Source organism: Micromonospora sp. DT231, from assembly GCF_049847025.1.
Classification (GTDB): Bacteria; Actinomycetota; Actinomycetes; order Mycobacteriales; family Micromonosporaceae; genus Micromonospora.
On record NZ_JBNCNO010000001.1, the window covers coordinates 115,343 to 161,888 of the forward strand.

Here is a 46,546-nt window from a genome sequence, read left to right on the forward strand (position 1 = left end):
GCGTCTGGCTAGACGGTCGACTGCTGGGCATGGTGCGGACCCGTCGGATCGACACCGACTGGCACGTGGGTCGCCTCGCCGTCGTGCCCGACCTGCGAGGCCAAGGGCTGGGCCGGTGGCTGCTGCGCACCGCCGAAGCCGCCGCCGAACCCGACTGCCGTCGCGTCATGCTGGTCACCGGCAGCAAGAGCCTGCGGAACATCGACCTGTACCACAGCGAGGGATACCAGTCGGCGCCACTCGCCAGCCCGGACGGGACCACCTGCCTTACCAAGGACATACCCGTTAGGCGGCGCTGACACTGCCCTGTCAAGAGCGGCTGCCGAGAGTGTCTCTTTCGGTATTCGCGAGCGGACGAAACAGTGCGCGAGCCCGCTGCCACGAGCGGTCCCGCCTCGAGCGGGCGGCCACGGCACGACGATCAGCCCCGTGATGTGGTAACCGTCCTCATCGACGCGGGTGGCAGCGTCGAATTCGACCGTCGTCGCCATGGTGGGTAACCGGTGGACTTCCCAGTGGCGGCACCGCAGGTCGCGTAGCCAGGCTTGCGGTACCGCCACTCCCGCGACACGCATCGGTGATGCCGCCGGCGCTGGTGATACAGGCAGCCGTGATCTGCGGGGCGGGGTCGGGGCCTGTCGTCACGGTCACTTCCCGGATCGAAGGGCACCGGAACAGGTCGTCGGTTCGGCGCCACGATTCGTGGGTTACCTGCCAGAGTGGTTCATGCCCTTGAGCGCTTACCACCTCAGAACCTCGGTCGCCGTGTCCGACATTCAGAAGGCCGTGGCCTTTTACGAAGGCGCGCTGGGCCTGCGGGCGTTGCGGTCCGGCCCCAGCGCCACCATCGCCGACGGCAGCCGCGTCTATGGCTCCGGTGGCGGGCCGGCGTTGAACGTGTACCAGTCGGTCACTGCCGGGAAGACCCCGGCGACGCTGGCGACGTGGTACGTCGACGACATCGACCGGATTGTCGAGGAACTTTCCTCGTCCGGCGTCGAGTTCGTTCGCTACGAGCAGCTCGAGTACGACGCCAAGGGGATCACCGCGCGGGCCGGAGGTGGACGTATCGCGTGGTTCCAGGACCCCGACGGCAACACCTTCGCTCTCGAAGCCGACGTGTGACCTCCTGGCTCGCGATCTGGTCCGTCACCACCAGGCCGTCATCTCCGGTCAGGATCGCGGTGACCGGCGGATGCCGCCTCGCGGTGCTCATCGTGCGCCGCCGGATCGCCGTGACCACGGTCGCATGGCCCGCGGCCGGTGGGTGCCTGCCCGCTTTGAGCGCTGAGTAGCGCCAAGAGTCAGCGTCCCCGTGGGTGTTGCCGCACTCACGGGGACAGGCCCCCCGACCGCGACATGTCGGCTCGGCGGTTCAGGCCGGGCTGAACTGGATGAGGACCGACGCGGTCGGCAGCTCGTCCGCAGCGGGTGGCGGCTCGGTACGCCAGGCCAGCCGTACGCTCCATCGGCGGCCCGGCGGAAGGCGGTAGGCGTCGGCGATGCCGCCGGCCGTGCCGCTGGAGAACCCGAGGACGCCCGACTCGAAGACCACCTCGAGGACGTCGCTGCGGTCCCAGCCGGCCGGATCGAAGTCGGCCGGCCCGTCCCAGGTCTCCAGCCGAATGTCGCTACCCAGCACCACGGCGTCGTCGATGTTCTCGACCACCACGTAGCCCGGCGTCGAGCTGACCCATTGATCGAGCTCGTGCGGCGGGGGCGGCACGTTGCGCCGGTCGTTGCTGTCGTCGATCATCGCGAACACCCGATAGTCGACATCGACGTACAGCTCGGTGCGCTCGACCAGCTCGGCCATGCTGCGACAGCACTTCTCGGCGATGTGCGGGCCCGCTGGCGGACGCTGATAGTCGGCAGGCTACAGGTTGTTGATTCGGGCCAGGAGGTCCTCCTCGGTCAGGTTCTCCAGGACTGCGTCCTGCTTGCGGCCCAGGACCGCCAGCAGCTTCTCCTTCTCCAGCTTCTTGGCCGCCGCCGCCTTCGCCGCCTGGTCCTCCATGATGCGGACGGCGATGACGTGCTTGACGACCTCAAGCTTGGTCTCCAAGGTTGCCTTGGCCGGATTGGCCTCGGTGGCCACGAACGACTCGGTGTCGACGGCCTTGAGCTCGGCGTTGACGGCCTTGGCCACGTCATCGAGGCTGAAGCCGGACTTGGCGGTCAGCGGAAGCTCCCACAGCTGTTCCGTGGTCAGCAGCCCCTTGGCCGACGGATAGCGGAACTTCTCCCGTGTGGCCTTCTCGAAAATGGTCACGGTAGCCTCTCTGGAAATTCTGGGCAGGGAATCAGAACTGGATGCTGACGAGGCGCCGCCGGCCGTTGGTCATGGTCACCTTGGCGACCACAGAGCTGCGGACCGTGGAGCTGAAGCCGAGGCCGGAAAGCTGATCCGGAGACGGCTCGCACTTGGTGCGGTCGCCGAGAACTTCGAACACCTTGCGGTGCGGTTGCAGGTCGCTGCGGAGGAACTCGTTGTAGATCCCCCGCGTCGGCTGGTCGTTCACGCACCCCTTCAGGATGAAGAAGTAGTGCCGGTTGCCGACCTCGTTGTCGTCGAAGTAGTTCGGCGAGTACATGATGGTGGACACCGGTACGAACTGTTCGCTGGTGATGCCCCACAACTCCTTGCCGGCACTGCCCGGCTGCACGTCCTTACCCGGCCGGAAAGCGGTGATCACCCCGCCGGCAACCGTCATTCGGCCCACCTCGACGGTCTCCTTGTGGCCGACCGCGCGCTCGTGGCTGTAGTGCTCGATCTTCCCGTCGCTCTCGGTCTCGATCACGAAGCCGACCTGGGTGCTGTCCCGCTTGCGGTACTGGTTCACCTCGATCCGGTACTCACCGTCGGGGACACGGTCGGTCCAGGTGACGTTCTCCACGGGCTCGCGGGAGAGCGTCCCGCCGGCGTTCATGTCGACGTCCAGCTTGTTGCGCTTCTCCTGGTACCAGATGTGGTCGCCGTTCGGTTCGTACACGTGCAGATCCAGGTCGTCGTGGTTGAACCAGGACAGGCTCACCCGCAGCTTGCCGGTGACATTGCCGCCGGCCCGCTTGACCTTCTCCCTGATCGAGTCGGTGACGTTGCCGCCGTACGACCAGCCGAAATCGTTGTCCCACTTGAACAACCGCGGAGCAGCCGGGTGCCGGCCGGTGGTGAGGCTGACGAGGTGCGGCTCGTGGGTGTTGGCGACCCACAGGTCGATGGTGGCGGCGCCGGGCAGGATGTCCTTCATGAAGGAGACCACGGGAATCTCCTCCGGCTTGGCGCCGCGTAGGAGCGCACCTGACGACCGAGTGGCCTGCATGAGCAGCCCTTCGATGCCGTCCTTCATCCGTGCCTGGGCGTCGTTGTCGACCCACAGCACGTTGGTGACCGACACGTCGGACAGCCGGGCGAACCGTCGCTGCAACGACTCCTCGATGCCCAGCTCGGCAATGGTTTTCATGGCGGCCTTGACCATGCCCGGGGTGATCAACGCCGTGGGGCGCTGGTAATTCTGCGGCGCCACCTTCGCCTCGAACGATCGGACTGCCTGCTCCAGGTCGACGCCCGCGGAGAGATCCTGGACGAGGGTGCCGATCACCGTGTTGCGGAACCGGGCCGCCGGGTTCATGGCGTTGGCGAAGACGAAGGCACCTCGGTCGGTCGCCCGGGTCCACCGGTTCTGCAGCGAGCGGAACTCGGTCACCGCCGGGCGATGCTCCGCGCCGCGGTAGAGGGCGTTGTTGTCGACGAGGTCGACGACGGTGTCCAGAGCGTGCTGGGTCAGCTCGGCCAGGCCACGCTGGAAGACCTGCACGGCGGCGTCGAAGTTGCCCTGTGCTGCGCCGACGTCCTCGGTGCGATGCCGCTTTTCCACCCGGCCGTGCAGGTGGTGCCACACCTCGACCTGGCCGTCGCGCAGCGTTCGGGTGGTCTTCGTCCCATACTGCGCCTGGGTGGACCGGAAGATCGTGGACAACGGCAGCGAGCGAACGAACTCGTCCAGAGTGGCGGCGACGACGGAGAAGACCGGGTCCGACGCCGACACCCCGGACCACATGGTACGGACCCGCCCGTCGTGGATCTCGACGACGTTGCCGAAGTGCTTGATGAAACTGCGGCAGGTCGAGCAGTCGTACTCGGATCGCTCGCGGAACCGCAGGTTGGTGCCGGCGGGGAAGGATTCGAGAAAGGTGAGCCAGAGCGAGTCCCGGTCGAGACCGTCGCCGACGGCGTACAACTCACCCTTGGACATCATGGACAGACGCGAAGTCACATCCGTCACGAACTGCTGGAAATCGCCCACCGCTTCATCCCCCTCGATCGCCAGAGATCCTACGAAGCGAACGCCAATCGGCGAAACGTGTTTGCGGCTGTCCGCACGGTCACAGGCGGGCGCCGGTGGCCGGCGGTCAGTCGACCGGAGCGCGCACGGCGGTGGGGTACCGGAGATCTGCCGCCGACGAGGCCTCCTAGCCCCAATCCTCCGGGGCCTCGACGAGTGTGCATCGGAGCGCGTCGCGGATGAGCGAGGCATCCTCGCCGAACGGGCTGCTGAGATCCCAGTAGTCGTGGCTGAGCGCGTCATCTGGTTCGAGGCGGCCGATCAGGTCGGCGATGTCGTCGAGTCCGAAGTAGATTGCGGCCGCGGCGAACGCGGCGATCTGCTCAGCGGTGCAGTCGTCCAGCGGCCACGCGGCGCCGTTGGCCATCGCGCCGTTGTGGAACCACATCAGGTAGGACAGATGCATCAGGCCAACCGGGCCCTCCGGCACCGCCCACGGTTCCATGTCGAGGGCACGGTCGACGGTCGCCTCGACACGGTCGCGGTCGAGGTATTCGCCTGCGCCCCAGCGCCAGTCCAAGGAGTGCACCCAGCGGTAGTCCGCGCCGGGCGCGCGCAGGATCTCCAGGCCACGGGCGCGGGGCAGGACGTACGTGCCGGACTCGACCAGGTGAAGATCCCGGCCGCCGACGCGGCGTTCCACCCGGCAGTGGTCGGGGTCGCTGACCCACACCATCACGCCGTCGTGCCGCTTCGCGGGTGACCGTGCTCCAGCCGATCGTGAACCCGGTCAACGGCCGTCCGACCCTGGTGGGCAAGCAGATGAGTGGCCAGGCCCACGCACTGCCAGGGGATCGGCGACGGATCATGTGCTACGGTAACCGAGTTGCAGTTTTGATTTCCGTAGACGTTATCCGGCGCCTGATGGGGTATCTAAAACCCATCCAGGCGCCTTTCGTTTTTCGTGTCGTTTCGACGCGGGTGATCAACGCAGCGGCGTAAGGGTCCGCACGATGCGGTCTCTGACAGCCTGCGAGGAGCAGACATGACTACAGGTACCGTGAAGTGGTTCAACGCCGACAAGGGCTTCGGCTTCATCAGCCCGGACGACGGCGGCGCCGACGTCTTCGCCCACTTCTCTGCGATCTCCGCGAGCGGCTTCCGCAGCCTCGACGAGAACCAGAAGGTGGAGTTCGACGTCACCCAGGGCCAGAAGGGCCCGCAGGCGGAGAACATCCGCCCGCTCTGATCCACACTCTGTGAGCGGCGGCCCGACTGGTTCAGCGGGCCGCCGTTTCGCGTCTCATTCGCATTGCGCCCCCGACCGAACGATGAGGCTCCTCAGCCGGCTGAGCCGACGGGTGCTCATGCGGCGTTGGCTTCCGGCCGTGATTGACCACGGTGAGCTGGGGCGCGGCGCTATCCAACCGCGATGCGAGCACCACGCAGCTCAACGTTGGCTACCGCGGATCTGCCCTGGCGCGCGACGACCGCGAAGAGGATGCACCCCTGCGCGCCGGCGACCGCGCCCCCGACGCGACCAGGCTGACAACCGTGGAAGGCGACGGCTATATCGCGCTGATCGCCGACGCCGGTGACGTCTCGGCGGCGGTCGCGCTGATTCAACATTGGCCGCGACGACGGTACGCCCGGCTGCAGGACAACCGCCGTCAGTAACCGTCCTCGGGTTTCGGCGGTACAGAGCCCGGGCTTCCCGCAGTAGCTCGGAGGGCGATCTGCAGGGCGGCTTGGGCAGGCGTGAGGTGCGTGGTGTCGATGACCTCGGCCTCGGCATGTAGCCACGTGCGGGCCGCCTCGGCGTAGGGCTGGAGGTACTTCAGGCGGAACGGGGAGGGGACGGCGTGTTCCCCCTCGATACGCCCGCGGAGGGTGTCTTGGTCGGCGTGCAGGACGAAGTGCCTCACCGGGACGCCATGTTGGGCGAGGCCTGTGCTGATCTCGCGCCAGTACTGCTCCACCAGGACAGTCATGGGCATCACCAGAGTGCCCCCGGTGTAGTCGAGCACGCGGCGGGCGGTCTCGACGACGAGCTGCCGCCACGGCGGCCAATCCTGGAAGTTGTCCGTCTCGGGCAGCCCAGGCGTGATGTCCATGAGAGTCTCGCCGACCTTCTCGGCGTCGAACACCCGCGAATCCGGGATCAGTTGCTGCACGAGCGCGCTGGTCGTCGTCTTGCCCGCACCGTGGGTGCCATTGAGCCATACGATCACGGGACACATTCAACCGTGCGGGCACCACGGTCAGTCAGAGGGCGAGTCGGACTGGCCGGGTGACCCGCTGCCGCATCGTCACTGTCAGCGGGTGGAAGCAGTAACGAGTGCGCACGCCCGCGCTCAGGGCAGGAGCTCAGCCGGCACTGCCAGGTCCTCACGGGCGTAGAGGTCGGCGATGGCGCCGTGATCGTCGGAGGCACATACGGCTGAGATCGTATCGATGAGTGCGTCGTAGTCGGGACCGGTCTTGCCCTGGTAGGAGGTGTCCATGCGCCCCCATTCATCCCAGGGCAGCATCTCGACCTTGTTCAGCGCGGCGAGGTCCCTGACGGCGTTTCCTCGAATCTCCGCAGGTCCCCAGTTCTCGGTGCCGTACACGCCGAACTGCGCGGCGTCGATGCGGCCGTCGCGGAAGGCAGTCCAAGCCTCGCCGCCGGTGAGGAACTCGCCGGCGGCGAGGTCTTCGGGCTCGGCCACGGGGGAGTCACCCAAGATCTCGGAATCGATCCGCACCCAGCGGCCGTCATGCCGGTACTCGGTGATCCAGTGGTCCACGCCCTGCCCTGGTTGAAAGTACGTGGCGAAGCCACAGCGTGCGCGGGCCGCGATCCCGCGGTAGCGCAGCAAAGCGCAGCTGAGCACGGCGAAGTGGCGGCAGGTGCCGATCACTCGCCGGTCAGGGGTACGTGCGGCAGTCAGCGGGGCTGGGTCGAGGGCGAGCAGGGCACCGATGATGCCGTCGGCAGGACGCAGTTGGTTCTCGGCGAACCGTTGCTCGGGGACTCCGAGCGCTTTTGCGTCGGTGGGCTGAATGACGAGCTCGTGAACGAGGTGGCAGATGTCGACGGGCTCAGTCGGAAAATCGTCGAGCGCTGGCTTGTGGACCGTGCCGATTGTCGTCAGCGGACCCGCCATGGCGTAATCGATCATTTCCGTCATGCCGGCCATCGTAGGCACTGCCACTAAAGACCCGCTGCCCTTGGCCGCGCTGGTGGCCGGCAATCGGAAGCCCGCGGAGAACCGGATGTGCACGGGGCTCGAGTGTCGGGGCGGTGGGTCACCGGGCAGGAGTTGCGGCTGCGGCCACGGTTGACACTGTGTCCGGACGGGCCGGTCCTGTTCCGGATGACCGCGCGGGAAAGGACCACGGCCGGGGGCGGGTGCAGTGCACGGGTGACCCGTGCAAACGACACGGTCGAATCATGACAGCTCGGGGATCGGCATTGCGTTCCCGGATGGGCAGGCTGGAGTCATGGAAGACGTCGTCATTGAAGTGAACCAGCTGCGTCGCAGCTATGGGGAGTTCGAGGCGGTCCGGGGGGTGTCGTTGGCCGTCGGCCGCGGCGAGATGTTCGCCCTGCTGGGCACCAACGGCGCCGGCAAGACCACCATGATCGAGGCGCTCGAGGGGTTGCAGCGGCCGACCTCCGGCGAGGTGCGGGTGCTCGGCCTGGACCCGATCGCCGACCGCTCCGCGGTACGTCCGCGGACCGGCGTGATGCTCCAGCACGGCGGTTTCACCGGTGCCCTGACCGTACGCGAGACGATCGAGTCCTGGCGTGCGCTCACCGTCCGTCCGCGCACCACCCGCGACATGCTCGAGACGGTGGAACTGGCCGACCGGGCCGACGTCGCCGTCGAGCAGCTCTCCGGCGGCGAGGGTCGGCGGCTGGAGCTGGCGTTGGCCGTGATGGGCCGGCCGGAGGTGCTCTTCCTCGACGAGCCGACCACCGGCATGGACCCGGCCTCGCGGCGCCGCACCTGGGATGTCATCCGCGAGCTGCGGGCGGGCGGGACCACCATCCTGCTCACGACGCACTACCTCGAAGAGGCGGAGGTGCTCGCCGACCGGGTGGCGATCATGCAGGGCGGGCACATCGTGTCTCGCGGGACGCCCGAGGAGGTGGTGCACACGCTTCCGGCGCGGATCACGTTCCGCTCACCGGAGGGGTCCGACCTGCCCGATCTGCCGCACGGCACGCTCTCGGTGGACGGCGACCGCGTCGCCTACGAGACCCGCGACCTGCAGGACGACCTCTCCCGGCTGCTGGACTGGGCCAAAGCCACCGGAGTACGGCTGTACGGGCTCTCCGCGCGCCCGGCCACCCTTGAGGACGTCTTCCTGGACATCGCCGCCGAGCACAGTAGCGCCGCGCACCGACCGGAACGTGAGGAAGTTCGATGACCACCGTCACGACGGATCGGGCGGCGCGGCCGTCCTGGCAGATGCTCGCACTGCTGCGCATGGAACTGCTGGCGCTGCGGCGCAACCGGACCGCCACCGCCCTCTCCGTGGTCACTCCGCTGCTCATCGGGCTGCTGTTGACCAGCGGATACGGCGGCCAGATGGTCCCCGGAGTGCGCCGGGTGGTCAGCGTAACCGCGCTGATCATGGTCTTCGTGGTGCACCACCACCTGACCACCGTCTACGCCTCGCGCCGGCAGGAGAACGTGCTCAAGCGGATGCGAGTGGGTCTGCCGTCCGACCGCACCATCCTGCTCGGCACCGCCAGCAGCACCGTGCTCACCTTCCTGGCGCAGACCGCCGTACTGGTGCTCTGTGCCATCCTGGTGCTCGACCTGCCGGTGCCGCGACACCCGCTGGTGATCCTGCTCGCGCTGCTGCTGGGCGCCGCGGTAATGGCCGCCTTCGCCGCGGTGCTGTCCGCGGTCACCCGCAGCTCTGAGGCCGCGATGCTGACCACCCTGCCGTCCATGGTGATCTTCCTGGCCACCCCGGGTGCCCTGCTGCCGCTGGGCGCGCTGCCGGCGCCGATTGAGCGGGTGCTGTGGTTCCTGCCGACCGGCCCGTTCACCGAAATGCTGCGCGTCGGTTGGCTGGCACAGACCGACGGGGGTCGGGCGCTCGGCTTCTGGGACAGTCACCTGCTCGCGCTGCCCTCGGCCGGTGTGCTGCTGGTGTGGCTGGTCATCGGCGCCTGGCTGACCCGCCGCTTCTTCCGCTGGGAGCCACGGCACGTCTGATCCGCCGCAGCGCGAGCGTGGCCGGAAGCCCGGGCGGCCGACGGCCGCCCGGGCTCCCGGATCGTGACGCGTTCGTCACGGGTACATCTGGGTGACGGTGAAATTCATCGATTGAGCGAAGAGGCTGACACCGGTCGGGCTGTTGGGGTGGAAGGACTGCTGCGACGCCGGGCCGCCCGGGGTGTCACCCGGCGACTTGTCCGTCACGATGCCGTGGATGCCCGCCGGCGAGCCGCAGGCCGCCTTGCCCTCGAACTCGTCGATCGGGTCGGAGTAGTACGCGATCGTCGCGCCGTGCGCGGTGTTGAAGTCGCGGACGACATCCAACTGCTCGCCACGCAGCAGCACGCTCATCTCGGACAGCCACACCCGTTCCTCGTCGCTGAGGACGAGCTTGAGGGCGCAGAGCGGGTCGCCGCCGATCTCGACGAGCTTCGGGTACCCCATGAGCATGATCTTGGCGTTCGGCGCCTTCTTGCGGATCTCCTCCAGCACCTTCGTGTTCGACCGGGGAAGCGTGTCGGTGATGCGGCGTCTGGTCGACACGTCCACGGTGTCCGTCTCGCCCGACAGCTTCGCCTTGAAGCAGTCCAGCGGGCCGGCCATGAAGACGCACTCCCTGATCACCGAGCTGAACTTCGCGTCGTTGCCGCCGATCGAGATCGTGACGAGCGTGGTGTTCTCGTCCAGGTAGCCCTTGTCGAGCTGGGACACCTCCAGGTACTGGCCCTTGCCCCGTTCGTTGTCGGCGTTGCGGGGCTCGTTGCTGACGGTACGCAGCGGCAGGATGTTCTCCGTCTCCGCGCCCGAGCAGGCGATCAGGTGGTAGTCCATGTTGACGTCGTGCTGCTGGCTCGTGATGTCCGCCCGCGGCCCGATCGGCGTGGACGATCCGGGCAGCACCGCCTTGCGCGACCACGCGTTCTTCGAGCGGTGGCAGCCGTTGCGGAAGGCGTTGTCGCGGTTGTTGTCCGTCTCGCGGTAGTAGTCCGAGCCGTTCACCGGCGAGGCGCCCTCGCCCGACGAGAACGAGTCGCCGAGCGCCACCACCTGGTGCTGCGGCTTGCCCGGCAGCGGGATGAACGCCGCCGCGTCGAAGGCCACGTTCTCCTGCGGCCGGCCCAGGGCCAGGTCGCCCTGCCCGCTGGTCGGCACGTCGTCCCGCAGTTGCGCCAACTCCTCCGGTGTCAGGTCCGACACCATGTTGGTCAGCTCCACCTTCGGGACGTTGTTGAACTCGAACACGCCGAGCGCCACCCAGCGGTTCGCGTACCCGCGTTGCTGGACCATGCGGGTCCTGACCACGCCGTTCTTCGTCGTGATCCGGTACGCCGCCTGCTGCGTGGTACCGAGGTGGTCGGGAATGTGGACCATGACCCGCATCCAGCCGTTCACCGTCCGGTCCAGCGTCCACGTCCCGCTGACGTAGAGGTTGCTGCCCGGCTCGCGGGTGTGCGTGAACCAGTAGTGCGCGCCGTACCCGCCGCCGACCTGGTGCAGGTCGATCTTGCCCGGATACTGGAGCGTGCCGTTCTGCGTCTCGCCGGCGAACCCGTGCGTGAACGTGCCGCTGTTCGTTCGTCGGGTGCAGAACCAACCGGCCTCGTCACGGCGTGGACTGACGACGTCGTCGATCACGTCGTCGACCACGAGCGCGTTCGCCGGGAGGTCGGTGCCGCACTTCGGGTAGTAGCTCACCCCGGCGGCCGGATACGCCCAGCCGGGGTCGTACCTGATGGCGGCGTTACCACAGTCCAGACAGCCTGGTTTCCAGTCCGCGGATTGGTTGTACCAGCACTTGAGGTCCCGTTCGTCGATGACGTTCACGTGGTGGCACGGGCCGGCCGGCTCGTCGATCACCTCGGGCGCAGTCGGCGGGAGGTTGTTGCCGTAGTAGCAGTCGTTGGACTGGTCGCAGAACGTCTGCAGGTGTGGCTTCACCCGCTCGCGCCCGTCGTTCGTGCTCCACCAGGCGTACCGGTAGCCGTCGGTGTAGGTGTCCGGCTTCTCGATCGCGTTGAGCGGGTGGCCGGCCCAACCCATGATCTTCTCCGGGTACGGCCAGTGGCTCGGGTGCCGCGCGTCGTCGTAGGTGAACTCCAGGAACGCCTTGCGGTTGGCCGGGTACCGCGGGTTGGCCGGGTTGTTCGCCCAGCCGACACCCCACGGCCCGTCCGTGCTGCCCTGCGGCTCGTAGAACCCGGTGTTGTAGGCCCACACCGCGAAGAACCAGCTCTCGATGTACTGCGGGTCGCCGCCGTTGACCTTCATGTTGTACGCGTGGACCTGGTTCCACTTGTCCTGCAGGATCCGCAGCGACTGGGAGATGTTCGCGGCGAAGTCCACGGTGATGGCCAGCTGCTGGTTGTGCGGCAGCGGGACCTCGTTCGGCTTCTGGAAACCGGGCTTACGCATGCCGTCGGTGACCTGCCCGACGCCGTAGCCGCAGTCGGACTTGTCCCAGCGGATCGTCCAGTCGTCGCTCGTGTCGGCGTCGTAGATGTCCAGCCCGTAGTAGTTGCCGATGAGCGGGTTGCCGAACTCGCCGGGCAGGACGTGCGGCGAGGCCTGCCACATGTTCGACTCCTGGGCGAGGATGCCGAGCATGATCTGCGCGGGCACGTTGCCACCGCCGTTGAGCGGCCGCATCGGGAACCAATCGGCGACGTTGTAGCCGGGCAGGCCGGACTGGTTGAAGTTGTTGCCCCGGTTGAGGATCAGCGTGTCCTGCACCGCCATGTCGACGACCCACTCGATCTCCCGGGCGCGCGGCTGGTACACCTGTACCCGCACGTCGTTGCGGGGGATCGCGCACCAGGCGGCCGTGTCGACCGGGTCGTGCAGTGGTGTCGCCAGCGTCGTGGCGTTCGGTGCCGACCGGGCCCGCCCCGGCGTCTTCGGGTGCGCCCGAGCACCGGCGTCGCCCGACGTCGGCGTGGTGGGCGTGACCGCGAAGTTCACGCTGCGACCGGTCGCCGGCACCTTGGCCTTCATGGTGAGCGACCGTCCGCGGCTGCCGTCCGCGGTCTGCGCCGCCCGTGGGTCGGTCGTCCACCTGATGTCGTCCAGCAGCAGGTCACCCTCGCTGGACATCTCCGCCTGCACGCTCGCGTCGAGCTTCGCGACACCCGTGGGCAGCTTGTGCACCGTGCCGGGGGTACCGGTGATGCCGACCCGACCGCCCGCGCCCCTGACCACGTTCATGTCGGTCGTGCCGCCCTCGGCCAGCGTGGCCGTCGTGCCGGATTTCACGACGGTCCGCTTGACCCGGCCGGCCTTGCTGTCGGCATCCATGTAGACGACGGCGTCGCCGTTGGCCGCCAGCCGGAACGGTACGCCTGTGGTCCTCGCGACCGCCGACCGGCGACCCTTGCCGTCGACCTTGACCAGCGCGCCGTTGTCCGCGGCGATGATCTCGTCCTTGACCGGTAGCGCCGAGGTGAGCTGGCCCGCCACCTGGATCGGCGCGGCCACGGTGCCGGTCGCGGCGTCGAGCCGCGTCAGGCGGCTCTTGCCCGAGCCGGTGTCGCCGCCGGTGAACGTGCTCAGCACGACGTTCTCACCGGTCCCGCAACCGGGGCTGAAGTACGCGAGGGACGCGTGCGCGGCCACCTTCCGGACGGACTGGTCCTTGAGGTCCACGACCGCCACGAAGGCGCCGCGGTCGAACAGGTCGGGTTTGTTGGTGTAGGCGCGCGGCGCGTACGTGACGACCAGCCGCCGGCCCGACTCGGTGAGGCAGCCGTTGCCGATCCACTGGTCGGTCTCCAGCCCCGGCTCGCTCAGCGTGGCGGCGGTCGTCCAGCTGTAGCCGGAGGCTGCCGACGCCACGAGCACGTGCAGGCCGCTCATGTCGCCGGAGAGGGTCCAGGCCCGATCCTGCGACGTCCGCCAGCCCTGCTTGAGGGCGGAGTCCCGCTGACCGGGGGGTATCGAGGTGGACGCCACAACCTTCGGGGGCGGGTCCGGCGCCGCGGCGGCCGGCGCGGGGAGCACCACGAGACCGCCGCCGGCGACGATCGAGGCGGTGGCGAGCGCGATGGTGGCGCGGCGACGGGCGGCGCCGGGACTGAGCCCGCGCGGCGGCGCGGGGCGGGGCGGCGATGCGGACACTGCGTTCCTCCAGGATGGCTTGGGGTCGATGCAGTGTCGGAACCGCGCTCACCGTCGGCGCATCACGACGTCATCGCCGGCGCCCACGCCCACCGCGGTGGCGGCAGGACACCGCGCGGTGCCCTGACGATGCGGCCGCAGTGCGGCGACGCCGCAGGATCACCCCCACGACGTGCAGTACGACTGAGGAGAACAGCATGAAGGTAGGAAAGGTTCGGAAGCATCGCCTGGTGCCGGCGCTGATCGCCCTGGTGGCGTTCCTGGGACTCGGCGTGGTCACCACGGCGGTACCGGCGTCGCCCGCGCTGGCCGCGTGTTCGGGCACCGGCTGTCACAACGTCAACCCCAACGGCCAGTGCAGCGGCACCCGGTACGGCTGGACCGGCGGCGGCTACGACAGCGGACTCGGCATCGTCGTCGTGAAGTCGCCGGGCTGCAGGGCGGCCTGGGCACGCCTGCAGAACGACCAGTACGTCCGCTACGCGGGTGCGACGTTCACCGTGCGCATCGAGCGCCGGGTGTGGTCGTCCTACGGCTGGTGGTACACCGGCAGCCTCAGCAAGCAGTTCCTCTCCACCAACGGCGGGGTGTGGACCAACATGCTCGAGGATCTCGACTCCGACGAGCACCAGGCCTGCTTCAGCTTGAATGGCGGCGCCTGGACCTGCACCCCCTGGGTCAGCTGAACAGCAGGCGGACGTCAGGGTCCCCCGGCGGCGCGGGGGCCCTGAGATCCGTCATCCGGCAAGCTGGGTGTCGACCCGGGGAAACTGCCCGCCGGGTACGCGTTGCATAGACGTATGGCCCTCTGGCGATGTCGGTTTGTCTTGTTAGCCTGCGGCTGTGGAGCTGCGCCTGCTTGGCCCCGTCGAGGCTGTCATCGACGGACGGGTCGTGCCCATCCGACGCCGTCAGGAGCGACGGCTGCTCGCCATCCTCTCGATGCGACCGGGCCAGTTCCACTCCGCGGAGCGACTCATCGACCTGCTCTGGGAAGATCGGCCTCCGACCCAGGCACGAGCGGGCCTGCAGGCCATGATCTCGCACCTGCGGTCCACGCTGGAGCTGGGCCGGTCGACGGAGCCCGCGTTGCTCGCCCGACCCAACAGCTACGCACTGGAGATCCGGGCAGAGCGGGTCGACGTGCACCGGTTCACCGCCCTGGTGGCCGAGAGTAGGAGCGTCACCGACGCCGATCAGCGCATCGCGATGCTCAGCATTGCGCTCGGTCTGTGGCGGGGCGCCGCCCTGGCCGACGTCTTCGACGACGCCCAGCGGGGCCGGCTCTTCCCGGATCTCGACGAGGCACGTCTGACCGCGCGGGAAGAGTTGCTCGACGCGCGCCTCGACGCCGGCCAGCACCGAGAGATGTTGGCACCGCTGCACGAGCTGATCAGCGAGGCGCCGACACGCGAGCGCCCGGTCGAGCTGCTGATGCTGGCCCTGAGCGGGATTGGCCGTCGCACCGAGGCCATCGCGGCCTACACCGCCCTCACCGATCGGCTCGCCACCGACCTCGGTGTCGCTCCCGGAGCGCAGATCCAGGCGACCTACCGGACGCTGTCACGCGCCACCGTACCCTCGGACGCCGCGCCGACGTCTCCTGGCGGGCCGGCGCAGCTACCGCGTCCGCCGGGGCATTTCGTCGGCCGCGGCGCCGAGTCGCGTCAGCTCGACCGCCTGCTCGCCAACGCGGCAGGGCCGCAGGTCCTGATCCTCTCCGCGGTCGTCGGTACGGCAGGTGTCGGAAAGACGGCGACCGCCATCCGGTGGGCGCACAGCGTCCGGGACCGCTTCCCGGATGGGCAGCTCTTCCTCAACCTGCGTGGTTACTCTGCCGGCCGGCCCATGCGCTCGGCGGAGGCGCTCGGCGCGCTGCTGCGGGGTCTGGGCTTGCCGGCGGCCCGCATTCCGGCGGATCCGGAGGAGGCAGCGGCCCTCTACCGCACCGTCGTCGCCGACCGCCGGCTGCTGATCGTGCTGGACAACGCCCTCGACGCCGAGCAGGTGCGGCCGTTGCTGCCCGGGTCCGCGGCCAGCCTGGTGGTGGTCACCAGCCGTGACCGCCTGACCGGGCTCGTGGCCCAGCAGGACGCCCACCGCCTGACCATCGGACTGCTCCCGGAACCGGACGCGATCGAGCTGCTCACCGTCCTGCTCGGTGCCGACCCGCGAGCCGCCGAACGCGACGCGATCCGGGACCTCGCCCAGGTCTGCGGTCGGCTCCCGCTGGCCCTGCGGATCGCGGCGGCGCTGCTGCACGACGAGCCTGACCTCGCGGTGTCGGCCTACGTGCGGCAGTTGCGGCAGCGGAGCCTCGCCGCCCTGGCGATCGACGACGACCCGAGCGTCGCCGTGCAGGCGGCGTTCGACCTCTCCTATACGCGGCTTCCCGGTGAGGCCCAGCGGATGTTCCGCCTCCTCGGCACCGTTCCGGGGATCAGGCTGTCGGTCGACGCGGTCGCGCACCTGGCGCAGACAACCCTGGACGCGGCCCGTCGGACGTTGGCCCGACTCTTCTCGGCGCACCTGCTGGAGTTCGACGACGATCGCGTCGCGCTGCACGACCTGCTGGGGCGCTACGCGGGCCAGCACAGTGCGCGGCAGGCCGGCCGACCGGAGGCGCAGACAGTCCTCGCCCGCCTGTTCGCGTGGTACCTGGTCCGCGCACAGGCTGCCGGTGACCTGTTGGCGCCGGGGCGGGTCCGCCTGGAGCTGCCGGCGGGCCTGGCGGCCGGTGACGCTGGCCTCGCGGACCGTGACGCGGCACTGGCCTGGCTCGAGGCCGAGGAGTCGACCATGGTGGCGCTGATCAGAGCGGGGGCAGACGGCACGTCGAGGGCCGCGGCCGCCCTGCTCGCCGACCAGCTGCGAACGTACTTCTGGGTCACCCGCAATTCACTGAACTGGTTGCTCGTGGCGCAGGCAGCGCTGCACGCGTCGGGTGGGGACAGGTTCCCGGCCCTGCGGGCGTCGGCACACATGAGTCTGGGCAACGTGTACCACCTCACGGGCAACCAACTGGTCGCGATCGCGCACAACCGACGGGCGGGTCACCTGTTCCGCAGCGCCGGGCACACGCAGGGCCAGGCCGCCGCGGCCGGCTCGCTCGGCGCGGTCTTCGGCGACCTCGGTCAACTGGCGAAGGCGGCGGCCTGCTTCGAGCATGCGTTGCGGCTGTACGAGCGGATCCGCCACCGTTACGGCATCGCGGTGATGTCGAGCAACCTCGGGACGATCTACGCCATGGCGGGTCGACTGCGGCTGGCGGTCGAGCGGCTCAGCGCCGCCATCGTCATCCACCGGGAGGACGGCGCACGACCCAACGAGGCGGTCATCCTCAACAACCTCGGCCTCCTGCGCATCATCCGGGGTGAGTACCCGGCCGCCTTGAGTGATCTCCACGCAGCGGTGCGGACGGCCCACGAGGTCGGCATGGCGTCAATCGAGGCGAATGCGTTGGCCGGGATCGGCCAGATCCACACGCTACGCGGCGACGTGCCGGAGGCGAGGTCCGCGCTCGCCGCCGCGCAGCGTCTCGCCGACCGTAGCGACGACTGGCACTGCAAGGCGTCGATCGACATCGCCGAGGGGGGCCTGCTTCGGCTGACCGGCGACCCCACCCGTGCGGCGGCCACGTACACCCGTGCCGCCGAGTGGGCCAGGTCGGCGCGCCTGTTGGCGACGGAGGCCGAGGCCCTGGTCGGTCTCGCCGCATCCGTCGCCGAGCGGACGCCGCTGTTGGCCAACTCCTCCCTGGAGCGGGCGGTCACGTTGGCCCGACAGTCCGGCGCCGCGGTGATCGAGATCGACGCGCTGGCGGCGATGGGCGAGGTCGCCCGGCGGCACGGCGACCCCGTGCAGGCGGCCCGGCTCGCCGGCGAGGCGGCACATCGCGCGGAGGCGATCGGGGCACCCCTGGTACGCGCCCGCGCGCTGATCACCCTTGGCTACCTGGAGGATTCCTCGCGGGCCTGGCAGGAGGCGCTGAGCATCCTGGATCCGCTCGGCACTCCCGAGGCGGACATCGTCCGGGCCCTGCTGGAGCGGCACGACGGCCGTCCGGTCGACGTCGTCCGGGCCGGATAGCCGACCGTCCCTCCGGGGGCGGGGCCTGGGTGACGCGGCGGTGCTGGCGGGCCGATGCTCCCGCTCTTGACGGCCGCGCCGTTCCGGTGGTCACGGACGCGGAAACTGGCGCCGACCGTGCCGCAGCGTACGGCGCTGCCAAGGAAACGCCAACCCGTGCTGGGCAACCTGATGACCAGGCCGTGCGCGGGGTGCGGTCGGCAGGGAGGTCATCGTATGGAGTTCCGGATCCTCGGCCCGCTGGAAGCGTCCGTCGATGGAACGCCCCTGCCGCTCGGCGGACGCCGGCAGCAGCGGATCCTGGCCGTGCTGCTGCTGCGGGCCGGCCGGGTGGTCCCGGCCGACAGCCTGGTCGACTGCCTGTGGCCGCTGCGACCGCCGGCCACCGCGGCGAGTCAGATCCGCAACTGCGCTGCGGCCCTGCGCCGTCAGCTCATCGCCGGCGGCCTGCCCGAGCGCTCGCTGGTACGCCGGCCAGGCGGTTACCTGCTGACGGTGGAGCCCGGCGCTCTGGACCGGACCCGGTTCGACGACGAGGCCCATCGGGCTCGGCGGGCGCTGGCGGCGGGTCGCGCGGCGGAGGCCGTCGGGTCCTTCCTGCGGGCCGAGAACCTGTGGCGCGGACCCGCCATCGCCGGTCTCGCCGACGGCATGCTGGAGCCGGAGGCCATGAGCCTGGAGGAGTCGCGACTGCAGGTGATCGAGGAACGGCTGGAGGTCCAGCTGAGTTTGGGCCGGCACGCAGGGGCCGTACCGGAACTCACCGCACTGGCCCGGACCCATCCCGGCCGTGACCGCCTACAGGCGGCCTTCATGGTCGCGCTCTACGGCAGCGGGCGGGGTGCCGACGCGCTGGCCTCCTTCGACCGGCTGCGCTCGTCGCTGCGCCGTGAACTCGGCCTGGAGCCGAGCCGGCGGCTGCGGGACCTGCGCCAGGCCATCCTCACCGAGGACGAGGCCCGGCTGCCGCCGATGGGCGTGGGGGCCGGCGCGTGACGGAGAGCTGCACCGGCGGGCATCTCCTCTCCCGACGCGTGCCGCCTACCTGTCCGACCGGTTGCGGGCTCAGACGGTCGGGACTGTTCCGCCATCGATCACGTACTCGGCGCCCACGATGGCCGAGGCGCGGTCCGAGACCAGGAACCCGACCAGGTCGGCGATCTCCTCAGTGTTGGCAAACCGTCCCAGGGGTACGCCTCCGAGGGAGTCGTAGATGCGCTGCTTGGCGTGTTCGCGGCTGATCCCGTTGCCCTCGGCGATTCGGTCCACGAACCTCTCGTAGGCCTCCGTCTCGATCCCGCCGGGGCTGATCGCGTTGACGCGGACACCGCGCGGGGCGAGCTCGTTGGCGAGCCCCTTGCTGTAGGTGCGCAACGCGGCTTTCGCCGCCGCGTAGGCCAGGGACGCGTCGTACTGAGGAAGTTCGCGCTGGATCGAGGTGAAGTGCAGCACGACCGCCGACCCGGACTCGATCATCGCCGGGAGGAGAGCGCGATCGAGCCGTACCGCTCCGAGGAGGTTCACGTTCAGCTCGATCATCCACTGCTCGTCGGTGATGACCGCGAACCCGCCGGACGGCGTCGAGGCACCTCCGACGACGTGCACCAGGATGTCCAGTGCGCCGCCGGTCTCGGCGATCCGGTCGGCCACCGCCTTCGTGCCCTCGACCGTCGAGGTGTCGGCCTCGATGAACCGGTCGGGGTGCTCGTACCCCTCGGGCATCGTCCGGGCCGTCACGTAGACGTCGGCGCCCATCTCCCGCAGTCTCTCGACGACGGCCTTGCCTGAGCCCTTCGATCCGCCCGTGACCAACGCGCGGCGTCCGTCGAGACGATCGCGATCCGAAGTAGCCATTCTCTCTCCTCTGAAGCTTGACGTGGCGCGGGTCTTGTCAGGATCCGTGGTTGGCGATGACGAGTTCGGTGACGACGTCCTCACGGATGGTGAACCGGTAGTCGAGTTCGGCGACGCCGCCCGGGAAGGTTCCCTCGAGCCGCAGGGTCACCATCCAGTGGTCGTCGTCGATGCGGGCAGCACCGATCTGGTCGGTCGTGTACTCGAACTCGGAGCCGGCGTCCCGCAGGAACGCGTAGATCTGCTCCCGACCGCGGAAGGACGCGCCCTGATCGACGGCCACCGCGTCCTCGGCGAAGAACGAGGATGCGGTGTCGGCGTCGCGAACGACGTGAGCGGCGAGGAAACCGCTGACGGTGGCGGGGAGTGGATCGGACCGGAGGCCGTCGTGCTGTGTCATGAGCCCACCCTGTGGCCTCGCGATGCAGGAAGGTCAAGCGCTGGACTCTCCCCCTGGGGGAGCCTTCATACTGCGAGGATGCTGACAATCGGGGAGTTTTCGCGCCTGACCCACCTGAGCGTGCGGACCCTGCGTCGGTACCACGAGAGCGACCTGCTGGAACCCGCCGTGGTGGACGAGACCTCCGGCTACCGCTACTACGCCGTCGAGCAGATCCCGACCGCCCAGGTCATCAACCGGCTCCGCGAACTCGACGTCCCCCTGGCCGACGTGCAGCGGATCCTGCGGTCCCCGGACCCCGGTGTCCGCGCGACCCTGGTCGCCGACCACCTCCAACGCCTGGAGGCCGAACTCGACCGCACCCGAGCCGCGGTCGCGTCGCTGCGCCGCCTGCTCCGGCCCGCCCCCGCGCCGATCAAGGTGGAACTCCGTGCCGAGCCCGCGCGCACGGTCGCGGCGGTGGCGGCCGTGGTCGACGAGGGCGAGGTCGAAGCCTGGTTCGCCGGCGCGATGGCCGAGTTGGAGGTGGCCGTTGGCGACGCGGTAACCGGTCCACCGGGTGGCACCTACGACAACTCCCTGTTCGAGCAGGGCCGCGGTCAGGCGTTGGTGTACCTGCCGACGGCCGCTCCACCTCGTACCGGGCGGGTGCACGCCGCGACCCTGCCCGCCGCGGAACTGGCGGTGGCCACCCACGTCGGCGAGCACGATGGCATCGAGGTCACCTACGGCGAGCTCGGTTCCTGGGTCGTGAAGAACGCGATGTCGGTGGCGGGGCCCGTGCGGGAGGTCTACCTCGTCGGACCTCGGGACGCGAGCGATCCGGCCGCGTGGCGCACCGAGATCGGGTGGCCGGTGTTCCGAGTGGCCTGAGCGGGTCGGCTCACACTCGTCGACGACGAGTACCAGGCGTTACGTCGGCTAGAGGTTGCCCGGGGCCCAAGGTCAACATCTCCGGACGGAGTACTAGGCTCGGGGGGTGTCCGAGCACCGCCGCCTTCCGCTGTGGGCGGGACGCACGGCCGCGCTGCTGGGCATCGTGCTCGTCGCATTCACCCTGCGCCAGGCGGTGGCGACGATATCGCCGATCCTCGGCGACATCCGGGCGGACATCCCGATATCCACCATCGGTGTCGGGCTGCTCGGCACGTTGCCACCGATCCTGTTGGCGGCATCCGGGTTCATTGCGCCGCGCGTCGCCCGTGGCGTCGGCCTCGAGGGCGGCATCGCGCTCGCGCTGCTGCTCATGACCCTCGGCCACCTCGTGCGCGCATGTGCCCCGGGCTTCGCGGTGCTGCTCGTCGGCAGTGTCGTCGCGCTCGCCGGCACGGGCATCGGCAATGTGCTGCTGCCGCCGATCGTGCGGCGCTACTTTCCCGACCGGGTAGCGCTGCTGACCGCCCTCTACGTCTGCATCGTGGGCGTCGGCACGGCCGTGCCCGCCGCGGTCGCCGCTCCGGTCGCCGAGCAGACCGGCTGGCGGTTCTTGCTCGGCGTCTGGTCGGTGACCTCGATAGCCGCGCTCCTTCCGTGGCTCGTCATCATCGCGCGCGAGCGCCGCCAGCGGCGCTCGGATGCCGTCGCCGTCGAGTCCCCGCCTTCCGCAGTCGTCACGCGTCTGTGGCGATCACGCGTGGCCCTGTCGATCACCGTCGTGTTCTCGACAAGCACGATCTGCACGTACGCGGCTTTCGCGTGGCTGCCCGAGATCCTCGGCGACATCGCCGGATCGACGCCGACCGAGGCCGGTGTGCTGCTCGCCGTCACCGGACTCATCAGCGTGCCCGGCGCGTTCATCGCGCCCCTACTCGTCGCACGACTGCGCAATGTCGGCTGGCTGATCGCCGCCGGTGTCGCGAGCTTCGTGTTCGGCTACCTCGGCCTGCTGCTCGCGCCCGCGACACTCACACTGCTCTGGGTGCTGCTGATCGGCTCGGGGTCGATCCTGTTCCCGGTCTGCCTCGTGCTCATCAACGTTCGCACCCGTTCCCACGACGGCACCGTCGCGCTGAGCGGCTTCTCTCAGGGGGTCGCGTACGCGCTCGGCGCGCTCGGTCCGCTGCTGGTCGGGCTGCTGCACGACGTGAGCGGCGGATGGGCCCTGCCGCTGCTGTTCCTGCTCGCTGTCGCCCTCGTGGCGACCATCCCGGCGATCACGCTTGCGAGGCCCGCGTTCGTCGAGGACGAGCTCGCCCGTTGATCCGGAAGCAGATTGGGAGCAACAGAATGCGTACTCCCGCCTGTCCGTCGGTGACTATCCGCACGTGCCGCTGAGCGTTCACTCGATCATCACGCCAACCGTGACCGGGACGCTTTCCGATCACGTTCTTGATCTTGGGGCAGCGGAGCGACTCGCCCAGCCGCTAGCATCACGCTGATTCCCGTTCCCCATTACGGAGACCTCCATGCGCAAACTTGCCGCCGCCGCCCTCATGGGGGTGCTCGTGGCCGTCCTTCCGGCAACGGCCGCCCTGGCCGCCAAGCCCAAGCCGGACATCGCGGTGACCTCCGCGGCCGACAAGGCCAACTACGCCGAGGGTGAGACCTTCACCATCACGGTCACGGTGAAGAACAAGAGCTCCGTCGCCGCGAAGCACGTGCACTACACCGGCGGCGACAGCGGGGGCGTCGACGGTGTCGCCTACGGTGTGCTGTCGACCGGCTTCGACCTCGCCGCCGGCGTCACCAAGACCGTTCAGATCACCGGCAAGACCAACCACGTGGCGTGGAAGTCCGGCTACGGATTCGTCGCCTTCTCGCTTGCCGCGGACAACGGCGAGGCCAACGACGCTGACAACATCACCAGCGTACGGCTGCCGGTGACGGGCGCCTTCGGCGATCTCGGTGGCTACGTCTTCCAGGGTGAGTCCGATGCCGCCGAGTGGACGCCCCGGACGCCCGGCGTCCCGGGTGTCAAGGTCGTCGCCACCAGCGACGACGGCAAGACGAGGTACGCCGAGGCCAGCACGGACGCCAAGGGCCTCTTCCGTTTCGCCCACCTCCCAACCGGCGACGTCCTGCTGACCTTCACCGCCCCGGCGGGCTGGAAGATCCTGGCCGGCGAGAACGGCGAGGGCGACAACACGCTGGCGCAGGTCCGCGCCGGCGACAGCGACGAGCCGCGCATCTTCGTGGCGGCGAAGAAGGTCGCCGTGAGCTCGCCGAGCGCGACGCCGACCTCCACGCCGACCTCGACGGCGACGCCGACTGCGACGCCGACTTCGACGGCGACGGCGACGGCGACGCCGACTTCGACCTCGATGCCGACTTCGACGGCGACGCCGACTTCGACGACGGCGCCGTCACCGTCGGCGTCGTCGAGCAACGGCCCGGGCCTGCCGATCACCGGCGACAACCCCATGCTGTTCGTCGGCGCTGCCGCGGTCGCCATCGCGGTCGGCACCGTGCTGGTGCTTGTCGCACGGCGCCGCCGCGTACGCCTGCAGGCCTGATCGACCGAGATCGCTCCGGCGGCCGAACACACGCAGGCTGTGGCGTTCCCCGCTGAGTCGAGCACGGCGAAGGACGCCGAGGCTCCAGCACCTCGCTGGAGCCTCGGCCAGCGCCATGGTCGGCGTGACTCAGCCCGATTGTTGGACGAGCGAGCTGACGGACCTACCCGAGCAGCGCCGCCGCCGTGGCCAGGGTGGCCAGCGAGAGCGTCGTGGTCACCATCACCGTGCGGTTGGCCACCGCCTCGCCGACGCCGTACTCCTGACTGAAGATGAACGTGTTCTGCGCTGTCGGCAGGCCCGCGCACACCACCACGGCGAGCAACTGCGGCGCGGACAGGTGCAGGGCCAGCCCGGCCGCGTACGCGATGACCGGCTGTGCGACGAGCTTCAGCGCGGTGATCACGGCCAGCTCGCCCAGCTCGGCCGGCTTGGCCCGCGACGGCGCCGTGCGGTGCATCGACGCGCCGAGGGCGACCAGGGCGGCCGGAACCGCGGCGCCCGACAGCAGGGTGAGCGACGCGCCGGCCGTCGACGGCAGATGCAGGCCGGCAGCCGAGCACGCGACACCGAGCAGCGACGCCAGGATCACCGGGTTGCGGACCGGCAGGGAGGCGATACGGCGGACCCGTACCCGCCCGGCCGGGTCGCTGTGCCGGTCCAGAGCGACCAGGATTACGGGCGTCACCACCAGCACCTGCAGCAGCACCACCTCCGCCAGGAACGACACGTTGCCGAGAACCTGCGTCGCGACCGGGATGCCGAGGTTCGCCGAATTGACGTACCCGGCGGCCATGCCCCAGATCGGCCGTTCGCCGGGCTCGCGACCGAACAGCCAGCTCGCGCCGACCCACCCGAACCCGACGACCGCGACCGTGCTCACCCCGAAGGCGAGCAGCGAGCGGCCGGCGAACCCGGAGAGCGGCATTCGGGACAGGGCTAGGAACAGGGCCGACGGCATCGCAAGGTGGAAGACGAATCGGCCGAGCACCGACGCCGCCGCCTCGCCCAGCAGGCCCCACCGACAGGCCGCGTAGCCGACCGCGGTGAGGATCCAGATCGGCACGAATGCCGACACCAAGTTCATCCGGGCGTCAGCGGCGGGCGGGCGTCGCGCCGGCTCGGGGACTGGCGAGCCCGGTTCCGTAACACTCCACCGCGCTTGCGCCGGTCTTCGGACGCACCGACGCGTCCACGGTGCGTACCAGGCCGCCGGGCAGCCGGCGTTGTCCACGTGTACGTCGATCCCGGAGCCACGCGTTCAGCCTCGCATCCCGTCCGGATCGGCGAACCTCCCCCTCGCCGACCCCGACCCCCAGTGCTCGACACCTCGACAAAACTGGTGGCCTCACCGGCCCGTCCCGCCCTACCGTGCAACTGGATCCTTCTTCTCCAACCCACTCACGAGAGGACTTCACCCCGCGTGACGCCGCCTGCTCTGTAGACCTGACACCTCCTTTCCGTGCATCGGTCGCCGACGTCGACGTCGGCTCTTCTCCCATGCCTTCCGTCAGGTCTTCAGAGGGATCATGTCTACGCGTCCTCATCTCGTTTCGTCCCGGACTCCTCGGCGCCCGGCCCTTCCCCTACTCGAGCTCCGTTGCGTCCACTCCCATCCCGGCAACTCCTCCCGCCGTGGGCCCGAGCTGGGCCGGGAGGCACGATGGCCGTGCCGCGGACTGCATCACGCGGCGGTCCGCGCGCGGTCGTTTCAGGACGGGCGCGCACGAAGATCAGGGCCGGCCCGATACCGGCGACGAAGGTGAACGGCCCGGGTCCATCCAACCGATCCGGCGGACCTGCTGCCGTTTCTCCGGCTTCGGCTCCCTCTGATGGTCCCGCTCGAATCTCAGTGGTTGGCGCCCACGACGACGGTGACCGACAGTCGGGTACCTTCATGTGTTCGGGACGAGAGGCGCTGCGACGGGGCCCGCAAGATCGGGCCTCGCCACGCTCGTCCGGCGCCCACCCGTCGCGGTTCTGACCGTGGCAGGAGGGTGTAACCGACCAAGGGCGCCTCCGTTGTAACGGAGGTGGTCGGTGTGGAGAGAAGCGCGACAACTGCTGAGCTGCGACGTCTGCTGAGCGAGCGGGTCCTGGTCCTCGACGGCGCCTGGGGCACGATGCTCCAGGCGGCAAAGCTGACGCCCGACGACTACCGGGCCGGCGGTGTGGTTCCCCCCGATCATCCGCAGGACGTCAGTGGGGATCCGGATCTGCTCAACGTGACCCGGCCCGATCTGATCCTCGACATCCACCGGCAGTATCTCGCCGCCGGTGCCGACATCACGACCACCAACACGTTCACCGCGACCAGCATCGGCCAGGCCGACTACGGCCTGGAGTCGCTGGTACGCGACATGAACGTCCAGGGCGCTCGCCTGGCCCGGCGGGCGGCCGACGAGGCGGGCGGCCGATTCGTCGCCGGTTCGGTCGGGCCGCTCAACGTCACGCTCTCGCTCTCGCCCAAGGTCGACGACCCGGCCTTCCGGGCGGTCACCTTCGACCAGGTCAAGGCGTCGTACGCCGAGCAGATCGCGGCGCTGGCCGAGGGCGGCGTCGACCTGCTGCTGATCGAGACGGTCTTCGACACGCTGAACGCGAAGGCGGCCGTCGCGGCGGCCCGCGAGGTGGCGCCCGACCTTCCGCTCTGGATCTCGTTGTTCGTCGACCTGTCCGGCCGCACTCTCTCCGGGCAGACCGTGGAGGCGGTTTGGCGCTCGATCGAGCGGGCCCAGCCGCTGGTCGTCGGCGTGAACTGCTCGCTCGGCGCGCTCGAGATGCGCCCGCACGTGGCTGATCTGGCCCGGTTCGCGGGCACATGTGTCGCCTCGCACCCCAACGCCGGCCTGCCGAACGCGTTCGGCGGCTACGACGAGACCCCCGAGGAGACCGCAGCGCTGGTCGGCGAGTTCGTGGCCGACGGCCTGGTCAACATCGTTGGAGGCTGCTGCGGCACCACCCCGGCGCACATCGCGAAAATCGCCCAAGCGGTCGCCGGCCAGGCGCCGCGGGTGCTGGCCGGCGAGCCGCGGACGACCCGGTTCTCCGGCCTGGAGCCGTTCGCGATCGGCCCGGACACCGGATTCGTGATGATCGGCGAGCGCACCAATGTCACCGGCTCGGCCCGGTTCCGCCGGCTGATCGAGGCCGACGACTACCAGGGCGCCGTCGGCGTCGCGCTCGAGCAGGTACGCGGCGGCGCGAACCTGCTCGACGTGAACATGGACGCCGACCTCCTCGACAGCGAGCTCGCGATGACCACGTTCCTCAACCTGATCGCCACCGAGCCCGAGGTGGCCCGGATCCCGGTGATGATCGACAGTTCCAGGTGGAGCGTTCTCGAGGCCGGTCTCAAGTGTGTGCAGGGCAAGGGTGTGGTCAACTCGATCAGCCTGAAGGAGGGTCCGGAGGCCTTCCTCCAGCAGGCCCAGCAGATCCGCAACTTCGGCGCCGGCGTGGTCGTCATGGCCTTCGACGAGCAGGGCCAGGCTGACACCCGCGACCGCAAGGTGGCGATCTGCGGACGGGCCTACGACCTGTTGGTGCACGAGGCCGGGTTCGCTCCCGAGGACATCATCTTCGACCCCAATGTGCTGGCCGTGGCGACGGGCATCAGCGAGCACAACGGATACGCCAAGGCTTTCATCGAGGCACTGCCGCTGATCAAGCAGCGCTGTCCCGGCGCGCGCACCAGCGGTGGTATCTCCAACCTGTCGTTCTCGTTCCGCGGCAACGACGTGGTCCGCGAGGCGATGCACTCGGCGTTCCTGTTCCACGCGGTTCAGGCCGGCCTCGACATGGGCATCGTCAACGCCGGTCAGTTGGCCGTCTACCAGGACATTCCGGCTGATCTGCTGGCGCTGGTCGAGGACGTGCTGTTCGACCGGCGGCCGGACGCGACCGACCGACTCGTCGAGTTCGCCGCCACGGTCAAGGGTGAGGGCAAGCAGCGCGCGGTTGACCTGTCCTGGCGGGAGGCGCCCGTCGACGAGCGCCTCTCGTACGCGCTCGTGCATGGCATCGTCGACTTCATCGAGGAGGACACCGAGGAGGCCCGGCAGCTGCTGCCCCGGCCGCTCGAGGTGATCGAGGGTCCCCTGATGGAGGGCATGAAAATCGTCGGTGACCTGTTCGGCTCGGGCAAGATGTTCTTGCCGCAGGTGGTCAAGAGCGCCCGGGTGATGAAGCGGTCGGTGGCCTACCTCGAGCCCTTCATGGAGGCCGAGAAGGAGCAGGCCCGGCTGGAGGGTCGGGTCGAAGCCGACCGCGGTCAGGGCAAGGTCGTGCTCGCGACGGTCAAGGGCGACGTGCACGACATCGGCAAGAACATCGTGGGCGTGGTGCTCGGCTGCAACAACTACGAGGTCATCGACCTCGGCGTGATGGTGCCCGCGGCCAAGATCCTCGAGACGGCGATCGCCGAGAAGGCCGACGTGATCGGCCTGTCCGGGCTGATCACCCCGTCGCTCGACGAGATGGTCGCGGTCGGAGCCGAGATGCAGCGCCGCGGCTTCACACTGCCCTTGCTGATCGGAGGGGCGACCACGTCCCGGCAGCACACGGCGGTGCGGATCGCGCCGGCGTACGAGGGGACGACGGTGCACGTGCTCGACGCGTCCCGGGTCGTCGGCGTGGTGTCCGACCTGCTCGACGCCGACCGGGCAAGCAAGCTCGACGAGAGCAACCGGATCGAGCAGGAGCGGCTACGCGAGCAGCACGCCAACCGGCACGCCCAGCCGCTGCTCACCCTCGAAGCCGCGCGGGCCAACCGCGAGTCGGTCGACTTCAGCGACCTGCCCACTCCGGCGTTCACCGGCGTACGGGAGGAGCAGCCCTCGATCGCCACGTTGCGCGAATTGATCGACTGGCAGTTCCTGTTCCTGGCCTGGGAGCTCAAGGGCAAGTTCCCGGCCATCCTGGAGCAGCCGGTCGCCCGTGAGCTCTACGACGACGCCAACGAGCTGCTCGACAAGATCATCACGGACGGCTCGTTCACGGCCCGCGGCCGGTACGGCTTCTGGGCCGCCCACAGCGAGGGCGACGACATCGTGCTCGACAACGGCGTGCGCTTCCCGATGCTGCGTCAGCAGACCAGGAAGCCGGCCGGGCGGGCCAATCGCAGCCTGGCCGACTACGTCGCGCCAACCGGTGACTACCTGGGCGGCTTCGCGCTTGGCATCCACGGCGCCGACACTCTGGCCACGCACTACGAGGGCGAGCAGGACGACTACCGGGCCATCATGGTCAAGGCGCTGGCGGACCGGCTGGCCGAGGCGTTCGCCGAATACCTGCACCTGCAGGCCCGCCGCGAGTGGTTCGAGCCCGACGCCAAGCCCACGCTGGAGGACCTGCACGCCGAGCGGTTCCGTGGCATCCGGCCCGCCCTCGGTTATCCGGCCAGCCCCGACCACAGCGAGAAGAAGGACCTGTTCACGCTGCTCGGCACCGACACCATCGGGGTGGGACTCACCGAGTCGTACGCGATGACCCCGGCCGCCGCCGTCAGCGGCCTGATCTTCCAGCACCCCGACTCGCGTTACTTCACCGTCGGCCGCCTGGGAAAGGACCAAATCACCGACTACGCCGCCCGCCGCGGGATGACGGTGGACGAGGTCGAACGCTGGCTGCGCCCCAACCTGGCCTACGAGGCCTGAGCTGCCCGGGCCTCGAACTCGTCCCGACCGCCCACGCGGAAGTTCCCCTCCGCGTGGACGGCCGGGTACCAGAGAACCCTCTCGGGAGGCAGCCACTGGTTGGCGGCCCGGCGCGAGCCCGGTCAAGGGGGAGTAGGTGGCCGACGCGGCAGGCATGCCGTTGACCCACCTCGCCATGGCATTCGCCATCGCACACCCCGGCGTGACCAGCGCAATCCTCGGCCCGCGCACGATGGAGCACCTCGACAGCCTGCTCGCGGGCGTCGACGTCACGCTCACCGACGAGATCCTCGACCGGATCGACGAGATCGTCGCACCCGGCACCGATGTCACCCGGCTCGACCAGGCCTACCTGCCCCCGGCCCTGCAGAACCCGAGCCTGCGCCGCCGGCCGGTCAGCGAGCGTGGCGCCGCCTCCTCATCAAGACACATCACCGCAGCACAACATCAGGCGTACGGATCTGCCGCCGGCAAGGTGCGGCGATCGTGGAGGTGCTTCCCGATCGACCGCTGCGGCTGGGCAGATGCTTGGACGCGGTCACGTCGACCATCGTGAGTGCGCCGACCATGGCCGGACTGTGACATCGGAGTGGTTCAATAAGTGTGCTGGTGGAGGCTCCCCGGGTGGGGTGATGGACGTGTCCGTTGGCAAGGCGGTAAGGACCAATCTGCTCCAGGCGCTCGCGGTGTGCATAGTGTTCGCGCCGTGCCTCGTGCTGTGGGGCGGGCTGGTGTACTGGCACGACGAGAGCACCGATCCCACGCCGGGGCTGACCCACCAGTCCGGTGACCGACCCCGCGAGCACAATCGTCCGATCTGCGTTCAGCAGGGCGTCGCCAATTGCCCGCCCCGGCAGATGGTGTGGACGGTTCCCGGCGGTGGTTCGGTCACCACCGGGTTCGCGCTCGACGATGCCGAGGACACGCGGGTGACCGGATCGTTGGAGTTGCGGGGCGGCTGCTCGCCGGTGGTCGATTGGGTTATCACGGCACAGGGACGGGCGATCGCCGGGGACAGATTGCGGGTCAGGTTGGTGGACGAGCAGTTCCTCGGCGAGGCCCGGTTGCTGCCGGGCGACCGGGAGGTGACCTTCACCGCGCGGCGCACCGATAGCGGCTCCTGCGAGGCGGTACTGGTCTGGAACGCCGCGGGTACGACGACCGACTAGTGACCCGGTGCAGATGCATGGATTGTCAGGCGCTCTTGAATTCGCCCCACCAGTGATCAAGTACCGCGAGAACCCGACGATGGTCTTCGGCGCTGCTTGCGGACGGTCAAGCCCTCAGGGATTTGATCCATCTGAGCACCCCAGGTCGGCTGGCATGCCGGCCAGCCACCGCAGGAGAACTGGCTCTACCAGGGCGGCGAGGCGGGCATAACCGGCCGCGAACGGATGATAGGCATCACCGGCAGCGATCTCCCGGCTCCAGATCGGGTCTGCGGCTAGCTCCGTGACATCGACTAACGGCACGCTTCGGGTGGTGCACACCTGCGCCATCGCGGCGGCGAGATCGGCTGCCCGTTTGCTTGCCTGCCGGTCCAGCACCGGCGGCGGCCCCACTACAAGCGTGTGCCACCGTGCGGCGTGGGCGTCATCGAGCATCGCGGCAAGCAGCGCGAGTGATCGGCCCGGCGGGACACGAACCTGGCCGAGCTGCATGTCCACGTCATTGGTCCCGAACGCGAACACGACCCCGAAAGCCTGCCCGTCCTTGAGGCGGACACGGGCTTCGGGAAGCCAACGGTGGGCCACGTCCAGGGATGTGTCCCGGCGAACCCCCATGTTGTAGACGGTCAGATCATGGCCCTGCGCACGGGCGGCGGCGGCCACGAGCCCCACCCAGCCCAGACCTGACGGATCGCCAACCCCCACCGTGAACGAGTCACCGAAGAAGCACACCCGCAGGTCGCGCCGCGATCCCGTCGCGCCGGGCTCCTCCGGTGGCAGCAGGCTCACCCCACTCATCCGACTGTCAGGCGGCATGTGGCCACCGGGAGTGTCCGACTTCCCCCGAGTCGTAGACAGTCGACACAGGCACATGGAGAGATGGAGAACATACTTCGAGTATATCTATGCGTTGGACCGAATGGCTATGTCAATCGGGTGTCGATCTCCGTGCCTCCAGACTGCGGATTCTGCCGGTCGCCGTGTGGAGCCTGATCACCCTCGATACTGAAGCACCAGCGCAGTGACGTCCTCGGATGCCGGTCGATCGCCGAGGCCCGGCCGTCAGGGACTCGACCGCTGACTGCGCGGCCATGTGGTGATCACCGTTCAACATCCGTCGCTATTGGCCGAGTTGGGTGGCCATCCGGCGGCGCAGCGGCGGTAAGGCACTGGCGGTACGCAGTGTCGCGCGGAGCGCGGCCCTGGTCAGGCGGTTGGTGGTGCTCGCCTGGCGGGCGTTGCGCAGCGACTGTCGTACCGCAGCGAAGCCGTAGTCGAGCATCTGACGTTCGTAGTCGTGCAGAGCCGACACCATCGCGGTCGTGCCGGCGTGGACCTCGGTGAGCTTGCCGCACAGTAGGGCGGCGTCGCGCAGTGCCGTGTTGGCGCCTATCCCCGCCATCGGTGTCATGTTGTGGATCGCGTCGCCCAGGAGGGTGACTCGTCCGGTCTCCCACGCGTCGACGGGGGTGGCACTACGCACCCGGATGGCGTTGATCGTCTGCGGGTCGGAGCCGATGATCACTTCCCGCAGCGCCGGTGCCCATTCGACCGTCCGGTCCAGGACGAGGCGCTGGAGGTCCGTTCCGGAGAGGGACTCGACGGCCTCGGTCGGGAAAGCCGTCGCCGCATCGGTGTAGCCCCAGAGCAGGTAGGGCGTGGTGTTGTCGAGCAAGAACTGTTCCGGCGGAGCGATCACCTGCGGGCCGGGGTGCCACACCGCGGTGAAGAAGGATCCACGGCTCTTCGGGATCACGAGGTTGACGTCGTGGGTCAGCACCCTGGGTAGTGCCGCGTCGGCGAGGCGATGTTTGCCGGCGACCGCCACGACGCCGGTGTCGACGCGTCGCGCGTGGGGGAGTAGCTGGCGGCGTACTCGTGAGTTGGCGCCGTCAGCGCCGATGAGCACATCGGCGGTGGCCGTGCCGCCGTCGGCGAAGTAGGCAGTGACCCGTCCGTCGGCCGTGGCCTCATAGTGCGTGAACTCGTGGTCCAGCCGCACCACGTCATCCATGCCAGACAGCAGCACCTCGCGCAGGCTGATCCTGCTGACGCCATAGTGCCGGCTCTCGGGGGGAACGTCGGCAGACGTGATCTCCTCGGCGGTGAAGCGGAGTAGATCGTTGAGCCGCTCGGTGGTGAACCCGAAGCCGCCGCTGTCGATCGAGACCGTGTCGAGGAAAGCCTGCCAGGTGGAGGGCGGAAGGCACGCGCGCAGCGCTCGGCTGCCGTTCGGGTTGATGTGGATGCGGTAGCCCTGCAGCCAATCGGTGCGGGCCTTCGTGCGTTCGTGGACGGTCACCGACACCCCGGCGCGGCGCAGGCCCTGGGCCAGGCACAGGCCGCCGATCCCGGCGCCGATGATCATGACGTGGGGTTGGTCCATGCGACGACTATCACTTGAACGACTGGCATTGTCAATCAAGCAGTTGATTAGAGTAGTTGCCCGCATGACCGTGTTACGGTGATCTTCATGGGCAAGCCTCGCCGGTCCCCAAGTGGTGAACAGCGCAAACGCGATCCGGAGCGCACCCGTGAGCGCATCCTCGACGCGGCGTTCATCGAGTTCAGCGAGCATGGTTTCGCCGGTGCCCGGACCGGCGCGATCGCCGCTCGCGCCGGGGTCAACCAGCAGCTGATCTCGTACTACTTCGACGGCAAGGACGGCCTCTACCGGGCCCTTCAGCGCAAGTGGGAGACGACCAACGGCGTCGCCCGACCGAACCTGACGTTGGCGGAGATCGTGAGCGGGTTCCTCACCCCCGGTGACCCGCAGCGGTCGTGGGCGCGGCTGCTCGCCTGGGAGGGGCTCACCCGCGCCGAGGGGCCCACGGACCTCGATGCCGACCCGGCGACCGACGCCTACTTCGCCGCGATGGTCGACGATATGCGTCGCCGGCAGCAGGCCGGTGAGCTCGCCGACGATCTGGACCCGGCGTACGTCCAAGTGCTGCTCTTCGCGGCGACGCTGGCGCCGACGGTGCTGCCCCAGGTCGCCCGCCGGATGACCGGTCTCGCCGCCGACTCGCCGGAATTCCTCCAGGCCTACGCCGAGCAGTTACGTCGCGTCATCGCCCGCCTCGCCGAACCGGACTGACGCCCTCTCGTAGAGTCCATGTTGAGCGCAAACCATGCTCGAACACGCGAATCTGCCGCCGACCAGGCGGTGATCGTGAGGAATTCGCGCCCACCTGGACGGTCAGCTCCCGGTCGGGCGGTACGTCGTGACCTCCCAGTAGAGGTCGAAGTGCTCAGCTGTTGCTGCTCCCGGGCCGGCTGGTGCCGACGGGCGTCTCGGGTCGCCCAAGGCCACATCTGTGGATGTGCTGCAGATCGGCTCCTGTCCGGGCCCGAGGTTGCCGCGCCGGATGTCTCGTGCCGCAGCCCGTTCGGCGCCGCACGACCCCGCCGGAACAGCGGCCGGGCCAGGCCAGGGCTCAGTCGAGCAGATAGCTGGCAGGGACCGCGTCGGTGAGCCAGACGCCGTTGGCGCTGCGGTGGAACACGTGCCCGGCGGCGGCCATCGCCGCCGCGTCGATGGTGAGGATCACGACCCGACCGGCCCGTCGGGCGCCGACCCGGTGGGCGGTCTCGGTGTCGGCGGAGAGATGGACGTGGTGCCGGCCGCCGCGGTGCAGCCCGGTGGCCCGGATCGACTCCAGCGCACCGGCGCTGGTGCCGTGATAGAGCCGGTCCGGTGGGGTCACCACAGGCAGCCCCAGGTCCACCGGGACCGAGTGGCCCTGGTTGGCCCGGATCCGCAACACCCCGTCGGTGCCGCGCTCGACAGCGAACCGCTGCTTGTCGTTGCCGGCGACGACCGCGTCCAACTCGGCCCGCTCGATCCGTAGGGCAGCGAGTAGAGCGTCGACGGGAGTCCAACCCGCCGGATCGAGCACCAGGCCGGCCCGGTCGGGATCATGCCGGAGTGCCTTCGACATCCGTTTGCTCAACTTCACCAGACGCTCGCGTTCCACTGTGGCATTGTGGTCGATCCCCGCCGCTCGAATCGAGAGGTTTTCCGACGACACCGAACCCGGGTCTCCTCTCCGGTCGGCCCGCCGGTCGCAACCTGTCTGCCGATGGTGCTGCCGTTGCTCGTCCTAGCGGTGGCGGTCCGCGCCCGGTGGCTGGTCTGGATCGGGGTCCGATGGGCGGGGCAGTTCGGGGCCGCTGGAGTCTGTGCGAAGCAGGGTCTCGATGCGGGTGACCCGGAAGTGGCGCCCGAGCACCGTGACGTCGTCGACGGGTTTGGCGTCGAGGGTGTCGGCGGTTTGGTGGTAGGCGGCCGTCTGGTCGTCGGTCAGCTTCAGGAGGCGCGGTTCGATGTGGCGCAGGCCGAAGGCGATCTCGTCGCGGGCCAGTTGCGGTGTGGCCACCGCGCGACTGTAGGGCCGCCACGACCCGCCGACGGATTCGGCGGCGGCGTAGCGGGTCGGCAGGATGACTCCGACCGGGTGGGAGGCGACGGCGGCGACGCTGTCGGCGTAGACGTTGGCGGGCACCTGGGCGCGGGGGTAGTGCGCGGTTGTCAGCTCCACCCGCAGCCTCGCCTCACTCAGGCCGGTCGCCGCGTCCGGGTCGATGACGATCTCCGGGGTGAGGAAGCTGTCGTGGTCCTCGGCGTCGCGGGGGTCGGGGTCGGTGGGGCGGGGCGGTTCCGGCCCGTCCGGGCCGAACCGCGCGAACGTGTCCACCCGCACGATGCGGTGTACGCGGCCAGTGATCACCACCTCGTTCACCTTTTCCCGGTCCAGGACGCCGAGCGTGGTGGTCAACTCCGCAGCCAGCGGGGGGTCGGTGGTCTCGTCGAGCTGCTCCATGAGGTGGTGCGCGAGGTCGTTCCGGGCGGCCTGCGGCGTGTCCGAGATGACGGCGTAGACCTGCCACCGCCCGTCATCCGCCTGCACGGCGTGGCCGAACAGGGGGGCACCGACGCGGATCTTCGGGTACGCCGCCGCTCGCCGTGCCGCGTCGTCCTCGGTGACCGCGCCGACCGGGTCGGTGGGCTGCTGGACCCGCAGGATCACCGGCGGTGGCATTTCGTCGGCACTCATGCCACGGATTGTGCGACGGCTCGATGGCCTGTGTCACGAGGGCGCGCCAGCACCGCGGTGGCATCATCGGCGCCGCTCGCCTCCGTTCAGGCTTGCGACGTTCTTCGTCGTCGGCTCGGTTCGTGGTCCAGTCGGCTTTGCGATGGACCGCGTTGAATTCGTACCGTGGCGATGGCGACCACAGAGGCAGCCAGTCGGACGAGGAGATTTTCGCGATGTGCCCGCGTGGCCATCCGGTGTCTTCCCCATTGGCAGTACGACTCAGCCTCGCGTCCCGGCCCTCCGGGCGACGGTCCCGACGCCGGTCAGAGGCCATCCGGATTCGTCCGACTGGCCATTTCTGATCTTGTCAGGCAGCAAAGGGGGCGTGGCGTCCGCGACGTCACGGCCGTACAGATGCGCCGGATCGGCCACCACCTGCACGACGAAGCCGACCTCGTGGTCGACGTCACCCTGTCCCTCCTCGTTTACGATTCGACTGTGTCCGAAGACACCAGGCAGAGCTTTACCGCGGAGCCGGGACGGCGGCGGTTTGTTGTCTGTGGGGACGGTGCGGTGGCTCGCCGTCTGGTCCTTGAACTGGCAGACCGTTACGGTGTCGCGGTCACCGTGGTCCTGCCGTCGTTGAGCGACCACCACGTACCCGACCTAGCTGACCTCGCCTCCGAATTCGGCGTGGCGGAGGGACAGCCGGAGATCATCACGGCCCGTCGTCTGACCGGGGAGGTGCTCGATCAGGCTGGGGTCCGGGAGGCTGCGGCCGTGGCGTTCGTCGGTGTCGACGACGTGACAAATGTGGACGCCGCCATGATCACCAGGGAGTTGGCTCCCGACGTGCGGATCGTGGTCAGACTGTTCAACCCGGTGCTCGGCGAGGGCGTGGCCACGATGCTCGGGGACTGCGCCGTACTCTCGGGATCCGAGATTGCCGCACCGGCGTTCGTTGCCGCCACGCTCGGGGACGCGACACCGACGTACCTGCGGCTGCCCGACGGTGAGCTGCTGCGTAGCGCGATGCGCAGCGCCGTTGACCCGGCCGGTGCGGATGTGGTTTGCGGCCTGGCCGACACGACCGGCACGGAGCCGGTCGTCCTTCCAGCGGACCAGGATTCGGCCGACCTGGTACTTGTCCGCGCATACGGACGGCCCCGAACGGACCCGCCGCGTCGACGGCCGCGCCTCCTTCGGGCCCTCGGTCTGGTGTTCAGCCGCAATCTGCGACTGGCGTTGGCCGGCACGGCCGCGATACTCGCCGCGGCCAGTGTTCTGCTGGCGTACACCCGTGGTGTGAACCTTGGGGAGTCCGCCTACCTGACGCTGCTGACAGCGATGGGAGCCGCCGAGGTCGACTCCGCCGCACCGCTCACCGAAAAGGTGACCGCGGTGGTGCTGGTGGCCACCGGGGTGGCGCTGCTTCCCACCGTCACGGCCCTGGTGGTGGACTCACTTGTCCGCGCCCGGCTGGTGGTCGCCGCTGGCGGCATGATCGAGCCGATCGACAACCATGTCGTATTGGTGGGACTCGGCAACATCGGCACCAGGGTCCTGGAAGAACTGCATTCCGTCGGCATCTCCGTGGTCGCCGTCGACCGCACGGAGTCCGCACGAGGCATCGGTGTCGCCCGTGAGCTGGGACTGCCGGTGATTGTCGGCGACGCGACCCGCCCCGAGACACTGCGAGCCGCGTCCGTACACACCTGCCGGGCGCTTGTGGTGTTGACCGACGACGATGTCACAAACCTGGAGACCGCCCTGTCCGGGCGGTCCTCGCAGGAGGCGGACCGAGTACGGTCGGCAGCAGTCAGGCCTCCGTTGCGGTTGGTGTTACGGCTGTTCGACGACGGCTTCGCGGAGCGTACGCAGCGCATCCTCAGTATCGACGAGTCACGCAGCGTCTCATCCCTGGCGGCACCGGCGTTCGCTGCCGCCATGATGGGCCAGCAGGTCGTCGACACCATCTCGGTCGGCCGTCGGGTGCTGCTGGTGGCCGAGTTCCCCGTGGGCGCCGGATCCGCACTCGAGGGACGGTACTGCCGCGACGTCAACCAGCCGGGCGCGGTGTGGGTCATCGCGGTGCGGACCGGCCGGACGGGACAGACCATCTGGTCGTTGCCGGAACGTCGCCCACTGGTCCGCACCGACCGGCTGATCGTGGTGGCCACACGCGCCGGTCTCGCCGAGCTGCTGCCCCGCTCCGTACCCAGCCCCGACGCTGAACCACTGGCCGACGTCACGCCCTTGCGACTGCTTGCGCCGGCACCGCGCGATCGTGAGTGAACGCTCCCCGTAGCCCGACCTGTACTCCGACGGTCGCACTTCTCGGCCGTTCGATCCGCGCGTGAGTCAGGGTGCGGCCGATGCGGTACGAGGCGTACCGCAGTGTTCGCCTGACCGACGACTCGGCGTGACGTCTCAGCCAGCTCCGTCGATCCCCATATATCCATGACTGGACATCACCCAGACCACTGCCATCATGACCATGGACCCGACGACGAGGTGCCGTACGGCCAGGTTCGGGTCCCCGCAGGCTTCGGCCGACGGGCGCTTCTGGTCGGTGCCGGCGGGACGCTGATGCTGGCCGCGCTGCCGAGTGCGGCCCGGGCGGCCAACACGAGGATGGCCGGCGCCCCGACCGCCGCGGTTGGCGCCGGACGGTCATCCCTGATCACCGAGGGCACGACGTTGGTCCATGCGGACATGCACAACCACACGGTCATGTCGGATGGCGACGGCAGCGCCGAGGCCGCGTTCGCCTCGATGCGCGAGGCCGGTCTGGACGTCGCCGCGCTCACCGATCACGCGACGCTCTTCTCCATCGACGGGCTCAGCTCGTCCGAGTGGCGGACCACAGGTGACCTGGCCAACGCGGCCAACGACCCGGGTCAGTTCACCGCGATCCGCGGGTTCGAGTGGTCGCATCCGCTGCAGGGGCACATCAACGTCTGGAACACCTCGGACTTCGCTGACCTGTTGCGGGCCGGCAGCCCTGGCAGCCTGTACAACTGGCTCGCCGGCCGGCCCGGTGGCCTGGCGAGCTTCAATCACCCCGGTCGGGAGGTCGGCCGGTTCAACAACTTCTCCTTCAACGCCTCGGTCCGTGATCAGCTCGTGGGGCTGGAGATGTTCAACCGGACCGACGACTTCCTCTTCGAGGGCTGGTCGTCGGGTGTGACGTCACCGCTGGTCGCGTGCCTGAACGCCGGTTGGCGGCCGGCTCTGACCGGCGTCACCGACGAGCACGGCACCACCTGGGGCTTCCATGAGGGCAAGGGCCGCAGCGGACTGTGGGTCGCCGAGAACACCCGCGCCGCGGTGTTCGAGGCAATGGCCGCTCGCCGTTCCTTCGCCACACGCGTCTCGGGGCTACGAGTGGACGCCACCGCCAACGGTGTACGCATGGGTGGTGTACTGAACATCGCCTCGGGCGACGTTCGGTTCCTCCTCGATCTGGACCGCGGCTCAGCCTGGGACGGCAAGCCCCTGCGGATCCAGGTGCTCCGTCCCGGCACCTCGGCGCCGGCCGTCGCCGACGTCATCGACACCGTCAACGGTCAGGTCACCGACTTCACCGTGCCGCTCGACGTCACCGACGGCGACTGGGTGGTGCTGCGGATCTCGGACCCGTCCTTGGCCAACGGCACCCCCGGCCCAGCCGGTCATCCCTGTAACGACTTCGCGGTCGCCTACACCAGCCCCTGGTGGCTCCGGCCCTGACTTCGAGGTGCCGGTCCCGGCGCGGCGGGCCAGCCACGGGTGGCTGCGTCGGTCGTCCGGGATCGGCGTGAGGTGTCGGGAGGTGGTCGCGTCCGGCGTCGTCAGCGAGATGGTGCAGGCAGCGCCGGGCTGTCGAGCCAGGCGGCGATCAGATCGGCCAGGGGCTCGCGGGTGCTGTCAGCGGGCCACGATCAACTCCACCTGAAGCCGGCGAGTTGTTGTTTGAACTGCTTCAGAGTGAGGCCGTGGCCCTCTGGCGGTGCGAGCGACAGGGAATACGTGACCTGCCCGACCTCCCACCAGACCGTCCACGAGCCCGCTGCGCCGTTGCTGGTGATGGTGCCCTGTCCTGAACGGACCCGGACCGTGGCGACAGTGGGCGACCGGTGTGCGCCAGTTGTGGGCTGCGCGGTGACGACAAGAGTTGTGCCGCCGGCGTTGCTGTAGCGCTGAGACCAGCGTGCGTCGCGGGACGTCAGGTGTCCTCCGGCGGGATCCCACCGCTTGTCGGCACGGAGGTCCGGCAGATCTCGCTCGTGGTACGTCGGATGCGGCCGGGGGGTGGCGGCGTCGCGCAGAACTCTGTCACCCAGGGGTTCCCGCAGCGACACGAAAGCGGGCGCGTCGTCACCGGTGGCGGCGCAGGTTTCTTCTTCTGCTCGCGCGATGCTCGTGGTCACCGAAATGACCACCTCGGTGTCGTCCTGACGGGTGATCGTCGCCTCCGGGCGAAGCTCGGGCTCTCCGCAGCTCGCGCTGTCCAGGGTGGTGGCCACGGTGATCGAGGTGTCGTCGCGAGCGACGATCGCTGCGACCCAGGGCAGCACAACGGGTCCATTCGGTGTCGAGCCTCGATCTCCAAGCTGCGGTGCCGCCGACGCGGAGGATGTCGCCTCGTGCGGAGGTTCGACCTCGGCGTCTTGGCGACCTGTTCCGCAGGCACCACACAGCAGCGCGACGAGCACTGCTGCGGTGGCGCGCACAACCTTGGGCGAGCTGACGATCACCGCCGTAGCCTGCCACGATGGTCGAGCTTCCGCCGTCCCTCACCTCGTGGAGTCGGTATCAGGCGCGGTGAGCCGTAGGCTGACCCAATGCGGTCCGGACGTGCCCTCGTCGGGCTCACCACGCTCCTGACCATCGTGTTCGCCGTTCCCGAGTGGCGGATCGTCGAGGAGTATCCGCTCCGCGCCATACCCCTGCTACTCGCCAACACCCTGCCGGTTCTGGCGATCCGATGGAATCCCGTCGCGATCGTGCTCGTCTTCGGTGTCACGTACCCGCTCTGGCTCCAAACGCCCTTCGACGGAGCGCACGAGGGCCATTTCCTCCAGTCGCTACCCCTGCTGGTCGCGCTCTACGCCGCCGGCGCCTGGCGCCGACCGCTCTGGCAGCGGGCCATCGCCCTCGTCACCCCCCTGTGGATGATGGCCGCGGTCATCGCCGGCCAGTGGCCGGTGAGCGTGACCGATCTGCTCTACGTCGCCGTGGTCTGCGGTGCGGTCTGGGTCCTCGGAGTCGCCATCGACGACCGGCAACGCTACGCCGAGGACCTGGAGGTCAAGGCCGAGCAGTTGCGGGCGGCGCAGCAGGCGCTGGCCGAGCGCGCCATCGCCGACGAGCGGTCCCGGATCGCCCGCGAGCTGCACGACGTCATCGCCCACGCGATGAGTGTCATCACCGTGCAGGCCGGCGTCGGCGCTCACCTGGTCGCCGTCCGCCCGGCGCAGGCCGCCGAGGCGCTCACCGTCATCGAGCGGACCGGTCGGGAAGCACTGTCGGAGTTGCGCCGCATGCTGACCGTGCTGCGCGACCCGGCCCGAAACGACCAGATCGGCCCGGCCCCAGCACCGCAGCCGGGCCTCGCCGACGTGCCATCGCTGGTGGCCGCCGCGGGCGACGCCGGGGTCGCCGTCACCGTCGCGGCCTCCGGACCGCCGGTGCCGCTCCCACCCGGCCTCGACCTGGCCGCCTACCGGGTGGTCCAGGAGTCGCTCACAAACGTCATCAAGCACGCCCCGGGCGTACGGGCCCAGCTCACTATCAGCTACCAACCAGACCGGCTCACCGTGGAGGTCCAGGACCCGGGCGCGGCCGATCCGGCGTACATTCCTGGCCAGGGCCTGCGGGGGATGGCCGAGCGGGTCGCCCTCTACGACGGTGAGCTGTCGACCGCTGGCGGACCCGACGGGTTCCGGGTAACCGCGACCTTCCCACTGGAGGCGCCGTGATCCGAGTGCTGATCGCCGACGACCAGGCGCTGCTGCGGGCCGGGTTCCGGGCGCTTCTCGACTCCGATCCACAGATCGAGGTGGTGGCCGAGGCCGAGGACGGGGAACGCGCGGTGGTCGCCGCCGCCGTACACCGGCCCGACGTGGTGCTGATGGACATTCGGATGCCGAAGCTGGACGGGATAGCGGCGACCCGCCAGGTGCTGGCCGCCGCCGACCCGCCGCACGTGTTGATCCTGACGACCTACGACACCGACGAGAACGTCTTCGACGCGCTGGAGGCGGGGGCGGTCGGCTTCCTGGTGAAAGACACCCCGCCGGTGCAGTTGCTGGAGGCGGTCAGGTCGGCGGTGCGCGGCGGCGCGGTCATCTCGCCGTCGACGACCCGCCGCCTGGTCGACCATCTGGTCGCCGCTCGGCTGCGACGGGACCGCCCCGCGCCGCCCGCGCTGGCGGCCCTCACTGAGCGGGAGCGGGAGGTGTTGGGACTCATCGCCCGCGGCTGCTCCAACCGGGAGATAGCCGGCCGGCTCCACATCGCCGAGCTGACCGCGAAGACCCACGTCTCCCGGGTCCTGACCAAGCTCGCGGTGGAGAGCCGGGTCCAAGCGGCCGTGGTCGCCTACGAGACGGGGCTGGTCCAGGCCGTACCTCCTTCGGAGTAGCCCCGAACGCCGCCTTTGGCGGACGTGCCAGGCCCGGCCCTCTCGTAGCGTCACCTCATGGACGTCGTGAGGGTCGAGAATCTCCGCAAGAGCTACGGGTGCGTGGTCGCCGTCGAGGACGTGTCGTTCAGCGTGCGGCGGGGCGAGATCTTCGGATTGCTCGGCCCGAACGGCGCGGGCAAGACCACCACCGTGGAGTGCCTGCAGGGTCTGCGGGGACGCGACGGGGGCCGGGTCGAGGTCCTGGGCCTCGACCCGGCCCGCGAGCCGGAACCGCTGCGCCGCCGGATCGGCTCGCAACTGCAGTCCTCCGCCCTGCCCGACCGGCTGCGGGTGGCCGAGGCGATCCGGCTCTTCACCCCGCCGGGGTCCGCCGGAGACGTCGAGGCGACGCTGGCGGCCTGGGACCTGGCCGCGTTGCGTCGCCGGCCGTTCGCCGCGCTCTCCGGCGGCCAACGGCAGCGGCTCTTCCTCGCCCTGGCGATGCTCGGCCAGCCGGAGGTCGTCTTCCTGGACGAGCTGACCACCGGGCTGGACCCGCAGGCGCGCCGCGCGACCTGGGACCTGGTCCGAGGGGTACGCGAGCGGGGGGCCACCGTCGTCCTCGTCACCCACCTCATGGAAGAGGCGCAGGCACTCTGCGACCGGGTGGCCATCGTGGACGGCGGTCGGGTCGTCGCGCTGGACCGCCCGGACACCCTGACCGCCCAGCAGGGCGGCCCGATCACCATCACCTTCACCGCCGACGGCCAGGACGTCGGCTTCCTCGCCGGAATACCGGGCGTCAGCAACGTCAGCACCACCGGCGGTGTGGTCACCATCGCCGGGCTGGCCCGGGCCACGGTGCCGGTGGCGGCTGCCCTCGCCGAACGACGGCTGTTTCCCGACGACTTTCGGACTCACCATCCCACGCTCGAGGACGTCTTCCTCGCCACCACCGGTCGCCGGCTTCGCGACTGACCACGGAGGAGACCGCCATGACCGCCCGCATCGTCTGGACCGAGATCAAACTGCTCGGCCGGGAACCGATCACCCTGCTGATGAGCCTGGCGTTTCCCGCCCTCCTGCTGGTCCTGCTGGCCGGCGCGTTCGGCAACGAGCCCGATCCGGAGATGGGCGGCATCGGCGGCGTCGACTTCTACGTACCCGTGTACGCCGCCGCGGCGATCGCCGTGATGGGCTTCCTGGGCGTTCCCACCCACCTGGCCGCGTACCGCGAACGGGGAGTGTTGCGGCGGTTCCGCGCGGCCGGGGTCTCCGCCTGGCCGCTCGCGGGTGCACAGATCATCGTCACCGCGCTGATGGCGGCGGTCGCCGCAGCTCTCATGATCGCGATCGGATTCGGAGGGTACGACCTCAACGCGCCGTCCTCGACCCTCGGGGTGCTGGCCGGGTTCCTCGTCGGCACGCTGGCCTTCGCGGCGCTCGGCGTCCTGCTCGGGACGCTGCTACCGACCGCGCGGGCCGCCCAGGGTGTGGGACTGCTGCTCTTCTTCGGGCTCTTCTTCATCGCCGGTGGCGGGCCTCCGCCGTACCTGCTGCCCGACGCCCTCAACACCGCCGTCGACTTCACCCCGATGGGGCCGCTGATGGACGCGGTCAGCGACCCGTGGCACGGCGCCGGGTTCAACCCGACCGCCGTGGCGGTGTTGCTCGGCATGGCGGTGGTGGCCACGCTCCTCGCCGTCCGTCGGCTCGCCCGAACCTGAACCGCGGATCCCATCGTTCGCCCCATGATGAGGCGGGTCCTCCTCGTTCGACATCCCCGTGTATGAGTGGCCGGCGGGCGGAGCTACTGGTGCCAGGCGGTCAGATACAGCGACTGTTCGGCGGCGTCGTCGGTCCATGCCTTGGTTTCGACGTTGTCCTCCTCGCGGCGGTGTGATCTGTACACCCGGTCCGCGGGCAGGGTCCAGCCGAACTCCGCCGCCCGCTTATCTCTGGTGACCGTCAGTGGTGCGGCGGGCAGCGGCTCGGAGGTGCTCAGCCGGTTCTCCTCGATGAACCGGCTGACGCAGTCCGGCGGTGCGGTGATCGTCAGATACAGATCCAGACTGCCCGCCCAGTAGCGCATCCGCCCGTCGGTGCACGCCGGCAGGGTGATGTCAAAGTCGGTGAAGACCTCGTCAGGCGTTTTGCTGAAGCTGCTGCCCGAGTACGCGCGGTCGTCGAACCGGGTGGTGTCTCGTAGCAGGACGCGCGTGCCCACGAGCCCGATCAGCACCACAACCACTACGGACACACAGCCGACGATCCACTTGCGCACGCTCGTCCCCGCTTCTGGTCTGCCCACGTTGATAGGGTGCTGCTCTGGTCCCGGACCGCGAATCCGCAGCCCAGCCATACTCGTAAGCTAGCCGACGAGGGCACGGCTTCGGCGAGGCCCGGTCCCGGCCCGCGCGGCCGGCCATCGACTCCGATGACCGGCGCACGGAGAGGACCGCGCTGCGTTTCCCTGGTGAGACCAAGCGATCGGGCTCAGCAGCGCGGTCACACTCGCGGTGGCAGGGTCACGCGGAGTTGCGCCACTTGCGGCCGTTGCGGCCGATGAGCCGGTCGGCGTCGGTCGGGCCCCAGGAGGCGGCCTCGTAGGTGGGGATCGGCGAGTTGTCCTTCGCCCAGTTGTCGATGATCGGGTCGACGATCCGCCAGCACTGTTGCACCTCGTCGCTGCGGATGAACAGCGACGCGTCACCGATCAGCGCGTCCAGGAGCAGACGCTCGTACGCCTCCGGGGATTCCTCGACGAACGTCTGGTCGTAGGAGAACTCCATCGTCGCGGTGCGGACCCGGAAGGAGTGGCCCGGCACCTTGGCGCCGAAGCGCAGCGAGATGCCTTCGTTCGGCTGGATCCGCAGGATCAGCGCGTCAGCATCGAGGCCGGTGAGCTGGTCGGTCGGGATCGGCAGGTGCGGCGGTCGCTGGAACTGCAGTGCCACCTCGGTGAGCCGGGCCGGCAGGCGCTTGCCGGTGCGTACGTAGAACGGCACCCCGGCCCAGCGCCAGTTGTCCACGTTGAGCCGCATCGCGGCGTAGGTCTCGGTCCGCGACAGGGGATCGACGCCGGCCTCCTCGCGGTAGCCGGGCATCAGCTCCTCGCGGGTGCCGCCCCGGGTGTACTGTCCCCGGACCGCGGCCTCGGCGATGTCCCGGTCGGTGGGGAGCCGGATCGCCTGTAGCAGCTTCACCTTCTCGTTGCGCAGGCCCTCAGCCTCGAATGAGGCCGGTGGCTCCATCAGTGCCAGCGCGAGAACCTGGAGCACGTGGTTCTGCACGATGTCCCGCATCGCGCCGGCGTCCTCGTAGAAGCCGCCGCGGCTGCCGACGCCGAGGGTCTCGGCGACGGTGATCTGCACGTGGTCGACCCAGGAGCGATCCCAGATGGGCTGGAAGATCGAGTTCGCGAAGCGCAGCGCCAGCACGTTCTGGACGGTGTCCTTGCCCAGATAGTGATCGATACGAAAGACCTGGTGCTCGTCGAAGGCGCTGTGCACGACGCCGTCGAGTTCGCGGGCCGTGACCAGGTCGCGCCCGTACGGCTTCTCGATGACCAGGCGGGAGAAGGAGCCTTCGGCCGGCTGGTTGAGCCCGACACCGGCCAGTCCGTTGATCACCGGTTCGAAGGCCCCGGCCGGCGTGGACAGATAGAAGAGCCGGTTGCCGGACGTGCCCCGCTGTGCGTCCAGCTCGTCGAGGGTCTCCACGAGCTTCTTGTAGGTCTCCGGGTCGTCGTAGCCGCCGGACACGTACCGCACGCCGCCCTGGAGTTGGCGCTTGCTGGCGAGGGTGCGTTCGCCGAGGGCGCTCTCGGCGAACTGCTCGTCGGTCATCGACGTGCGCGCGACGCCGACCAGCGCGAACTGGTCCGGGAGCCGCTCGTGCCGAGCCAGGCTCTCGATTGCGGGCAGCAGCTTACGCCGGGTCAGGTCACCGGAGGCTCCGAAGATCACCAGCGTGGCCGGCGGGGCACTCCGCTCCTGGATGAGCTGAGATACGTGGTCCATGGTCTGCGTTCCTCCGTGCACAAGGTGTGTGGGGTTGGCGGATGCCGCGCTGTCGTGCCAGGAATTGTGCGGGCCTTGGCGATAGCGTCGCCAGATTCAGCAGCGGGTGCTCCGCGTACCGTCGAGCTCCGATCCGTGGATGGCCCGGATCAACCATCGCGTGCGGTGAAGGACCAGGCTGTTCACGCGGTCCTCCACGATGGTCCGCTCGCGTACCTGGGGGCATAGCTCATCATCGTCCTTGGTCTGCTGGTCCTCGGATGGCCTCCCTGCGTCCGCCGGATCGCCTTGACGATCGCCTTGGTCGTCGAGTCCTTGGACATGATCGAACCTCCTGGACCCTTCCGACGTTGGCAAGAGCATCGCCGATGGTGGGGCAATAGATCGTGCCGCCCCACCGCCACGATAGGCGGGCCGCACCCGTACGCCGTCGTCGCGAGCCGGTGCGGCATCGCCCGAAGGGCAGGCGATCGCAGCCACTCCAACGAGGACTTGATGCCTCGATCCGCATCTCTGGCGAGGTGGCTGGTGGCGGCCTTTCCGTCGGCGGCTACCGCGGGCACGCGGCGTGGGGGGGGGGGGGGGGGGGGGGGCGGCAGCCCCCCCGCAGGCCCGCCCGGCCCGCCCCCCCGCGCG

39 protein-coding genes (1 of these 39 only partly in view) are annotated in these 46,546 nt (G+C 69.4%); 22 read left to right on the forward strand and 17 right to left on the reverse strand.

All coding sequences use genetic code 11. The features are described 5' to 3' along the window. Together ACPXBU_RS00460 and ACPXBU_RS00465 are read left to right on the forward strand one after the other, a co-directional pair. Window positions 1-299: the final stretch of a GNAT family N-acetyltransferase gene (locus ACPXBU_RS00460; RefSeq protein WP_425755553.1), read on the forward strand. Its footprint begins 778 nt before the window's first position; only the last 299 of its 1,077 coding nucleotides appear in the window; the start codon falls outside the window, past its left edge; it ends in the stop codon at window positions 297-299. Window positions 300-765: 466 nt separating this feature from the next. After that, the gene (locus ACPXBU_RS00465; RefSeq protein WP_393368140.1) at window positions 766-1,125 is read left to right on the forward strand and encodes a VOC family protein; all 360 of its coding nucleotides are present in this window, start codon (window positions 766-768) and stop codon (window positions 1,123-1,125) included. Between the two features lie 250 nt (window positions 1,126-1,375). Here ACPXBU_RS00465 and ACPXBU_RS00470 read toward each other — a convergent pair whose 3' ends face one another. The 4 genes from ACPXBU_RS00470 to ACPXBU_RS00485 all read right to left on the reverse strand — a co-directional run bounded on the left by ACPXBU_RS00470 (window position 1,376) and on the right by ACPXBU_RS00485 (window position 5,022). Continuing rightward, a complete protein-coding gene (locus tag ACPXBU_RS00470; protein ID WP_425755555.1) occupies window positions 1,376-1,816 on the reverse strand; it encodes a hypothetical protein in 441 nt (146 codons plus the stop codon). Window positions 1,817-1,876: 60 nt separating this feature from the next. Further along, window positions 1,877-2,272: a hypothetical protein gene (locus tag ACPXBU_RS00475; RefSeq protein WP_425755557.1), complete on the reverse strand. Its 396-nt coding sequence runs from the start codon at window positions 2,270-2,272 to the stop codon at window positions 1,877-1,879. Window positions 2,273-2,303: 31 nt separating this feature from the next. Beyond that, on the reverse strand, window positions 2,304-4,256 hold the full coding sequence (locus ACPXBU_RS00480) for a hypothetical protein (RefSeq protein WP_425756668.1): 1,953 nt from the start codon (window positions 4,254-4,256) through the stop codon (window positions 2,304-2,306). Window positions 4,257-4,473: 217 nt separating this feature from the next. Beyond that, window positions 4,474-5,022 (reverse strand): hypothetical protein, encoded by a 549-nt coding sequence (locus ACPXBU_RS00485; RefSeq protein WP_425755559.1) that lies wholly within the window; start codon window positions 5,020-5,022, stop codon window positions 4,474-4,476. A gap of 309 nt (window positions 5,023-5,331) precedes the next feature. Between ACPXBU_RS00485 and cspE the strand changes: the two genes are divergently transcribed. Both cspE and ACPXBU_RS00495 read left to right on the forward strand, forming a co-directional pair. Beyond that, window positions 5,332-5,535 (forward strand): transcription antiterminator/RNA stability regulator CspE, encoded by a 204-nt coding sequence (gene cspE / locus ACPXBU_RS00490; RefSeq protein ID WP_043326981.1) that lies wholly within the window; start codon window positions 5,332-5,334, stop codon window positions 5,533-5,535. 143 nt (window positions 5,536-5,678) lie between these two features. Then, on the forward strand, window positions 5,679-5,963 hold the full coding sequence (locus ACPXBU_RS00495; RefSeq protein ID WP_425755561.1) for a hypothetical protein: 285 nt from the start codon (window positions 5,679-5,681) through the stop codon (window positions 5,961-5,963). On the opposite strand, the gene ACPXBU_RS00500 is transcribed toward ACPXBU_RS00495, so the two are convergent. Together ACPXBU_RS00500 and ACPXBU_RS00505 are read right to left on the reverse strand one after the other, a co-directional pair. Beyond that, window positions 5,957-6,517, reverse strand: a complete 561-nt coding sequence (locus ACPXBU_RS00500) for an AAA family ATPase (RefSeq protein ID WP_393368147.1) — start codon at window positions 6,515-6,517, stop codon at window positions 5,957-5,959. The two genes, ACPXBU_RS00495 and ACPXBU_RS00500, sit on opposite strands and share 7 nt — an antisense overlap. A gap of 123 nt (window positions 6,518-6,640) precedes the next feature. Continuing rightward, on the reverse strand, window positions 6,641-7,459 hold the full coding sequence (locus tag ACPXBU_RS00505; RefSeq protein ID WP_425755563.1) for a transglutaminase domain-containing protein: 819 nt from the start codon (window positions 7,457-7,459) through the stop codon (window positions 6,641-6,643). 313 nt (window positions 7,460-7,772) lie between these two features. Between ACPXBU_RS00505 and ACPXBU_RS00510 the strand changes: the two genes are divergently transcribed. Both ACPXBU_RS00510 and ACPXBU_RS00515 read left to right on the forward strand, forming a co-directional pair. Continuing rightward, complete coding sequence (locus ACPXBU_RS00510; RefSeq protein WP_425755565.1) at window positions 7,773-8,705, forward strand: ABC transporter ATP-binding protein; 933 nt, start codon at window positions 7,773-7,775, stop codon at window positions 8,703-8,705. Continuing rightward, window positions 8,702-9,505: an ABC transporter permease gene (locus ACPXBU_RS00515; RefSeq protein ID WP_425755567.1), complete on the forward strand. Its 804-nt coding sequence runs from the start codon at window positions 8,702-8,704 to the stop codon at window positions 9,503-9,505. Before ACPXBU_RS00510 ends, ACPXBU_RS00515 begins: the two co-directional genes overlap by 4 nt. 75 nt (window positions 9,506-9,580) lie before the next feature. Here ACPXBU_RS00515 and ACPXBU_RS00520 read toward each other — a convergent pair whose 3' ends face one another. After that, complete coding sequence (locus tag ACPXBU_RS00520; protein WP_425755569.1) at window positions 9,581-13,618, reverse strand: hypothetical protein; 4,038 nt, start codon at window positions 13,616-13,618, stop codon at window positions 9,581-9,583. A gap of 230 nt (window positions 13,619-13,848) precedes the next feature. On the opposite strand from ACPXBU_RS00520, the gene ACPXBU_RS00525 reads away from it, so the two are divergent. From ACPXBU_RS00525 to ACPXBU_RS00535, 3 genes are all read left to right on the forward strand, one after another. After that, on the forward strand, window positions 13,849-14,304 hold the full coding sequence (locus tag ACPXBU_RS00525) for a hypothetical protein (RefSeq protein ID WP_393368154.1): 456 nt from the start codon (window positions 13,849-13,851) through the stop codon (window positions 14,302-14,304). Window positions 14,305-14,461: 157 nt separating this feature from the next. Continuing rightward, a complete protein-coding gene (locus tag ACPXBU_RS00530; RefSeq protein ID WP_425755571.1) occupies window positions 14,462-17,707 on the forward strand; it encodes a BTAD domain-containing putative transcriptional regulator in 3,246 nt (1,081 codons plus the stop codon). Window positions 17,708-17,923: 216 nt separating this feature from the next. Continuing rightward, window positions 17,924-18,703: an AfsR/SARP family transcriptional regulator gene (locus ACPXBU_RS00535; RefSeq protein WP_425755573.1), complete on the forward strand. Its 780-nt coding sequence runs from the start codon at window positions 17,924-17,926 to the stop codon at window positions 18,701-18,703. Window positions 18,704-18,772: 69 nt separating this feature from the next. Here the strand turns inward: ACPXBU_RS00535 and ACPXBU_RS00540 are convergent, their stop codons facing one another. Next, the gene (locus ACPXBU_RS00540) at window positions 18,773-19,561 is read right to left on the reverse strand and encodes an SDR family oxidoreductase (RefSeq protein WP_393368157.1); all 789 of its coding nucleotides are present in this window, start codon (window positions 19,559-19,561) and stop codon (window positions 18,773-18,775) included. 37 nt (window positions 19,562-19,598) lie between these two features. Continuing rightward, a complete protein-coding gene (locus ACPXBU_RS00545) occupies window positions 19,599-19,961 on the reverse strand; it encodes a nuclear transport factor 2 family protein (RefSeq protein WP_393368159.1) in 363 nt (120 codons plus the stop codon). 78 nt (window positions 19,962-20,039) lie between these two features. On the opposite strand from ACPXBU_RS00545, the gene ACPXBU_RS00550 reads away from it, so the two are divergent. From ACPXBU_RS00550 to ACPXBU_RS00560, 3 genes are all read left to right on the forward strand, one after another. Next, window positions 20,040-20,834, forward strand: a complete 795-nt coding sequence (locus ACPXBU_RS00550) for a MerR family transcriptional regulator (RefSeq protein WP_393368161.1) — start codon at window positions 20,040-20,042, stop codon at window positions 20,832-20,834. Between the two features lie 106 nt (window positions 20,835-20,940). Continuing rightward, complete coding sequence (locus ACPXBU_RS00555; RefSeq protein WP_425755577.1) at window positions 20,941-22,161, forward strand: CynX/NimT family MFS transporter; 1,221 nt, start codon at window positions 20,941-20,943, stop codon at window positions 22,159-22,161. Window positions 22,162-22,366: 205 nt separating this feature from the next. Further along, complete coding sequence (locus tag ACPXBU_RS00560; protein WP_425755578.1) at window positions 22,367-23,413, forward strand: SdrD B-like domain-containing protein; 1,047 nt, start codon at window positions 22,367-22,369, stop codon at window positions 23,411-23,413. A gap of 163 nt (window positions 23,414-23,576) precedes the next feature. Here the strand turns inward: ACPXBU_RS00560 and ACPXBU_RS00565 are convergent, their stop codons facing one another. Then, window positions 23,577-24,500 carry an AEC family transporter gene (locus ACPXBU_RS00565; RefSeq protein ID WP_425755580.1) on the reverse strand — a complete coding sequence of 308 codons (924 nt, stop codon included), beginning with the start codon at window positions 24,498-24,500 and terminating at the stop codon, window positions 23,577-23,579. Between the two features lie 955 nt (window positions 24,501-25,455). Here ACPXBU_RS00565 and metH point away from each other — a divergent pair. From metH to ACPXBU_RS00580, 3 genes are all read left to right on the forward strand, one after another. Continuing rightward, entirely contained in the window at window positions 25,456-29,070 is a 3,615-nt protein-coding gene (metH, locus tag ACPXBU_RS00570) for a methionine synthase (RefSeq protein WP_425755582.1), read from the forward strand. A gap of 136 nt (window positions 29,071-29,206) precedes the next feature. Continuing rightward, window positions 29,207-29,626 carry an aldo/keto reductase gene (locus ACPXBU_RS00575; protein ID WP_425755584.1) on the forward strand — a complete coding sequence of 140 codons (420 nt, stop codon included), beginning with the start codon at window positions 29,207-29,209 and terminating at the stop codon, window positions 29,624-29,626. Between the two features lie 76 nt (window positions 29,627-29,702). Further along, window positions 29,703-30,239: a hypothetical protein gene (locus ACPXBU_RS00580; RefSeq protein ID WP_425755586.1), complete on the forward strand. Its 537-nt coding sequence runs from the start codon at window positions 29,703-29,705 to the stop codon at window positions 30,237-30,239. 114 nt (window positions 30,240-30,353) lie between these two features. Here ACPXBU_RS00580 and ACPXBU_RS00585 read toward each other — a convergent pair whose 3' ends face one another. Together ACPXBU_RS00585 and ACPXBU_RS00590 are read right to left on the reverse strand one after the other, a co-directional pair. Then, the gene (locus tag ACPXBU_RS00585) at window positions 30,354-31,028 is read right to left on the reverse strand and encodes a GDSL-type esterase/lipase family protein (RefSeq protein WP_425755588.1); all 675 of its coding nucleotides are present in this window, start codon (window positions 31,026-31,028) and stop codon (window positions 30,354-30,356) included. A 331-nt stretch (window positions 31,029-31,359) separates the two neighbouring features. Beyond that, complete coding sequence (locus ACPXBU_RS00590) at window positions 31,360-32,664, reverse strand: FAD-dependent oxidoreductase (RefSeq protein ID WP_425755590.1); 1,305 nt, start codon at window positions 32,662-32,664, stop codon at window positions 31,360-31,362. Window positions 32,665-32,712: 48 nt separating this feature from the next. Between ACPXBU_RS00590 and ACPXBU_RS00595 the strand changes: the two genes are divergently transcribed. Then, a complete protein-coding gene (locus ACPXBU_RS00595) occupies window positions 32,713-33,336 on the forward strand; it encodes a TetR/AcrR family transcriptional regulator (RefSeq protein ID WP_425755592.1) in 624 nt (207 codons plus the stop codon). 340 nt (window positions 33,337-33,676) lie between these two features. On the opposite strand, the gene ACPXBU_RS00600 is transcribed toward ACPXBU_RS00595, so the two are convergent. Both ACPXBU_RS00600 and ACPXBU_RS00605 read right to left on the reverse strand, forming a co-directional pair. Next, window positions 33,677-34,216 (reverse strand): RNA 2'-phosphotransferase, encoded by a 540-nt coding sequence (locus ACPXBU_RS00600; RefSeq protein WP_425755594.1) that lies wholly within the window; start codon window positions 34,214-34,216, stop codon window positions 33,677-33,679. A 126-nt stretch (window positions 34,217-34,342) separates the two neighbouring features. Beyond that, entirely contained in the window at window positions 34,343-35,296 is a 954-nt protein-coding gene (locus ACPXBU_RS00605; protein WP_425755596.1) for a DUF5954 family protein, read from the reverse strand. A 396-nt stretch (window positions 35,297-35,692) separates the two neighbouring features. Here ACPXBU_RS00605 and ACPXBU_RS00610 point away from each other — a divergent pair, with 396 nt between their 5' ends. Continuing rightward, window positions 35,693-37,573: an NAD-binding protein gene (locus tag ACPXBU_RS00610; RefSeq protein ID WP_425755598.1), complete on the forward strand. Its 1,881-nt coding sequence runs from the start codon at window positions 35,693-35,695 to the stop codon at window positions 37,571-37,573. Between the two features lie 165 nt (window positions 37,574-37,738). Then, window positions 37,739-39,010, forward strand: a complete 1,272-nt coding sequence (locus ACPXBU_RS00615) for a CehA/McbA family metallohydrolase (RefSeq protein ID WP_425755600.1) — start codon at window positions 37,739-37,741, stop codon at window positions 39,008-39,010. Between the two features lie 191 nt (window positions 39,011-39,201). On the opposite strand, the gene ACPXBU_RS00620 is transcribed toward ACPXBU_RS00615, so the two are convergent. Next, the gene (locus tag ACPXBU_RS00620) at window positions 39,202-40,017 is read right to left on the reverse strand and encodes a hypothetical protein (protein ID WP_425755602.1); all 816 of its coding nucleotides are present in this window, start codon (window positions 40,015-40,017) and stop codon (window positions 39,202-39,204) included. A gap of 87 nt (window positions 40,018-40,104) precedes the next feature. Here ACPXBU_RS00620 and ACPXBU_RS00625 point away from each other — a divergent pair, with 87 nt between their 5' ends. From ACPXBU_RS00625 to ACPXBU_RS00640, 4 genes are read left to right on the forward strand one after another with little or no spacing between them, the layout of a single operon-like run. Then, complete coding sequence (locus tag ACPXBU_RS00625; protein ID WP_425755603.1) at window positions 40,105-41,241, forward strand: sensor histidine kinase; 1,137 nt, start codon at window positions 40,105-40,107, stop codon at window positions 41,239-41,241. Next, window positions 41,238-41,906: a response regulator gene (locus ACPXBU_RS00630; protein ID WP_393368185.1), complete on the forward strand. Its 669-nt coding sequence runs from the start codon at window positions 41,238-41,240 to the stop codon at window positions 41,904-41,906. Before ACPXBU_RS00625 ends, ACPXBU_RS00630 begins: the two co-directional genes overlap by 4 nt. 57 nt (window positions 41,907-41,963) lie before the next feature. Then, entirely contained in the window at window positions 41,964-42,866 is a 903-nt protein-coding gene (locus ACPXBU_RS00635) for an ABC transporter ATP-binding protein (protein WP_425755606.1), read from the forward strand. A gap of 17 nt (window positions 42,867-42,883) precedes the next feature. Then, window positions 42,884-43,615, forward strand: coding sequence for an ABC transporter permease (locus ACPXBU_RS00640; RefSeq protein WP_425755608.1), 732 nt, complete (start codon window positions 42,884-42,886; stop codon window positions 43,613-43,615). 83 nt (window positions 43,616-43,698) lie between these two features. Here the strand turns inward: ACPXBU_RS00640 and ACPXBU_RS00645 are convergent, their stop codons facing one another. Together ACPXBU_RS00645 and zwf are read right to left on the reverse strand one after the other, a co-directional pair. After that, the gene (locus ACPXBU_RS00645) at window positions 43,699-44,250 is read right to left on the reverse strand and encodes a hypothetical protein (RefSeq protein ID WP_425755610.1); all 552 of its coding nucleotides are present in this window, start codon (window positions 44,248-44,250) and stop codon (window positions 43,699-43,701) included. Window positions 44,251-44,416: 166 nt separating this feature from the next. Then, window positions 44,417-45,910, reverse strand: coding sequence for a glucose-6-phosphate dehydrogenase (zwf, locus tag ACPXBU_RS00650; protein ID WP_425755612.1), 1,494 nt, complete (start codon window positions 45,908-45,910; stop codon window positions 44,417-44,419). Between the last annotated feature and the right edge of the window lie 636 nt (window positions 45,911-46,546).

Coding starts and splice junctions, on each gene's coding strand:
- ACPXBU_RS00470 (WP_425755555.1), bottom strand. CDS start 1,816: ATGGCCGAGCTGGTCGAGCGCACCGAGCTGTACGTCGATGTCGACTAT.
- ACPXBU_RS00480 (WP_425756668.1), bottom strand. CDS start 4,256: ATGTCCAAGGGTGAGTTGTACGCCGTCGGCGACGGTCTCGACCGGGAC.
- ACPXBU_RS00485 (WP_425755559.1), bottom strand. CDS start 5,022: ATGGTGTGGGTCAGCGACCCCGACCACTGCCGGGTGGAACGCCGCGTC.
- cspE (WP_043326981.1), top strand. CDS start 5,332: ATGACTACAGGTACCGTGAAGTGGTTCAACGCCGACAAGGGCTTCGGC.
- ACPXBU_RS00505 (WP_425755563.1), bottom strand. CDS start 7,459: ATGACGGAAATGATCGATTACGCCATGGCGGGTCCGCTGACGACAATC.
- ACPXBU_RS00510 (WP_425755565.1), top strand. CDS start 7,773: ATGGAAGACGTCGTCATTGAAGTGAACCAGCTGCGTCGCAGCTATGGG.
- ACPXBU_RS00515 (WP_425755567.1), top strand. CDS start 8,702: ATGACCACCGTCACGACGGATCGGGCGGCGCGGCCGTCCTGGCAGATG.
- ACPXBU_RS00535 (WP_425755573.1), top strand. CDS start 17,924: ATGGAGTTCCGGATCCTCGGCCCGCTGGAAGCGTCCGTCGATGGAACG.
- ACPXBU_RS00540 (WP_393368157.1), bottom strand. CDS start 19,561: ATGGCTACTTCGGATCGCGATCGTCTCGACGGACGCCGCGCGTTGGTC.
- ACPXBU_RS00545 (WP_393368159.1), bottom strand. CDS start 19,961: ATGACACAGCACGACGGCCTCCGGTCCGATCCACTCCCCGCCACCGTC.
- ACPXBU_RS00550 (WP_393368161.1), top strand. CDS start 20,040: ATGCTGACAATCGGGGAGTTTTCGCGCCTGACCCACCTGAGCGTGCGG.
- ACPXBU_RS00560 (WP_425755578.1), top strand. CDS start 22,367: ATGCGCAAACTTGCCGCCGCCGCCCTCATGGGGGTGCTCGTGGCCGTC.
- ACPXBU_RS00565 (WP_425755580.1), bottom strand. CDS start 24,500: ATGAACTTGGTGTCGGCATTCGTGCCGATCTGGATCCTCACCGCGGTC.
- ACPXBU_RS00580 (WP_425755586.1), top strand. CDS start 29,703: ATGGACGTGTCCGTTGGCAAGGCGGTAAGGACCAATCTGCTCCAGGCG.
- ACPXBU_RS00595 (WP_425755592.1), top strand. CDS start 32,713: ATGGGCAAGCCTCGCCGGTCCCCAAGTGGTGAACAGCGCAAACGCGAT.
- ACPXBU_RS00605 (WP_425755596.1), bottom strand. CDS start 35,296: ATGAGTGCCGACGAAATGCCACCGCCGGTGATCCTGCGGGTCCAGCAG.
- ACPXBU_RS00610 (WP_425755598.1), top strand. CDS start 35,693: ATGCGCCGGATCGGCCACCACCTGCACGACGAAGCCGACCTCGTGGTC.
- ACPXBU_RS00615 (WP_425755600.1), top strand. CDS start 37,739: ATGACTGGACATCACCCAGACCACTGCCATCATGACCATGGACCCGAC.
- ACPXBU_RS00625 (WP_425755603.1), top strand. CDS start 40,105: ATGCGGTCCGGACGTGCCCTCGTCGGGCTCACCACGCTCCTGACCATC.
- ACPXBU_RS00635 (WP_425755606.1), top strand. CDS start 41,964: ATGGACGTCGTGAGGGTCGAGAATCTCCGCAAGAGCTACGGGTGCGTG.
- ACPXBU_RS00640 (WP_425755608.1), top strand. CDS start 42,884: ATGACCGCCCGCATCGTCTGGACCGAGATCAAACTGCTCGGCCGGGAA.
- ACPXBU_RS00645 (WP_425755610.1), bottom strand. CDS start 44,250: ATGGCTGGGCTGCGGATTCGCGGTCCGGGACCAGAGCAGCACCCTATC.
- zwf (WP_425755612.1), bottom strand. CDS start 45,910: ATGGACCACGTATCTCAGCTCATCCAGGAGCGGAGTGCCCCGCCGGCC.